52 protein-coding genes and 3 pseudogenes (2 of these 55 running past the window's edge) are annotated in these 57,671 nt (G+C 59.8%); 19 read left to right on the top strand and 36 right to left on the bottom strand.

The features are described from left to right. The 7 genes and pseudogenes from NGJ21_RS12345 to arsJ form a co-directional block, all read left to right on the top strand. Positions 1–735, top strand: the 3' portion of a protein-coding gene (locus NGJ21_RS12345) for an MFS transporter (RefSeq protein ID WP_115273195.1). Its footprint begins 423 nt before the window's first position; only the last 735 of its 1,158 coding nucleotides appear in the window; its start codon lies beyond the left edge, outside the window; it ends in the stop codon at positions 733–735. Positions 736–905: 170 nt separating this feature from the next. Continuing rightward, positions 906–1,101 (top strand): annotated as a pseudogene (locus tag NGJ21_RS25930) (hypothetical protein). Between the two features lie 7 nt (positions 1,102–1,108). Next, complete coding sequence (locus NGJ21_RS12340; RefSeq protein WP_012316898.1) at positions 1,109–1,465, top strand: metalloregulator ArsR/SmtB family transcription factor; 357 nt, start codon at positions 1,109–1,111, stop codon at positions 1,463–1,465. A gap of 19 nt (positions 1,466–1,484) precedes the next feature. After that, a pseudogene (locus NGJ21_RS26075) lies at positions 1,485–1,562 on the top strand (arsenate reductase ArsC); the annotation flags it as partial. Positions 1,563–1,579: 17 nt separating this feature from the next. Next, positions 1,580–2,296: an arsenical resistance protein ArsH gene (gene arsH, locus NGJ21_RS12335; RefSeq protein WP_251962167.1), complete on the top strand. Its 717-nt coding sequence runs from the start codon at positions 1,580–1,582 to the stop codon at positions 2,294–2,296. 121 nt (positions 2,297–2,417) lie between these two features. Then, positions 2,418–3,422 carry an ArsJ-associated glyceraldehyde-3-phosphate dehydrogenase gene (locus tag NGJ21_RS12330; protein ID WP_251962166.1) on the top strand — a complete coding sequence of 335 codons (1,005 nt, stop codon included), beginning with the start codon at positions 2,418–2,420 and terminating at the stop codon, positions 3,420–3,422. A gap of 9 nt (positions 3,423–3,431) precedes the next feature. Next, complete coding sequence (arsJ, locus tag NGJ21_RS12325) at positions 3,432–4,664, top strand: organoarsenical effux MFS transporter ArsJ (protein ID WP_251962165.1); 1,233 nt, start codon at positions 3,432–3,434, stop codon at positions 4,662–4,664. Positions 4,665–4,723: 59 nt separating this feature from the next. Here the strand turns inward: arsJ and NGJ21_RS12320 are convergent, their stop codons facing one another. From NGJ21_RS12320 to NGJ21_RS12310, 3 genes are all read right to left on the bottom strand, one after another. Beyond that, entirely contained in the window at positions 4,724–5,599 is an 876-nt protein-coding gene (locus NGJ21_RS12320; RefSeq protein ID WP_115273200.1) for an isocitrate lyase/PEP mutase family protein, read from the bottom strand. 117 nt (positions 5,600–5,716) lie between these two features. Next, positions 5,717–7,024, bottom strand: coding sequence for a C4-dicarboxylate transporter DctA (gene dctA / locus NGJ21_RS12315; protein ID WP_115273201.1), 1,308 nt, complete (start codon positions 7,022–7,024; stop codon positions 5,717–5,719). Positions 7,025–7,126: 102 nt separating this feature from the next. Then, positions 7,127–8,296, bottom strand: coding sequence for a mandelate racemase/muconate lactonizing enzyme family protein (locus NGJ21_RS12310; protein WP_089230364.1), 1,170 nt, complete (start codon positions 8,294–8,296; stop codon positions 7,127–7,129). A 99-nt stretch (positions 8,297–8,395) separates the two neighbouring features. Between NGJ21_RS12310 and NGJ21_RS12305 the strand changes: the two genes are divergently transcribed. Then, the gene (locus NGJ21_RS12305) at positions 8,396–9,289 is read left to right on the top strand and encodes a LysR family transcriptional regulator (RefSeq protein WP_174142378.1); all 894 of its coding nucleotides are present in this window, start codon (positions 8,396–8,398) and stop codon (positions 9,287–9,289) included. Positions 9,290–9,512: 223 nt separating this feature from the next. Here NGJ21_RS12305 and glmS read toward each other — a convergent pair whose 3' ends face one another. From glmS to rpmH, 21 genes are all read right to left on the bottom strand, one after another. After that, positions 9,513–11,348, bottom strand: coding sequence for a glutamine--fructose-6-phosphate transaminase (isomerizing) (gene glmS, locus NGJ21_RS12300; protein ID WP_046786781.1), 1,836 nt, complete (start codon positions 11,346–11,348; stop codon positions 9,513–9,515). Positions 11,349–11,350: 2 nt separating this feature from the next. Next, positions 11,351–12,127, bottom strand: coding sequence for a DeoR/GlpR family DNA-binding transcription regulator (locus NGJ21_RS12295; protein WP_161872851.1), 777 nt, complete (start codon positions 12,125–12,127; stop codon positions 11,351–11,353). Between the two features lie 214 nt (positions 12,128–12,341). Further along, positions 12,342–13,709, bottom strand: a complete 1,368-nt coding sequence (gene glmU / locus NGJ21_RS12290; RefSeq protein WP_251962164.1) for a bifunctional UDP-N-acetylglucosamine diphosphorylase/glucosamine-1-phosphate N-acetyltransferase GlmU — start codon at positions 13,707–13,709, stop codon at positions 12,342–12,344. Between the two features lie 120 nt (positions 13,710–13,829). Beyond that, complete coding sequence (locus NGJ21_RS12285; RefSeq protein ID WP_012316945.1) at positions 13,830–14,249, bottom strand: F0F1 ATP synthase subunit epsilon; 420 nt, start codon at positions 14,247–14,249, stop codon at positions 13,830–13,832. Between the two features lie 43 nt (positions 14,250–14,292). Beyond that, a complete protein-coding gene (gene atpD, locus NGJ21_RS12280) occupies positions 14,293–15,669 on the bottom strand; it encodes a F0F1 ATP synthase subunit beta (RefSeq protein WP_016489910.1) in 1,377 nt (458 codons plus the stop codon). A gap of 27 nt (positions 15,670–15,696) precedes the next feature. Then, positions 15,697–16,557, bottom strand: a complete 861-nt coding sequence (atpG, locus tag NGJ21_RS12275; RefSeq protein ID WP_046786783.1) for a F0F1 ATP synthase subunit gamma — start codon at positions 16,555–16,557, stop codon at positions 15,697–15,699. A 48-nt stretch (positions 16,558–16,605) separates the two neighbouring features. After that, positions 16,606–18,150 (bottom strand): F0F1 ATP synthase subunit alpha, encoded by a 1,545-nt coding sequence (gene atpA, locus NGJ21_RS12270; protein ID WP_021785310.1) that lies wholly within the window; start codon positions 18,148–18,150, stop codon positions 16,606–16,608. Between the two features lie 21 nt (positions 18,151–18,171). After that, a complete protein-coding gene (locus NGJ21_RS12265) occupies positions 18,172–18,708 on the bottom strand; it encodes a F0F1 ATP synthase subunit delta (RefSeq protein WP_003253191.1) in 537 nt (178 codons plus the stop codon). Positions 18,709–18,720: 12 nt separating this feature from the next. Continuing rightward, a complete protein-coding gene (locus NGJ21_RS12260; protein WP_003253189.1) occupies positions 18,721–19,191 on the bottom strand; it encodes a F0F1 ATP synthase subunit B in 471 nt (156 codons plus the stop codon). A gap of 56 nt (positions 19,192–19,247) precedes the next feature. After that, a complete protein-coding gene (atpE, locus tag NGJ21_RS12255; protein WP_003097235.1) occupies positions 19,248–19,505 on the bottom strand; it encodes a F0F1 ATP synthase subunit C in 258 nt (85 codons plus the stop codon). 143 nt (positions 19,506–19,648) lie between these two features. Beyond that, on the bottom strand, positions 19,649–20,518 hold the full coding sequence (gene atpB, locus NGJ21_RS12250) for a F0F1 ATP synthase subunit A (protein WP_003260030.1): 870 nt from the start codon (positions 20,516–20,518) through the stop codon (positions 19,649–19,651). A 16-nt stretch (positions 20,519–20,534) separates the two neighbouring features. Beyond that, positions 20,535–20,942 carry a F0F1 ATP synthase subunit I gene (locus NGJ21_RS12245; protein WP_012316950.1) on the bottom strand — a complete coding sequence of 136 codons (408 nt, stop codon included), beginning with the start codon at positions 20,940–20,942 and terminating at the stop codon, positions 20,535–20,537. A gap of 149 nt (positions 20,943–21,091) precedes the next feature. Then, positions 21,092–21,964 (bottom strand): ParB/RepB/Spo0J family partition protein, encoded by an 873-nt coding sequence (locus tag NGJ21_RS12240; protein WP_046786784.1) that lies wholly within the window; start codon positions 21,962–21,964, stop codon positions 21,092–21,094. A 9-nt stretch (positions 21,965–21,973) separates the two neighbouring features. Beyond that, entirely contained in the window at positions 21,974–22,765 is a 792-nt protein-coding gene (locus tag NGJ21_RS12235) for a ParA family protein (RefSeq protein ID WP_012316952.1), read from the bottom strand. Positions 22,766–22,783: 18 nt separating this feature from the next. After that, a complete protein-coding gene (rsmG, locus tag NGJ21_RS12230; protein ID WP_119688003.1) occupies positions 22,784–23,434 on the bottom strand; it encodes a 16S rRNA (guanine(527)-N(7))-methyltransferase RsmG in 651 nt (216 codons plus the stop codon). Then, complete coding sequence (mnmG, locus tag NGJ21_RS12225) at positions 23,431–25,323, bottom strand: tRNA uridine-5-carboxymethylaminomethyl(34) synthesis enzyme MnmG (RefSeq protein WP_012316954.1); 1,893 nt, start codon at positions 25,321–25,323, stop codon at positions 23,431–23,433. Before mnmG ends, rsmG begins: the two co-directional genes overlap by 4 nt. A 514-nt stretch (positions 25,324–25,837) precedes the next feature. Then, positions 25,838–27,208: a tRNA uridine-5-carboxymethylaminomethyl(34) synthesis GTPase MnmE gene (gene mnmE / locus NGJ21_RS12220; protein ID WP_251962163.1), complete on the bottom strand. Its 1,371-nt coding sequence runs from the start codon at positions 27,206–27,208 to the stop codon at positions 25,838–25,840. 86 nt (positions 27,209–27,294) lie between these two features. Continuing rightward, the gene (yidC, locus tag NGJ21_RS12215; RefSeq protein ID WP_012316956.1) at positions 27,295–28,977 is read right to left on the bottom strand and encodes a membrane protein insertase YidC; all 1,683 of its coding nucleotides are present in this window, start codon (positions 28,975–28,977) and stop codon (positions 27,295–27,297) included. Positions 28,978–28,979: 2 nt separating this feature from the next. Continuing rightward, the gene (gene yidD, locus NGJ21_RS12210; protein WP_080516506.1) at positions 28,980–29,225 is read right to left on the bottom strand and encodes a membrane protein insertion efficiency factor YidD; all 246 of its coding nucleotides are present in this window, start codon (positions 29,223–29,225) and stop codon (positions 28,980–28,982) included. Further along, positions 29,218–29,622 carry a ribonuclease P protein component gene (rnpA, locus tag NGJ21_RS12205; protein WP_080516507.1) on the bottom strand — a complete coding sequence of 135 codons (405 nt, stop codon included), beginning with the start codon at positions 29,620–29,622 and terminating at the stop codon, positions 29,218–29,220. The genes yidD and rnpA overlap by 8 nt, the downstream gene beginning before the upstream one ends. 13 nt (positions 29,623–29,635) lie before the next feature. Continuing rightward, complete coding sequence (gene rpmH, locus NGJ21_RS12200) at positions 29,636–29,770, bottom strand: 50S ribosomal protein L34 (RefSeq protein ID WP_003253163.1); 135 nt, start codon at positions 29,768–29,770, stop codon at positions 29,636–29,638. 583 nt (positions 29,771–30,353) lie between these two features. Here rpmH and dnaA point away from each other — a divergent pair. From dnaA to gyrB, 4 genes are read left to right on the top strand one after another with little or no spacing between them, the layout of a single operon-like run. Further along, on the top strand, positions 30,354–31,889 hold the full coding sequence (gene dnaA, locus NGJ21_RS12195) for a chromosomal replication initiator protein DnaA (RefSeq protein WP_046786788.1): 1,536 nt from the start codon (positions 30,354–30,356) through the stop codon (positions 31,887–31,889). 40 nt (positions 31,890–31,929) lie between these two features. Further along, positions 31,930–33,033 (top strand): DNA polymerase III subunit beta, encoded by a 1,104-nt coding sequence (dnaN, locus tag NGJ21_RS12190; RefSeq protein WP_012312006.1) that lies wholly within the window; start codon positions 31,930–31,932, stop codon positions 33,031–33,033. A gap of 15 nt (positions 33,034–33,048) precedes the next feature. Next, a complete protein-coding gene (recF, locus tag NGJ21_RS12185) occupies positions 33,049–34,152 on the top strand; it encodes a DNA replication/repair protein RecF (protein WP_115273207.1) in 1,104 nt (367 codons plus the stop codon). A 4-nt stretch (positions 34,153–34,156) separates the two neighbouring features. Further along, entirely contained in the window at positions 34,157–36,577 is a 2,421-nt protein-coding gene (gene gyrB, locus NGJ21_RS12180; protein WP_046786790.1) for a DNA topoisomerase (ATP-hydrolyzing) subunit B, read from the top strand. Positions 36,578–36,631: 54 nt separating this feature from the next. Here the strand turns inward: gyrB and NGJ21_RS12175 are convergent, their stop codons facing one another. From NGJ21_RS12175 to NGJ21_RS12165, 3 genes are all read right to left on the bottom strand, one after another. Beyond that, positions 36,632–37,909: a DUF2254 domain-containing protein gene (locus NGJ21_RS12175; RefSeq protein WP_251962162.1), complete on the bottom strand. Its 1,278-nt coding sequence runs from the start codon at positions 37,907–37,909 to the stop codon at positions 36,632–36,634. A 115-nt stretch (positions 37,910–38,024) separates the two neighbouring features. After that, positions 38,025–38,450, bottom strand: coding sequence for an RcnB family protein (locus NGJ21_RS12170; RefSeq protein ID WP_046786792.1), 426 nt, complete (start codon positions 38,448–38,450; stop codon positions 38,025–38,027). A 134-nt stretch (positions 38,451–38,584) separates the two neighbouring features. Continuing rightward, a complete protein-coding gene (locus NGJ21_RS12165; RefSeq protein ID WP_251962161.1) occupies positions 38,585–39,889 on the bottom strand; it encodes a sigma-54 interaction domain-containing protein in 1,305 nt (434 codons plus the stop codon). Positions 39,890–40,112: 223 nt separating this feature from the next. Here NGJ21_RS12165 and NGJ21_RS12160 point away from each other — a divergent pair, with 223 nt between their 5' ends. The 3 genes and pseudogenes from NGJ21_RS12160 to NGJ21_RS12150 all read left to right on the top strand — a co-directional run bounded on the left by NGJ21_RS12160 (position 40,113) and on the right by NGJ21_RS12150 (position 43,124). Next, positions 40,113–40,997, top strand: coding sequence for an MBL fold metallo-hydrolase (locus NGJ21_RS12160; protein ID WP_046786793.1), 885 nt, complete (start codon positions 40,113–40,115; stop codon positions 40,995–40,997). A gap of 39 nt (positions 40,998–41,036) precedes the next feature. After that, a complete protein-coding gene (locus NGJ21_RS12155) occupies positions 41,037–42,308 on the top strand; it encodes an NAD(P)/FAD-dependent oxidoreductase (protein ID WP_115273211.1) in 1,272 nt (423 codons plus the stop codon). Continuing rightward, positions 42,305–43,124, top strand: a pseudogene (locus tag NGJ21_RS12150) (sulfite exporter TauE/SafE family protein). Before NGJ21_RS12155 ends, NGJ21_RS12150 begins: the two are co-directional and overlap by 4 nt. Here NGJ21_RS12150 and NGJ21_RS12145 read toward each other — a convergent pair. Further along, positions 43,113–44,000, bottom strand: a complete 888-nt coding sequence (locus NGJ21_RS12145; protein ID WP_251962160.1) for a LysR family transcriptional regulator — start codon at positions 43,998–44,000, stop codon at positions 43,113–43,115. The pseudogene NGJ21_RS12150 and the gene NGJ21_RS12145 overlap by 12 nt on opposite strands. 126 nt (positions 44,001–44,126) lie before the next feature. Here NGJ21_RS12145 and NGJ21_RS12140 point away from each other — a divergent pair, with 126 nt between their 5' ends. Both NGJ21_RS12140 and NGJ21_RS12135 read left to right on the top strand, forming a co-directional pair. After that, the gene (locus tag NGJ21_RS12140) at positions 44,127–45,773 is read left to right on the top strand and encodes a GMC family oxidoreductase (protein WP_251962159.1); all 1,647 of its coding nucleotides are present in this window, start codon (positions 44,127–44,129) and stop codon (positions 45,771–45,773) included. A 97-nt stretch (positions 45,774–45,870) separates the two neighbouring features. Then, entirely contained in the window at positions 45,871–47,490 is a 1,620-nt protein-coding gene (locus tag NGJ21_RS12135; protein WP_115273213.1) for an MFS transporter, read from the top strand. A gap of 177 nt (positions 47,491–47,667) precedes the next feature. On the opposite strand, the gene NGJ21_RS12130 is transcribed toward NGJ21_RS12135, so the two are convergent. Genes NGJ21_RS12130 through glyQ form a run of 4 tightly spaced genes read right to left on the bottom strand, consistent with a single transcriptional unit; the run spans position 47,668 to position 52,025 of the window. After that, on the bottom strand, positions 47,668–48,438 hold the full coding sequence (locus tag NGJ21_RS12130; RefSeq protein ID WP_046786799.1) for a lysophospholipid acyltransferase family protein: 771 nt from the start codon (positions 48,436–48,438) through the stop codon (positions 47,668–47,670). 60 nt (positions 48,439–48,498) lie between these two features. Next, complete coding sequence (gene gmhB / locus NGJ21_RS12125; protein ID WP_046786800.1) at positions 48,499–49,026, bottom strand: D-glycero-beta-D-manno-heptose 1,7-bisphosphate 7-phosphatase; 528 nt, start codon at positions 49,024–49,026, stop codon at positions 48,499–48,501. A gap of 3 nt (positions 49,027–49,029) precedes the next feature. Continuing rightward, the gene (gene glyS / locus NGJ21_RS12120) at positions 49,030–51,081 is read right to left on the bottom strand and encodes a glycine--tRNA ligase subunit beta (protein ID WP_251962158.1); all 2,052 of its coding nucleotides are present in this window, start codon (positions 51,079–51,081) and stop codon (positions 49,030–49,032) included. Continuing rightward, positions 51,078–52,025 (bottom strand): glycine--tRNA ligase subunit alpha, encoded by a 948-nt coding sequence (gene glyQ, locus NGJ21_RS12115; RefSeq protein ID WP_012312032.1) that lies wholly within the window; start codon positions 52,023–52,025, stop codon positions 51,078–51,080. The genes glyS and glyQ overlap by 4 nt, the downstream gene beginning before the upstream one ends. 83 nt (positions 52,026–52,108) lie before the next feature. Between glyQ and NGJ21_RS12110 the strand changes: the two genes are divergently transcribed. Together NGJ21_RS12110 and NGJ21_RS12105 are read left to right on the top strand one after the other, a co-directional pair. Next, positions 52,109–52,660, top strand: coding sequence for a DNA-3-methyladenine glycosylase I (locus tag NGJ21_RS12110; protein ID WP_012312033.1), 552 nt, complete (start codon positions 52,109–52,111; stop codon positions 52,658–52,660). A 41-nt stretch (positions 52,661–52,701) separates the two neighbouring features. Beyond that, a complete protein-coding gene (locus tag NGJ21_RS12105) occupies positions 52,702–53,589 on the top strand; it encodes a lysophospholipid acyltransferase (RefSeq protein WP_012312034.1) in 888 nt (295 codons plus the stop codon). Between the two features lie 333 nt (positions 53,590–53,922). Here NGJ21_RS12105 and NGJ21_RS12100 read toward each other — a convergent pair whose 3' ends face one another. The 4 genes in view from NGJ21_RS12100 to fmt are tightly spaced (at most 23 nt apart) and all read right to left on the bottom strand, a layout consistent with a single transcriptional unit that may run on beyond the window. Then, entirely contained in the window at positions 53,923–54,231 is a 309-nt protein-coding gene (locus NGJ21_RS12100) for a tetratricopeptide repeat protein (RefSeq protein ID WP_204919241.1), read from the bottom strand. Between the two features lie 11 nt (positions 54,232–54,242). After that, positions 54,243–55,616 carry a Trk system potassium transporter TrkA gene (gene trkA, locus NGJ21_RS12095; protein ID WP_012312036.1) on the bottom strand — a complete coding sequence of 458 codons (1,374 nt, stop codon included), beginning with the start codon at positions 55,614–55,616 and terminating at the stop codon, positions 54,243–54,245. Positions 55,617–55,639: 23 nt separating this feature from the next. Next, on the bottom strand, positions 55,640–56,950 hold the full coding sequence (gene rsmB, locus NGJ21_RS12090; RefSeq protein ID WP_251962157.1) for a 16S rRNA (cytosine(967)-C(5))-methyltransferase RsmB: 1,311 nt from the start codon (positions 56,948–56,950) through the stop codon (positions 55,640–55,642). Beyond that, on the bottom strand, positions 56,947–57,671 hold the 3' portion of the coding sequence (fmt, locus tag NGJ21_RS12085) for a methionyl-tRNA formyltransferase (protein WP_039603240.1). 208 nt of this gene lie beyond the right edge of the window; only the last 725 of its 933 coding nucleotides appear in the window; the start codon falls outside the window, past its right edge — the gene reads right to left on this strand; its stop codon occupies positions 56,947–56,949. Before fmt ends, rsmB begins: the two co-directional genes overlap by 4 nt.

Genomic DNA, 57,671 nt, shown 5'->3' with positions numbered 1-57,671 from the left:
GGCATGATGCTTGGCCAGCTGATGCTCAGCCTTGGAGATGGGTTGCACACACTGGCGCTGACAGGCGTGGCCATTGCCTTTGCCATTGGCTTGATCCCAGTGGCCCTGCACAGCGGCGCCCAGCCGAGCGGTATCAGCCAGGCTCGGATCAAACCGATGCTGTACCTGCGCCGGCTTCCTCAATCGTTGTTCACCATCCTTGCTTCGGGATTGCTGAACGGCTGCCTGTATGGGCTGACCCCAATCTTCGCCGCGCAACTGGGCTTTACCCCGGCGCAGGTTGGGCAGTTCATGGCCATCAGCATTGCCGCCGGGCTGCTGGCGCAGCTGCCGCTGGGCAAACTGTCGGATCATTTTTCGCGCATCACGCTGATCCGGGCTACGGCCTTATTGCTGTGCATCGCTTACCTGCCGCTGGCTCTGGGCCTGGCATCAGGACAGCTGTGGATAATTTTGGCGGGCGCCACCATCGGTTTCTTGCAGTTCTGCCTGTATCCACTGGGTGTGGCGCATGCCAACCACAATCTGGAGCCTGAGCTGCGTGTAGCGGTGGCTGGGGTATTGCTGATGACGTTTGGCATTGGCGCCACCATCGGGCCCTTGATTGCCAGTGCGATGATGGAGCAATCCGGGCCGCAGGCGCTTTATATCTTCAGCATTGGCGTGGCGGCGATGGTGACGTGTTTTATAAGAGAGAAGCGCAGCGTGGGTGGGTCACTGGCAGGGGCAGCATAGCCTTAGGTGTGCATGTTGCGTTTTCCGCTGGGCGAACAACTGCAGGCTGTCGCAGTAGCTATGCCAGTTCCCGCCTGGGGGTGTCTGCTCATCCAGGATGAGTACACCCATCATCGAAGGGTTGCGATATATTCGGAAAAGCGTATATTCGAAAAAACATATAGGCGCGGATTGGCAAGATCCGCGTCCTGTTTGTTTGTACCGCAAACGCAGCTCGCTCGCCAAGCTTTGCTCCGGCACACGAACCCTGTGCATTTCGACGCTTTCAGCGCAGCGACCAGTGACAAACACGATGCCTTCCGACACACCCTTCACGAGATCCATGAGCGCATCAAGCTGCTCGTCCTTGTGAATACCAAACACTGAGTAACCCATGACTGACTCGCTGACCCCTACCAAGGTCTTCAAATGCCTCGCCGACGAAAACCGCATTCGGATGATGCTGCTGATCGCTCGCGAGGAAGAACTCTGCGTCTGTGAACTGACCTGCGCGCTGGAAGAAAGCCAGCCAAAGGTTTCCCGCCACTTGGCGCAGCTTCGCACCTGTGACCTGCTGGAAGACCGCCGCCAGGGCCAGTGGGTTTATTACCGGCTGCATCCATCGCTTCCCGCCTGGGTACGTGAGGTCCTGGCGACGACGCTGGAAGCCAACCGCGAATGGCTGAGTACCAGCACCAAACGTCTGGACTCCATGGGTGACCGCCCACAACGCGTCGCCTCGTGCTGCTGATCCTTGCCGAGAAGAACCGATGAAAGTTCTGTTCCTCTGCACAGCCAATAGCTGCCGCAACACCCTCTGCGAGACCGCTTTCAGCCACCTGGCGCCTTGTCTCAGGAGTAAATCATGACCGAACACCACATCCCCAACATCGACAACGATCTGGTCGACCTGCCGACCGCAGCCAAACTGGCAGTCGAGCAAAAGTCCACTCATAAGCCTCGCATCCTGCTGCTGTACGGATCGACCCGCGAACGTTCCTTCAGCCGTCTGCTGACGGAAGAAGCAGCCCGCCTGCTGGAGCACTTCGGTGCCGAGACGCGAATTTTCAATCCGTCCGGCCTGCCATTGGCGGACGACGCCCCCGACGACCACCCTATGGTCAAGCAGCTGCGCGATCTGGTGCTGTGGTCCGAAGGCATGGTCTGGTGCTCGCCAGAACGCCACGGTGCAATGACCGGCGTGTTCAAGTCGCAGATCGACTGGATTCCACTGAGCATGGGCGCCGTGCGCCCGACCCAAGGCAAAACCCTTGCGGTGATGCAGGTCTGCGGTGGCTCGCAGTCGTTCAACGTGGTCAACCAGCTGCGTGTCCTCGGCCGCTGGATGCGCATGTTCACCATCCCTAACCAGTCGTCCGTGCCGAAGGCCTATCTGGAATTCGACGAGGCGGGCCACATGAAACCCTCTTCGTACTACGACCGTGTCGTCGACGTGATGGAGGAGCTGGTGAAGTTCACCCTTCTGCTTCGTGACCGCTCCGACTACCTGGTCGATCGCTACTCCGAGCGCAAGGAGTCGGCAGAGGAACTGTCCAAGCGTGTCAACCAACGATCCATTTGAGGCTTTCTGAGCAGGCAACTGCACCCGTACCCCGTGCTAGCAACGCTGCGCACGTTGGGTACATCAACCAGTTCAGCGACACCCTCTGACCTTTCGCTAATCGCGATCCGAGAACAAGAACATGGCTATCAAAGTAGGTATCAACGGGTTTGGCCGTATTGGTCGCTTGGCGCTCCGCGCGTCCTGGGACTGGCCAGAATTCGAGTTTGTGCAGATCAATGACCCGGCCGGTGACGCCGAGACCCATGCCCATCTGATCAACTTCGATTCGATCCACGGACGCTGGCACCGTGAAGCCCGCGCAGAAGGCGACGCGGTAGTGATCGAAGGCAAGCGCCTCAAGGTCACCGCGAACAAGACCATCGCGGACACAGACTGGTCGGGCTGCGATCTGGTCATCGAGGCCAGCGGCAAGATGAAGTCGGTAGCCGTGCTCCAGGCCTACCTGGATCAGGGCGTCAAACGTGTGGTGGTCTGCGCTCCAGTGAAGGAGAAAGGCGCACTGAACGTGGTGATGGGCGTCAACCAGCACCTGTTCGACCCGGCGCAGCACCGTATCGTCACCGCCGCTTCTTGCACCACCAACTGCCTGGCCCCGGTGGTCAAGGTGATTCACGAGAACCTGGGCATCCGCCACGGCTCGATCACCACCATTCACGACCTCACCAATACCCAGAGCATCCTCGATACACCGCACAAGGACCTGCGGCGCGCGCGTGCCTCAGGCATGAGTCTGATACCGACCACGACAGGCTCGGCCACCGCAATCGCCGAGATCTTCCCCGAGCTGCGCGGCAAGCTGAATGGTCACGCCGTGCGTGTACCGCTGGCCAATGCCTCGCTGACAGACTGCGTGTTCGAAGTGGAACGACAGACGACGGCTGAAGAGGTCAACGCGCTGCTGAAAGCCGCTGCCGAAGGGCCGCTGAAGGACATCCTGGGCTACGAAGAGCGCCCCTTGGTGTCCATCGACTACCGCACCGATCCACGCTCCTCAATCATCGATGCGCTGTCCACCTTGGTGGTCAACGGTACCCAGGTGAAGATCTACGCCTGGTACGACAACGAGTGGGGCTACGCCAACCGTGCAGCTGAGCTGGCACGCTTGGTCGGCGCAGCGGAGTAAACAGCGATCATGAAGGCGTTGTCAGCCCTGCCTGCACAAGTGCGTCAGTACCTGCTGGTTACCGGCAATTACTGGGCCTTCACCCTCACCGACGGCGCATTGCGCATGCTGGTGGTACTGCACTTCCATTCGCTGGGCTACACGCCGCTGCAGATCGCGGCGCTGTTCCTGTTCTACGAAGTGTTCGGCGTGATCACAAACCTGGTGGGCGGTTACCTCGGCGCCCGCCTGGGGCTCAACCGCACCATGAACATCGGCCTTGGCATGCAGGTTGTGGCCTTGCTGATGCTCACGGTACCGGCAACCGGGCTGACGGTGCCGTGGGTGATGGCCGCCCAGGCGCTATCCGGCATCGCCAAGGACCTGAACAAGATGAGCGCCAAAAGCTCCATCAAGCTCCTGGTGCCGGACAGCCAGCAAGGCACGCTCTACAAGTGGGTGGCCATCCTCACGGGCTCCAAGAACGCGCTCAAAGGCGTCGGCTTCTTCCTCGGGGGAGCACTGCTTGCGCTGCTTGGTTTCACCCTGGCGGTGCTGGCCATGGCAGCAGTACTGGCTCTGATCTGGATCGGCAGTTTGATGCTGCTGAAAAAGGACTTGGGCAAAGCCAAGGCCAAACCGAAGTTCCGCGACATGCTGTCCAAGAGCCGGGCCATCAACATCCTCTCGGCCGCACGGCTGTTTTTGTTCGGTGCGCGGGACGTCTGGTTCGTGGTGGCGTTGCCGGTGTACCTGAGCACGGCGTTTGGCTGGGACTTCTGGCTGGTCGGTGGTTTCTTGGCCGCGTGGGTGATCGGCTATGGCATCGTCCAGTCGCTTGCTCCTCACATCACCGGCAAGAAGCGCGGTCATGTGCCCGATGGCAGAGCGGCCTTCATCTGGGCAATCGCCCTGGCCGGGCTCCCTGCGCTCATAGCCGTGGGCCTGTCGGCAGGCTGGTCGGCGCAAATAGTGCTGCTTGGTGGGTTGATGCTGTTCGGCGTGCTGTTCGCGGTGAACTCATCGCTGCACAGCTACCTGATCGTCAGCTATGCCAAGGAAGACGGCGTCTCCCTGGATGTAGGCTTCTACTACATGTCCAACGCCCTCGGTCGCTTGGTCGGCACGTTGCTGTCAGGTTGGGTGTTCCAAGCTTATGGGTTAGAGGCTTGTTTGTGGGTCTCCAGCATCTTCGTATTGGCTGCCGCACTCATCTCGATCGCACTGCCTAGGCACAGTGAGATTGCACACCAGGCAAACTGATCAGTGAGGAAATGCGGGGGCCGTCAGGCCTCCGCTTTCACCGGGCCGCGTGGGATGACTCAGCGTGGCGAGTCGTGCCCTACCTTCAGATACGTCTTCGTCCACTCTCGATAACTTTCGACGCGCGTGTACTTCGAAATCAGCTCAGGGAGGGAGAGTTCGCGCCCCTGTGAACCGCTTTGCTCACGCAGCGCTTGGTAGATCGACTTGATCGCTGAAAAATAAGGAGTATGCCCATTGACCACGATGCGCACATTGGCCGCGCTGAGTTTTTCAACATCACTGAGGGCCGGATTACCGTAGTTGATAAGCATGATCGGCGTGGTGAGGTGTTCCGTGAGTGCCGCTAGGTGATGGAAGTCTTTGACCCCGACCAAGCAGATAGCATCTGCACCCGCTTTCTCATAGGCCGCAGTACGAGCGATAGAATCTTCCAGAGTGGTTGCGGCCACGTTCGTTCTGGCGATGATGCTGAGGCTGTCATCCGAGCGGGAAAATCGAGCAGCGTAGATCTTGGCTGCTGCCTCTTCCCCTCCGATCAACGCCGGCGATTGCTCTTCGTATCTGGCCGGCAGATGAGTGTCTTCCAAAGTCAACGCGGCAACGCCGGCTTTCTGTAACTCAGTGACTGTGCGCATGACATTCAGCGCATTCCCAAACCCATGGTCAGCGTCAGCGATGATAGGGATTTGGCTCGCACGCCCAACTCTGTTGACCTGCTCGACATACTCATCAAGCGTCAGGAGTGCAATGTCCGGTGCCCCAAGCACTTGAAGCGAGGCGACAGACCCTCCCTGTATACCCACCTCGAAACCGAGGTCGGATGCCATACGCACCGATATGGGATCGAATACGGAAGCAGCAAATTTACAGACATGTCCTTGAAGCAAATCACCAAACGCCTTGCGCAATTCATGATGCGATCGCTCGATCATATTCGGCTCCATCAAATTCATTCAGCTGGTGCAGAGCACGCTTTGCGGGGCTAAAGAAACCAGATCACAACCGATCATCGCCGACTTTCAAGCGCGATGACCGGAAGTGAAGGTGAGTCACTTATGCGCCAGCAAGGCCTTCCTTGCCGCCTTTTCCTGTTTCATGGCTGCGATTTCTCGTTCACAAGCTTCGACATCAAAGGAGTTGTCCCACTTGGCGATCGCGATGGTGCCGATGCCATTACCGATCAGGTTGGTCACCGCCCGCGCTTCGTTGAGGAACCGATCGATGCCCAGCAGCAGCACAAGGCCTACCAGCGGAATGGAATGGATAGTTGTGAGCGTTGCAGCCAGCGTTACAAACCCCGCACCCGCAACGCCAGCCGAGCCTTTGGAGGTCAGCAGGAATACGGCCAGCAGAATCATTTGATCCATGAATGTCAGCGGCGTGTTGGTCGCTTGGGCGATGAAGATGGCAGCCATTGTGAGGTAGATGCATGTGCCGTCCGCGTTGAAGGTGTAGCCCGTAGGCAGCACCATGCCGACCACCGATTTCTTGCAGCCAAGCTTCTCCAGTTTCACCATCATTCTCGGAAGCACGGCTTCGGTTGAGCAGGTACCTAGGGTGATGAGAATTTCATCTTTGAAGTAACGGAGGAACTGCATCAGCGGCATTCCGGACCATCTGGCGACGGCACCGAGCACGACCACAATGAATATCAGAGTGGTGATATACAGTGCGATCAGCAATTGGCCGAGTGACAGCAACGTGCCGATACCGTACTTGCCAATGGTGAATGCCATGCCGGCACCGGCGCCGATCGGAGCGAGGCGCATGACCATTGCGACGATTTTGAACAGGCCTTGAAGGAACAAGTCGATGGTATTGATCAGCGGCTTGCTGGTTTCACCCATCTGCACCAGAGCGACGCCCATCAAGACAGAAAGCAGGATCACCTGCAGCATTACGCCGTTGGAGAAAGCGCCGACGAAGGTATGCGGGATGATATTGAGGAAGAATTCGATCGTGCCGCCTTGTTCACTCGCGGCTTGGCTGTATTTGCTGATGGCACTGCCATCGAGGGCGTTGGCATTGATGTTCATGCCTTCGCCGGGTTTAACGATGTTGACCACAATGAGGCCGACGACCAAGGCAATGGTCGACAGTATCTCGAAGTAGATAAGCGCCTTAACGCCAATTCGGCCAACCTCTTTGATGCTGCCCATCTTGGCGATACCAACAACGACAGTACCGAAGATGATCGGTGCCAAGAGCATCTTGATCAGTTTGATGAAGCCATCGGCGAAAGGTTGGAGCTTGGCACCGATATCGGGTAAGAAGTAACCGATTGCCGCGCCGATCACGATGCCGATCAGCACTTGCACATACAGCTGGCCGTACCAGCGGGATTTGGAAATTTCCACGAAAGCACCTCATTTTATTTTTGTGATGGGCATGTGGCTTGGCGGTGCTGCGCTCCGCCTGGTACTGCGGCCTCTTCTACAGAGACCGCATACCGAGGATGATCAACCCTCGCCCAGCTCACGCATCACTGCGTACAAGGCGGATTTGGCTTCAAAGCCCACACCCGGAATGTCGGGCAGGCCGACGTAGCCGTTTTCAACCTTGATGCCGTCCGCGAAGCCGCCGAACGGCTGGAAAACATCCGGGTACGACTCGTTACCACCAAGGTGCAGGCCGGCGGCAATGTTGAGCGACATCTGGTGGCCACCGTGGGGTACAACGCGGCGGGAAGACCAGCCCATTTCTTCCATCACCTTGAGGGTGCGCATGTATTCGACAAGGCCGTAAGACAGCGCGCAGTCGAACTGCAGATAGTCACGATCAGGTCGCATACCGCCGTGGCGCAGCAGGTTGCGGGCGTCCTGATGAGAGAACAGGTTTTCGCCAGTGGCCATAGGCAGTTCATAGTGATTTGCCAGCTCAGCCTGCAGCGCGTAGTCGAGCGGATCACCGATCTCTTCGTACCAGAACAGGTTGTATTTCTTGATGGCTTCGGCGTAGGCGATACCGGTCTGCAGATCGAAGCGCCCATTGGCATCGACGGCCAGGCGGCGGCCGTCGCCAACCACTTCAAGCACGGCTTCGATACGGCGGATGTCCTCGTCCAGCGGGACCGCGCCGATCTTCATTTTCACGACGTCGTAGCCGCGGTCGAGATAGCTCTGCATCTCGGCTTTGAGCTTGGTTTGATCTTTGCCAGGGTAGTAATAGCCGCCGGCTGCGTACACCCAGACTTTATCGTCGGCGACGCCGTTGCGGTAACGATCAGCGAGCAAGCGGTACAGCGGTTTTCCTTCGATTTTTGCTACGGCATCCCAAACCGCCATGTCGATGGTGCCCACGGCGACAGAGCGCTCACCGTGACCTCCTGGTTTCTCGTTGGTCATCAGGGTTTTCCAGATGGCAAACGGGTCCAGGTTGTTGTTTTCGTGGTCGATGAGAGTCTCTGGGTCTGCTTCAGTGATACGTGCAAGGAAGCGGTCACGCATCAAAGCGCCTTGGCCATAGCGACCGTTGGAGTTGAAGCCATAGCCGATGACCGGCTTACCGTCGCGAATCACATCCGTGACAACAGCGACGACCGAGCAGGTCATCTTGGAAAAATCGATATAGGCATTGGCGATTGGCGAGGCAATGGAAACGGTTTTTTCACGGATGTCGACGATACGCATGACGGGTTCCTCTTGTTGTATGTGGCCCCACGTTATGCTTTGAGGTAGCGCTCGCCCAATGCTATTAATGCCGGACCCTATGCACAGGAGGCATGGCCCTTGGAACTTGTTTGGCTAGAAGATCTTTCAGCGCTGGCGGAGTACGGAAGCTTCGTGCGGGCGGCCGAAGCGCGACACGTAACCCAGCCGGCCTTCAGCCGCAGAGTCCGCTCTCTTGAGAACTGGATGGGAGTTGAGCTGTTCGTGCGCTCACCACATGGAGCCACGCTCACCGAGGCTGGCAGGCATATCTTGCCCAGTGCCCAGGAAGCGGCCCGATCCTTGTACCGGATACGCAGCGAAGCTCAAGAGGTCGCAGGGGTAGCAGCCAGGTCACTACAATTCGCAGCGACACACTCCCTCTCGTTTACATTCTTCCCGAAGTGGCTCCGGAGTTCCGAAAGCGGTGCGCCAATCGAGGCAGTTCAACTGCACTCAGATAGCATGGCCGTTTGTGAGCAAATGCTGATTCATGGCCAGGTTCAGTTTTTGCTATGCCACCGCCACCCCGACGTACCGCCGCTATTGGCACCCGAACAGTTCACCAGCAAGAAGATAGGCGAAGACACTCTCGTTCCGCTTGCCAGTGCCCGCGCTGACTTCGGTACTTCTCCTGCGGCATTGCCTTACCTCGCCTACACCCATGAATCCGGACTGGGCCGTATCGTCGCGCACAGACTGCGCGGCAAAGAAGATTACCTTCACCTCAAGCCCCTGTTCACCAGTCACCTTGCAGCGGTGTTGATGTCCATGGCCTTGGAAAGCAAGGGCGTGGCGTGGCTACCCAAGAGCCTTACGGAGCAGGAGATACTGGACGGGCGTTTGATCCGGGCGCTCGATGAAAGCTGGGACATTCCCCTGGAAATTCATCTGACCCGGCCAAAAGCAACCCTCAGTCAGTCTGCAGAAACATTCTGGGCCAGGGCGGGAGTTGATCAGTCGCCTGCAATGTAAGGCGACGCGGGATGGCGCTTGTCACGCACGACGAAAGAGTTTCATCAGCCTTAATTGGGAAGGCTGCGAGAAAACGCCAGTCTGAGGTAGGGGAGAAGCAGGGAGGCTTGTAAAACCGCCGGTAGAGGAAAAGCGAACGCTTCCCCCTCTACCGGCGGCAGTTTCAATTGTTCGACGACCGTTTTAATTCAACGAAACCAATTGGCCTCTTGGCCGCCGATGCTTATTCCACCGTCACCGACTTAGCCAAGTTACGCGGCTGGTCAACATCAGTGCCCTTGAGCACCGCCACGTAGTACGACAGCAACTGCAGTGGAATGGTGTACAGGATCGGTGCCAGCGCGTCAGCGATGTGCGGTACCTTGATTACATGGGTACCTTCGCCGTTGCTCATACCGGCGTGCTCATCGGCGAACACCACCAGCTCACCACCCCGGGCGCGGACTTCCTGCAGGTTCGACTTGAGCTTCTCCAGTAGCTCGTTGTTCGGCGCTACAGTAACCACCGGCATGTCGTTATCCACAAGCGCCAGCGGGCCATGCTTGAGCTCACCCGCAGGGTACGCTTCGGCGTGGATGTAGGAAATCTCTTTGAGCTTGAGCGCACCCTCCATCGCAACCGGGTACTGCGCACCACGGCCCAGGAACAGGGTGTGGTGCTTGTCGGCGAACAGCTCGGCGATCTTTTCGACGGTGTGGTCCATGGCCAGGGCTTCGCCCAGGCGTGCCGGCAGGCGACGCAGCTCTTCGACCAGCTCCGCTTCCACACCAGCCTCGAGGGTGCCACGCACCTGGCCCAGGGCCAGGGTCAGCAGCATCAACGATACCAGCTGGGTAGTGAACGCCTTGGTCGACGCCACGCCGATTTCCGGGCCGGCCAGTGTCAGCAGGGTCAGGTCGGATTCGCGGACCAGCGAGCTGATACCCACGTTGCAGATGGCCAGGCTGCCGAGGAAGCCCAGTTCCTTGGCATTGCGCAGGGCAGCGAGGGTGTCGGCAGTTTCGCCAGACTGGGAAATCGAAACGAACAGGGTGTCCGGCTGGACCACCACCTTGCGGTAGCGGAACTCACTGGCTACTTCGACCTGGCAAGGGATGCCGGCCAAGCTTTCCAGCCAGTAACGGGCGACCATGCCGGCGTGGTAGCTGGTACCACAGGCCACGATCTGCACGTTGCGCACCTTGGCGAACAGTTCAGCAGCCTGTGGGCCAAAGGCCTGGACCAGCACATGGTCCTTGCCCAGGCGGCCTTCCAGAGTGCGCTGAACCACGGTCGGCTGCTCGTGAATCTCCTTGAGCATGAAGTGGCGATATGCGCCCTTGTCAGCGGCTTCGGCGCCTTCGTGATACTGCACGGTTTCGCGCTGGACCGCGTTGCCGGCCTGATCCCAGACCTTCACCTGGTCACGGCGGATCTCAGCGATGTCGCCCTCCTCCAGGTACATGAAGCGGTCAGTGACCTGGCGCAGCGCCAACTGGTCGGAAGCCAGGAAATTCTCACCATGGCCAAGGCCAATCACCAACGGGCTGCCACTGCGCGCGGCAACCAGACGATCGGGTTGTTTCACGCTGATCAGCGCCAGGCCATAGGCACCGTGCAGGCGCTTGACCGCTGACTTCAGTGCGTCCGCCAGGTCCGGGATGGTCTTGAGGGTATGGTGGATCAGGTGGACGATAACCTCGGTATCGGTTTGCGAAACGAACACATAGCCCAAGCCTTTGAGCTCTTCGCGCAGCTCTTCATGGTTTTCGATGATGCCGTTGTGTACCACTGCCACTTCTTCACCCGAGAAATGCGGGTGCGCATTGCCCTCGGTCGGTGCGCCGTGGGTAGCCCAACGGGTGTGGGCAATGCCCAACTGGCCGATCAGCGGGTCGGCAGCGTTGGCAGCGTCCAGTTCAGCGACCTTGCCGATGCGGCGTCGGCGCTGCAGTTCACCTTGCTGGGTATAAACGGCAAGGCCGGCGCTGTCGTAGCCGCGGTACTCGAGCCGCTTGAGGCCTTCGATGAGAATGGCGGTGATGTTGCGTTCAGCTACGGCGCCAACGATTCCACACATGATTATTTCTCCTGGCTGATCGCGGCGCACATCAGGTTGACGCCGCGGGCTTGAATCTGTTCGCGTGCCGCTGCTGGCAGGCGTTCGTCTGTAATGAGGGTGCTGACACTGCCCCAAGGCAGTTCAAGATTGGGGATCTTGCGCCCGACCTTGTCGGATTCGACCATCACGATCACCTCGCGGGCCACTTCGGCCATGACTCGGCTCAGGCCCAGCAGCTCATTGAAAGTCGTGGTGCCGCGGTTGAGGTCGATGCCATCTGCGCCGATGAACAACTGGTCGAAATCGTATGAGCGCAGTACCTGCTCGGCGACCTGGCCCTGGAACGACTCGGAGTGCGGGTCCCAGGTGCCGCCGGTCATCAGCAGTACCGGTTCATGCTCAAGCTCGCTAATGGCGCGGGCCACGTTCAAAGAGTTGGTCATCACCACCAGGCCTGGCTGGCGGCCGAGCTCAGGGATCATCGCGGCAGTAGTGCTGCCACTGTCGATGATGATCCGCGCGTGTTCACGGATACGGCCGACAGCAGCGCGGGCGATGGCTTTCTTGTAGGCAGACACTGGCTGTGCGGTTTCCCCAAGCATCTCCTGCGGAACCGGTACCGCGCCGCCGTAGCGACGCAGCAGCAAGCCATTGGCCTCGAGGGCAGCGAGGTCCTTGCGTATGGTGACTTCCGACGTTTCAAAGCGCTTGGCCAATGCGTCCACACTGACCTCACCTTGCTCGCTGAGCATGGCCAGGATGTTGTGACGGCGTTGGGGGGTATTTCGTTTCGACATGGGCGCTTAAGTTTCGATTCGAAAGATAATGATTGCAATCAAAACCTATGAGAGAGATTTCGTCAAGGCTGTCGATCTGAAAAATCACCGGCCTGTGGATAAATAAATACCACCGATCGCGGTGCAGCGGCTTGCCCCTCCGATGCCTTTACAGCCAATAAAAAAGCCGACTTATTCACACAAGTCGGCTTTCGATCGAACGGGCTGTGGATAATCAGTCCTTCTTGATCTTCTCCGGCCGCTTCCAGCCATCGATGTTACGCTGACGCGCACGTCCCACGGCAAGTTGCCCAGCCTCGACAGTCTGGGTAATCGTCGAACCCGCCGCAGTTGTGGCCCCCGCCTTGATATCCACAGGCGCCACCAACGAGTTGTTCGAACCGATGAACACATCCTCGCCCATCACAGTCTTGAACTTGTTGGCACCATCGTAATTGCACGTGATGGTGCCAGCACCAATATTGGTGCGTGCCCCGATCTCGGCATCACCCAGGTAGCTCAAGTGACCCGCTTTGGCGCCTTCACCCAGGTGGGCATTCTTCAGTTCGACAAAGTTACCCACATGGGCCTTGGCATCCAGCACGCTGCCCGGGCGCAGGCGCGCGAACGGGCCGGCATCGCTACCCTCGCCCATCACGGCGCCTTCAATATGGCTGTTGGCCTTGACCACCACGCCTTTGCGCAGGGTGCTGTCCTTGATCACGCAGTTAGGCCCAATCTGAACGTCGTCCTCGATCACGACCTTGCCTTCGAGGATGACGTTGATATCGATCAGCACATCGCGACCAACGGTCACTTCACCACGCACGTCGAAACGAGCCGGGTCACGCAGGGTCACACCCTGTGCCATCAATCGTCGGCCTTCGCGCAGTTGATAGTGGCGCTCGAGTTCGGATAGCTGGCGCCGGTCATTGGCACCCTGCACTTCCATCGGGTCGTGCGGTTGTTCGGTAGCCACCACCAGGCCATCAGCCACTGCCATGGCGATGACGTCGGTCAGGTAATACTCACCTTGGGCGTTGTTGTTCGACAAACGCCCCATCCAGTCGGCAAGGTGAGCGGCTGGCAGGGCCAGGATGCCGGTATTGCCTTCCTTGATCGCTTTCTGCACATCGCTGGCGTCCTTGTGCTCGACGATCGCAGTCACCTTGCCTTGGGCATCACGCACAATGCGCCCGTAGCCGGTCGGGTCTTGCAGGTTAACGGTGAGCAGGCCCAGCTGCTGGTCGGTGGCCTTGGCCAGCAGGCGTTGCAGGGTTTCCACTTCAATCAGCGGTACGTCGCCATACAGCACCAGCACCGTGTCGGCAGTGATCGCCGGCAGCGCTTGGGCAACGGCATGCCCGGTACCCAGTTGCTTGTCCTGCATAACGAAATTCAGGTCGTCGGCTGCCAGGCGCTCACGCACCTGCTCCGCACCATGGCCAATCACTACGTGAATGCCTTGAGGCTGAAGCTGCCGTGCGCTGTGGATAACATGGCCGAGCATGGAATTGCCGGCCACCGGGTGCAGCACCTTGGGCAGCGCCGAGCGCATGCGGGTACCTTGGCCGGCGGCGAGAATAACGATATCGAGTGACATTGACTGGCTACCAATCCTGGGCGGTCAGAGAAATGACCGAGGGGGAATTCGGAAAAAGAAAAAGGGTAGCCGAGGCTACCCTTTTACTCAATCGCAACAGCAGTGATCAGCCGGGGCCGATTACTTGCCTTTGCGCATTTGCTGGACGGTACGCAGCTGAGCTGCGGCCTCGGCCAGACGTGCGGCGGCGGCGCCGTAATCGAAGTCCGCGCCTTTCAGACTCAGGGCGTTCTCGGCAGCCTTGAGGGCTTCCTGAGCCTGAGCTTCATCCAGGTCTGTAGCACGTTGCACGGTATCGGCAAGCACCTTGACCATGTTCGGCTGAACCTCGAGGAAACCACCAGAGATGTAATACACCTCTTGGGCGCCACCCTGCTTGGTCAGCGTGATCGGACCTGGCTTCAGATTGGTGATCAGAGGCGCGTGGCCTGGAGCGATACCAAGATCACCCAGGTTACCGTGCGCAACCACCATCTCGACCAGACCGGAGAAAATCTCTCCTTCCGCGCTGACGATATCGCAATGGACTGTCATAGCCATCTGCTTGCCTCAACCTGATAGCGCCCCTTGCGGGGCGCAGGAATTACAGTTTCTTGGCTTTCTCGATCGCTTCGTCGATGCTGCCGACCATGTAGAACGCTTGTTCTGGCAGGTGGTCGTAGTCACCTTTGAGGATGCCGCTGAAGCCAGCGATGGTGTCTTTCAGGGAAACGTACTTACCTGGCGAACCGGTGAAAACTTCGGCCACGAAGAACGGCTGCGACAGGAAGCGCTGGATCTTACGAGCGCGGGCTACCAGTTGCTTGTCGGTCTCGGACAGTTCGTCCATACCCAGGATCGCAATAATGTCCTTCAGCTCTTTGTAGCGCTGCAGAACATACTGAACGCCACGAGCAGTGTCGTAGTGCTCATTGCCGATCACGTTCGGGTCCAGCTGACGCGAAGTCGAGTCCAGTGGGTCGACCGCTGGGTAGATACCCAGGGAGGCGATGTCACGGGACAGAACGACGGTGGCGTCCAGGTGGGCGAAGGTGGTCGCTGGCGACGGGTCGGTCAAGTCGTCCGCTGGTACGTATACGGCCTGGACGGAGGTGATCGAACCTTCCTTGGTGGAGGTGATGCGCTCTTGCAGAACGCCCATCTCTTCAGCCAGGGTCGGCTGGTAACCTACTGCCGAAGGCATACGGCCCAGCAGTGCGGATACTTCGGTACCGGCCAGGGTGTAACGATAGATGTTGTCGACGAACAGCAGAACGTCGTTACCTTCGTCACGGAACTTCTCAGCCATGGTCAGGCCGGTCAGCGCTACGCGCAGACGGTTTCCTGGTGGCTCGTTCATCTGACCGTAGACCAAGGCTACTTTGTCGAGAACGTTGGAGTCCTTCATCTCGTGGTAGAAGTCGTTACCCTCACGAGTACGCTCACCCACACCAGCGAACACGGAGTAACCGCTGTGTTCCATGGCGATGTTACGGATCAGTTCCATCATGTTTACGGTCTTGCCGACACCGGCACCACCGAACAGACCAACCTTACCACCCTTGGCGAACGGGCAAACCAGGTCGATAACCTTGATGCCGGTTTCCAGCAGGTCGTTGCCGCCTGCCTGGTCAGCGAACGAAGGCGCTGGCTGGTGGATACCGCGACGCTCTTCTTCGCCGATCGGGCCGGCTTCGTCGATCGGGTTGCCCAGTACGTCCATGATACGGCCCAGGGTGGCCTTACCAACAGGAACGGAAATGGCAGCACCGGTGTCGACGACATCCAGACCGCGCTTCAGGCCTTCGGTCGAGCCCATCGCAATGGTACGAACCACGCCGTCGCCCAGCTGCTGCTGAACTTCCAGGGTGGTTTCCGCGCCTTGTACTTTCAGCGCGTTGTATACACTCGGCACGACGTCACGTGGGAATTCCACGTCGATGACGGCGCCGATGATTTGAACGATACGTCCGCTACTCATAGCTGGATCCTCTGAATATGTGAACCGTTAAACCGCGGCAGCGCCGCCGACGATTTCCGAGATCTCCTGGGTGATCGCAGCCTGACGCGCCTTGTTGTAGATCAGCTGGAGCTCTTTGATCAAATCACCGGCGTTGTCTGTGGCGTTCTTCATCGCGATCATCCGGGCCGCTTGTTCAGCAGCGTTGTTCTCGACCACCGCCTGGTATACCTGCGACTCCACGTAACGCACCATCAAGCCGTCCAGCAGCTCTTTTGCGTCGGGTTCGTACAGGTAATCCCAGTGGTGCTTGAGTTCCTGATCCGGGGTTGCCACCAACGGTACCAATTGCTCGACCGTCGGCTTCTGGGTCATGGTATTGATGAACTTGTTCGAAACCACGCAGAGGCGATCGATACGGCCGTCCAGGTAGGCGTCCAGCATCACTTTGACGGAGCCGATCAGATCGTTGATCGATGGCTCTTCGCCCAAGTGGCTGATCGCGGCTACGACGTTGCCGCCAAAGATGCGGAAGAAAGTCGCACCCTTGCTGCCGATCACGCACAGGTCGATTTCCACGCCCTGTTCGCGGTTCGCGTTCATGTCCTTGACCAGGGCCTTGAACAGGTTGGTATTCAAGCCACCGCACAGACCACGGTCACTGCTCACCACAATATAACCGGCACGCTTTACAGGGCGCTCGATCATGAAGGGGTGGCGGTATTCCGGGTTGGCGTTGGCCAGATGACCGATCACCTGGCGGATACGCTCCGCGTAAGGACGGCTAGCAGCCATGCGCATTTGTGCCTTGCGCATCTTGCTGACCGCCACTTTCTCCATGGCGCTGGTAATTTTTTGCGTGCTTTTGATGCTCGCAATCTTACTGCGAATCTCTTTTGCGCCTGCCATGTATCACCTATCAGGTTAGCAAGCGGGGGCCTGAGCCCCCGCTGCGGCTTACCAGGTCTGGGTGGCCTTGAACTTCTCGATACCGGCTTTCAGGCCTGCGTCGATTTCGTCGTTGAAGTCACCCTTCACATTGATCTTCGCCATCAGTTCAGCGTGATCACGGTTGAAGAAGGCGATCAGTGCTTGCTCGAAGCTGCCGATCTTGGAGACTTCTACGTCAGTCAGGAAACCACGCTCAGCGGCGTACAGCGACAGGGCCATGTCCGCGATGGACATTGGCGCGTACTGCTTCTGCTTCATCAGCTCGGTAACGCGCTGACCATGCTCCAGCTGCTTGCGGGTCGCTTCGTCCAGATCGGAGGCGAACTGGGCGAATGCAGCCAGTTCACGGTACTGAGCCAGAGCGGTACGAATACCACCGGACAGCTTCTTGATGATCTTGGTCTGAGCAGCACCACCTACGCGGGATACCGAAACACCGGCGTTCACTGCAGGACGGATGCCCGAGTTGAACATGGCCGACTCCAGGAAGATCTGACCGTCGGTGATGGAAATCACGTTGGTCGGAACGAACGCGGAAACGTCGCCAGCCTGAGTTTCGATGATCGGCAGCGCAGTCAGGGAACCGGTTTTGCCAGTTACAGCACCGTTGGTGAACTTCTCGACGTACTCTTCCGAAACGCGCGATGCACGCTCCAGCAGACGGGAGTGGAGATAGAACACGTCGCCTGGGTACGCTTCGCGTCCTGGTGGACGGCGCAGCAGCAGGGAGATCTGACGGTAGGCAACGGCCTGCTTGGACAGGTCATCGTAAACGATCAGTGCGTCTTCGCCGCGGTCACGGAAGAACTCGCCCATGGTGCAACCGGCGTATGGCGCCAGGAATTGCAGTGCGGCGGATTCCGAAGCACTGGCAACCACCACGATGGTGTTGGCCAGGGCGCCGTTTTCTTCCAGCTTGCGAACGATGTTGGCAACGGTGGAACGCTTCTGGCCGACAGCAACATAAACGCAGAAAATACCGGAGTCTTTCTGGTTGATGATGGCGTCGATGGCCATGGCGGTCTTGCCGATCTGACGGTCACCGATGATCAGCTCACGCTGGCCACGGCCGACCGGGATCATGGCGTCGACGGACTTGTAGCCAGTCTGTACAGGCTGGTCTACCGACTTACGCCAGATCACGCCTGGAGCAACTTTCTCGACCGCGTCGGTCTCGGTGTTGCCCAGAGGACCTTTGCCATCGATCGGGTTGCCCAGTGCGTCGACTACGCGGCCCAGCAGTTCCTTACCAACCGGAACTTCCAGGATGCGGCCGGTGCACTTGGCGCTCATGCCTTCGGCGAGGGTGTCATAGGCACCCAGGATCACTGCACCTACGGAGTCTTGCTCCAGGTTCAGGGCCATGCCGTAGACGCCGCCAGGGAACTCGATCATTTCGCCGTACATGACGTCGGCCAGACCGTGGATCCGCACGATACCGTCGGAAACCGAAACGACGGTACCTTCGTTACGGGCTTGGGAGCTCACATCGAGGTTGTCGATGCGGCCCTTGATGATTTCACTAATTTCGGAAGGATTGAGTTGCTGCATTGCTCTGCTGCCCCTTCAAACTCAAGATTTCAATGCTTCGGCCAGTTTCGCGATTTTGCCGCGAACAGAGCCATCGATTACCAGGTCACCAGCGCGGATGACGACGCCGCCAATCAGGCTGGCATCCTCCGACGCGTGCAGGCGCACTTCCTGGCCTAACCGTGCACTGAGAACCTTGGCGAGTTTGTCTTGCTGTTCTTGGTTCAACGCGAAGGCACTGGTGACTTCCACGTCCACGGATTTCTCTTGCTCGGCCTTGTACAGGTCGAACAGAGCGGCAATCTCCGGCAGAAGCAGGAGACGGTCGTTTTCCGCGGCAACATGAATGAAATTCTGTGCCTGTGCATTGAACTTGTCACCGCACACGTCAATGAACGTGGCGGCCTTTTCTGCGCTCGTCAGTCGCGGGGCCTTGAGCAGGCGCTGCATGGTGTCGTCTTGCGACACCGCAGCAGCCAGGCCGAGCATGGCTGACCAATTGGCCAGTTGCTGATGGGCCTGGGCATGCTCAAAGGCAGCCTTAGCGTAAGGTCGGGCCAACGTGGTCAGTTCTGCCATGATCGCCCTCGCTTAAATTTCAGCGGCCAGTTTGTTAACCAGCTCCGCATGCGCGTTTTGATCGATTGTGGCGCCAAGGATCTTTTCAGCACCGCCAACGGCCAGGGCACCCACTTGGGCACGCAGGGCGTCTTTGGCACTGTTCAGTTCCTGTTCGATCTCGGCCAGAGCCTGAGCCTTCACACGGTCAGCTTCGACGCGGGCCTGTTCACGGGCTTCCTCGACAAGCTGAGCAGCGCGTTTCTTGCTTTGCTCAATGATTTCGGCTGCCTGTGCTTTAGCTTCACGCAGTTGCTGACCCGCTTTCTCTTGGGCCAGCTCCAGGTCGCGAGCTGCGCGGTTGGCAGCGTCCAAGCCGTCGGCAATCTTCTTTTGGCGCTCTTGCAGAGCAGTGATGACCGGAGGCCATACATACTTCATGCAGAAGAGTACAAAAATCAGGAAAGCAACGGATTGGCCAATCAGGGTTGCATTAATGTTCACGCCAACACCTCGCTCGGTCTTAATTCATACAGCCATCAACTCGTGAATACGAGTGATTAGCCGGCGATCTGACCAACGAACGGATTCGCGAAGGTGAAGAACAGAGCGATACCAACACCGATCATGGTTACGGCGTCGAGCAGACCGGCAACGATGAACATTTTGACCTGCAGCATCGGAACCATCTCAGGCTGACGAGCAGCGCCTTCCAGGAATTTGCCGCCCAGCAGGCCGAAACCAATGGCGGTACCCAGAGCACCCAGGCCGATCAGCAGAGCAACAGCGATAGCGGTCAGACCAACTACAGTTTCCATCTTTCCTCCCGACTTTTACGTCGTATTGGTTAGGTTTTTAGTTTGAAGCGGTAAAACAAATCGTTTGGAACAGCTGCCCTTGCGGACTTTTAAAGCCCTCCCCCCAAACGAGCGGGGAAGGCTATCAGACACGCCAGGCGGTCTTAATGGTTATCTTCGTGAGCCATCGACAGGTAGACGATGGTAAGCATCATGAAGATGAAAGCTTGCAGGGTGATGATCAGGATGTGGAACACAGCCCACGCCCACTGCAGCACCACACCCAGGCCGCTCAGCCACAGAAGGCCGGAGCCGAACATCACGGCGATCAGGATGAACACCAGCTCGCCGGCGTACATGTTGCCGAACAGTCGCAGCGCCAGCGAGATCGGCTTGGCGATCAGGGTGACGAACTCGAGCAGGAAGTTGACCGGAATCAGCAGGATCTGCACGAAGATGTTCTTGCTGCCGAACGGGTGCAGGGTCAGCTCACCGATGAAGCCGCCCAGGCCCTTGACCTTGATGCTGTAGAAGATGATCAGGGCGAACACGCAGAAGGCCATTGCCAGCGTCGCGTTCGGGTCGGTAGTCGACACGGCGCGGAACGGAATGTGCGGATCACCGGAAATCAGGATGGCCAGCTGAGGAATCCAGTCGACCGGTACCAGGTCGACGGCGTTCATCAGGAATACCCAGACGAAGATGGTCAGTGCCAGCGGCGCAATCACCGGGCTACGGCCGTGGAAGGAGTCCTTCACGCTGCCGTTGACGAAATCGACCATCACTTCGACGAAGTTCTGCAGACCGCCAGGCTGGCCGGAGGTCGCCTTCTTCGCCGCCATGCGGAAGATGAACAGGAAGATCAGACCCAGCGCGACGGACCAACCCAGGGTGTCCAGGTGGAACGCCCAGAAGCCCATTGCCTTGGCTTCTGCAGCCGAATGGGCGAAGCCCCAGCTGCCGTCTGGTAGTTGACCGTAGGTCAGGTTCTGCAAGTGGTGCTGGATATAGCCCGAAGCGGTTTCTGCTGCCATGGTTGCCTCAAACGCCCTAAGGTCTCGAAAGTCTTTTATTCATCAGCAGGGGCGCAAACCAGCTGACCAAAAGGGTCAACACGAAGACGCCGAAGACTGCTAACGGCGCCAGTGGCTTCACTCCTGCGAAGGTCAGTGCGAACAGCACTGCCGTCAAAATCATCTTGCCGGCCTCGCCTGCGTAAAACGACTTGACGATGGCCTGCGCCGCCCGGGCTCCGCTAAAGCGAAAAGCCTTCCAGGCGAAATACATATTCGGCAGCCAGGCAATCAAACCTCCGCAGAGACCTGAATATCCACTGACTGCCCCTTTCCACTGCCACAACACCAATGTTGCCAGCAGCAGCACGACAAATTGAGCCAGCAGTACCGGAAAAACCGCCCAGCGATGGAAAGGCAGGCGGTTTGGCGTGCGGATTTCCATCACAACTGCTCCTCAGAAGTCGACCAACAAGTCAGTAACGACTTGGCATAAATTGTGCCGACAAAATGCGCGCAGAGTATAGGGGTGGATTAACCCCTATTCAACTCTTGGGTAGTGATTTCCGACTGCGCGCTACAACTGGAATTGTTTCAGCGGATGTGAGCAAGGACGCCCTGCAACTCGTCGAGCGAGTTATAGCGAATAACCAGCTGGCCTTTTCCCTTGTTTCCGTGACGAATCTGCACCGCGGAGCCCAGGCGCTCTGCGAGCCGCTGTTCAAGGCGCTCGATATCCGGGTCAGGTTTGCTCGGTTCTACCGGGTCAGGTTTGCCACTGAGCCACTGGCGCACCAGTGCCTCGGTTTGGCGCACAGTCAGCCCACGTGCGACAACATGACGCGCCCCTTCTTCCTGGCGATCTTCTTCAAGACCGAGCAAAGCACGTGCGTGGCCCATCTCCAGATCACCATGGGCAAGCATGGTCTTGATCGCTTCAGGCAGCGAGATCAGGCGCAGCAGGTTGGCCACGGTAACCCGCGACTTGCCCACGGCATCGGCTACCTGCTGCTGGGTCAGTTCGAACTCCTGTTGCAGGCGCTGCAGGGCCAGGGCCTCTTCCAACGGGTTGAGGTCCTCTCGCTGGATGTTCTCGATGAGGGCCATGGCGATGGCCGCTTCATCAGGCACTTCCCGCACCATCGCCGGGACGGTGTCCAGGCCAGCCTGCTGCGTGGCCCTCCAGCGGCGCTCACCGGCAATGATCTCGTAGCGGTTGCCATCGATCGGGCGCACCACGATCGGCTGCATCACACCGTGCGTGCGAATCGAGTGCGCCAGTTCTTCCAGCGCCTGCGGATCCATGTCACGGCGCGGCTGGTATTTACCGCGCTGGATCAACTCGACCGGCAGGTGTTGCAGTTCTTTCTGGTCGATCTTGACAGCCTGCTCTTCGAGCGCGCTGACGGAAGGACCACTGAGCAGTGCATCCAACCCACGTCCGAGACCCCGTTTCTTAACGGCCATGCGGATTCCTTAAGTTGTTTGTGCAGTGCGTGATTGACGGCGTTGACGGCGAACCAGTTCCCCGGCCAGGGCCAGATAGGCCAGTGCGCCACGCGATTGCTTGTCGTAGGCCAGCGCCGGCATGCCAAAGCTCGGTGCCTCGGCCAAGCGGATGTTGCGCGGAATGACGGTATCGTAAAGCTGCTCGCCGAAGTGCTCCTTGAGCTGCGCCGATACATCGTTGTTCAGGCTAAGACGCGGGTCGTACATGGTGCGCAGCAGCCCTTCGATCTTCAGCTCCGGGTTCAGACGGGCGGCAATGCGCTTGATGTTATCCACAAGGTCGCTGAGACCTTCCAGTGCGTAATACTCGCACTGCATCGGAATGATCACGCCATCGGAGGCGACCAGGGCATTGAGCGTCAGCATCGACAGCGACGGTGGGCAATCGATGAGGATGAAGTCGTAATTCTCGCGGATAGGCGCCAGGGCGTTGCGCAGGCGGCTCTCCTTGACCTGCATTTCCAGCAGCACCACTTCCGCGGCAGTCAGGTCGCGGTTGGCCGGCAGCAACTGGAAGCCACCATGCTCGGAGTAGTGCATGGCCTGGGCAAGGTCGCATTCCCCGATCAGCAGGTCGTAGACCGAGTGTTCGAGTTCGTGTTTGTCCACACCGCTGCCCATGGTGGCGTTGCCCTGCGGATCGAGGTCGATCAGCAGCACACGACGCTTGGTCGCAGCCAGCGATGCGGCGAGATTGATACAGGTGGTGGTTTTACCCACTCCACCTTTCTGGTTCGCGATTGCGAATACCTTAGCCATTGTTGCGTGTGTTCCCAGTCATGCCTTGCGGCGCAGTATCAGCAGATGGCGCTGGCCCTGGCAACCTGGAACGGTCAGGGCCTGCTCGCTTTCCACTGTGAAGTCTGCGGGCAATGCTACCAGTTCATCGGCAGGATGCAGCCCCTTCATTGCAAGCCACTGCGTCCCGGTGTCGCCCAAGTGGCGGGTCCAGTTGGTGAAGTTCTCCATGCTGCTGAAGGCGCGAGAGATGATGCCGCTGAACGGCTGTGCTGGCTGGAAGGCCTCGACCCGGCTGTGGATAACCGTGAGGTTGTCCAGTTTCAGCTCCATCTTCACCTGGGTGAGGAAGCGGGTTTTCTTGCCGTTGGCGTCCAGCACGGTTACGCGTTTGTGCGGATGCAGGATAGCCAATGGAATCCCGGGCATGCCACCGCCGCTGCCGACATCAAGCCAGCTATCGCGATCGCTGTGGATAAAACCCATTACGCTGAGGCTGTCCAGCAGATGGCGCGAAACCATCTCGTTCGGGTCGCGCACGGCCGTCAGGTTGTAGGCTTTGTTCCATTTGATCAACAGGGCCAGGTAGCCAAGCAGCCGTTCGTGCTGCTCGGCGCTCAGCTCGACACCGAGCTGGCGTGCACCTGTGGACAACTCTTCAGCGTGTTGCGGGGTGACCAGGGAACTCAAGCGCTTTGCTCCAATTCGCGGCCAGCGCCGCGTTTTTTCAGATGTATCAACAACAGGGAAATTGCCGCTGGTGTCACGCCAGGGATCCGCGAAGCCTGGCCCAGCGTCTGCGGGCGAGTCTGGCCGAGCTTGCCCTGGATTTCCTTGGACAGGCCGGAAATCGAGGTGTAGTCGATATCCACAGGCAGGCAGGTGTCTTCACTGGCACGCAGGCGAGCGATCTCGTCCTGCTGGCGATCGATGTAGCCAGCGTACTTGGTCTTGATTTCGACCTGTTCGGCAACCTGTGGATCGATCTGTTCGCCGCCGGTCGCTTCGATCAGCCCGGCGTAGTCCACTTCCGGTCGCGCCAGCAGGTTGAGCAGGCTGTATTCGTGACTCAGCGGGGTACCGAACTTATCCACAACGGCCTGGCCCTGCGGTGTATTCGGGCGTACCCAGGTCGATTTCAAGCGCTGTTCCTCACGCTCGATGCCGTCACGCTTGGCGCAGAACGCGGCCCAGCGCTGGTCGTCGATCAGACCAAGCTCACGACCTTTCTCGGTCAGGCGCAGGTCGGCGTTGTCTTCGCGCAGGATCAACCGGTATTCGGCTCGCGAAGTGAACATGCGGTACGGCTCCTGGGTACCCAGGGTAATCAGGTCGTCGACCAGCACTCCGATGTACGCCTCGTCACGGCGCGGGCACCAGCTTTCGCGGCCCTGCGCGCGCAGTGCGGCGTTGGTACCGGCCAGCAGGCCTTGGGCGCCGGCTTCTTCGTAACCGGTAGTGCCGTTGATCTGGCCAGCGAAGAACAAGCCACCGATAACCTTGGTCTCGAGGCTGTACTTGAGGTCACGCGGATCGAAGTAGTCGTATTCGATGGCATAGCCCGGGCGCACGATGTGCGCATTTTCCATACCGCGAATCGAGCGCACCAGCTCCAGCTGCACGTCAAACGGCAGCGAAGTGGAAATGCCGTTGGGGTACAGCTCATGGGTGGTCAGGCCTTCCGGCTCGATGAACACCTGATGGCTTTCCTTGTCGGCAAAGCGATGGATCTTGTCCTCGATCGACGGGCAGTAACGCGGGCCGACACCTTCGATGACGCCCGAGTACATCGGCGAACGGTCGAGGTTCGAAGCGATGATTTCGTGGGTACGCGCATTGGTGTGGGTAATCCAGCAGCTGACCTGACGCGGGTGCATCGCGGCGTTGCCCATGAACGACATGACCGGGATTGGTGTGTCGCCCGGCTGCTCGGTCATCACCGAAAAGTCCACCGAACGACCGTCGATACGCGGAGGTGTACCGGTTTTCAGACGACCGACGCGCAGCGGTAATTCACGCATGCGGTGGGCCAAGGCAATCGACGGTGGATCGCCAGCGCGGCCGCCGGAATGGTTCTGCAGGCCGATGTGGATAAGGCCACCCAGGAAAGTGCCGGTCGTGAGCACCACCGAATCGGCGAAGAACCGCAGCCCCATTTGCGTAACCACGCCTTTGACCTGGTCTTGCTCGACGATCAGGTCGTCACAGGACTGCTGGAATATCCACAGATTTGGCTGGTTTTCCAGGATTTCGCGAACCACGGCCTTGTAGATGGCGCGGTCGGCCTGTGCACGGGTGGCGCGAACAGCCGGGCCCTTGCGGTTGTTCAACACGCGGAACTGGATGCCGCTCTTGTCAGTGGCCAGTGCCATGGCACCGCCGAGCGCATCGATCTCTTTGACTAGATGGCTTTTACCGATGCCACCGATGGCCGGGTTGCAGCTCATGTGACCGAGGGTTTCCACGTTATGGGTCAGCAGCAGGGTTTTCACACCCATGCGTGCAGACGCAAGCGCAGCCTCGGTACCGGCATGGCCGCCGCCGATGACGATCACTTCAAAACGGGAAGGGAAATCCACCACGCACCTCGTGCCTGTTTTTGCGAATAGAGAAGGTAAGCGGACAAGTATAGGGACTTCACCCCCTCTAAAGAAACCTTTTGCGCAAATTTTGACCAGGCTGTGGATGAGTGGCTGATAACAGAAACTAGAGAGAAGAAATTTAAAAAAGCTTTGTTTTTATGTTTATTCTTATGCACGCACCAATCTGTGGATAACGTTCTACATCCCTCTGGATTCGCCATGTAGAAGAAAATTAAACCCTGTGGTTGGAGTGCCATGAGGGCTGTGGATAACCGGATTTAGCCTGTGGATGAAATGCCTACTTACCCACAGGGCAGGTTTTCCTCAGAAAAAAAGCATGCTTATCAACGGAGCTGAAGCCGACTTTTCCACAGGGCTCATGAGCGCTTTTTCAGGCCGGTGATTAAAAATCTGCAGCTACAAAACCCTGTACGAGACGCCCGAGCCCCAAATCTCAGGCAAAAAAAAGCCGCTCCAGGAAGAGCGGCGTCGTGAATGGTTTGGCTAAAAGCTACTTACCGATGCAGAAACTAGAGAAAATCCGCCCCAGCAGGTCATCCGAACTGAACGCGCCCGTGATTTCCCCCAGCGCGTGCTGGGCCTGGCGCAGGTCCTCAGCCAACAGCTCTCCGGCCCCCGCCAAGGTCAATTGCGCACGACCGTGCTCCAGATGAGCACTGGCCTGGCGCAGGGCATCGAGGTGCCTCCGGCGTGCGCTGAAGCCACTCTCTGCAGTCTGTTCATAACCCATGCAGGCTTTGAGGTGATCGCGTAACAGCAGCAAGCCCTGATCGTCACCTTTGGCGCTCAAGGTGATGGTTACATGACCGTCATCGCACTGTTCCAGCCCTACGGGTTCGCCGCTGAGGTCGGCTTTGTTGCGAATCAGTGTGACCTTGCCCGGATCAGGCCTTTGATCAAGAAACTCCGGCCACAGGGCGAACGGATCTCTGGCCTCAGGGGCGGTGGAGTCGACCACCAACAACACTCTGTCGGCTTCGCCTATGGCCTTGAGTGCGCGCTCGACGCCTATCTTTTCCACATGGTCGTCGGTGTCGCGCAAACCGGCCGTATCGACGACGTGCAGCGGCATGCCATCGATGTGGATATGTTCACGCAGGATATCCCGCGTAGTACCTGCGATGTCGGTGACGATTGCCGCCTCACGACCGGCCAGTTGATTCAGCAGGCTCGATTTGCCTGCATTCGGCCTGCCGGCGATCACCACCGTCATGCCGTCACGAAGCAGCGCACCCTGCCCGGCCTCACGCTGCACTGTGGACAACTCGGCACGCACTGAGTCGAGCATCGACAGGACGTGGCCATCGGCAAGAAAGTCGATTTCCTCCTCGGGGAAGTCGATCGCTGCCTCGACATAGATCCGCAGCGCGATCAGTGCTTCAGTCAGGCTGTGCACACGCTTGGAGAACTCCCCTTGCAACGAGCGCAGGGCGTTGCGTGCTGCCTGGCTGGAGCTGGCTTCGATCAGGTCGGCAATCGCTTCGGCCTGGGCCAGGTCGAGCTTGTCGTTGAGGAACGCCCGCTCACTGAACTCACCCGGGCGGGCCAAGCGGCAACCCACCTGCACGCAGCGTTGCAACAGCATGTCCAGTACGACCGGGCCACCATGCCCCTGCAATTCGAGCACGTCCTCACCGGTGAACGAGTTGGGTCCGGGGAAGAACAGTGCAATACCTTCATCCAGCACCAGCCCTTCCTGGTCGCGGAATGGGCCGTAATGGGCATGGCGCGGTGTCAGTGTGCGGCCGGTTATGAGCTGGCCAGCCTTGGCCGCCAATGGGCCGGACAGCCTGACAATACCCACCCCTCCACGTCCTTGTGCGGTTGCGATGGCAGCGATGGTTTCACGCACAGTGTTCATGCTCGAAAGCCTCTACGACAAAAACGACAGATAGCAAAAACGCCCCCGAGGGGGCGTTTTTATTCACAGGCTAGCGCAGTAGCCCGTCAAGCAGCAGCTTTTTTGGTCGCTGCTTCAATACGGCGGGTGATGTACCACTGCTGCGAAATCGACAGGCAGTTGTTCACAACCCAGTACAGCACCAGGCCAGCCGGGAACCACAGGAAGAAGAAGGTGAAGATGATCGGCATCATTTTCATCACCTTGGCCTGCATCGGATCCGGCGGCGTCGGGTTCAGGCGCTGCTGGATGAACATGGTAGCGCCCATGATGATCGGCAGGATGAAGAACGGATCCTTGATCGACAGGTCGGTGATCCACAGCATCCATGGGGCCTGGCGCATCTCGACGCTTTCCAGCAGCACCCAGTACAGGGCCAGGAACACCGGCATCTGTACCAGGATCGGCAAGCATCCACCCAGTGGGTTGATCTTCTCTTTCTTGTACAGCTCCATCATCGCCTGGGACATCTTCTGGCGATCGTCACCGAAGCGTTCCTTCAGTGCGGCGAGCTTCGGCGCCACGGCACGCATGCGCGCCATCGAGCGGTAGCTGGCGGCCGACAGCGGGAAGAACAGGCCCTTGATGAGCATGGTCAGGACAATGATCGACCAGCCCCAGTTACCCAGCAGGCTGTGGATATGTTGCAGCAACCAGAAGATCGGCTGGGCAATGAACCACAGGAAGCCGTAATCGACGGTCAGTTCCAGGCCTGGGGACAATTCCTTGAGCTTGGACTGGATCTTCGGGCCGGCATACAGCATGGCGCTGGTTTCGGCCTTGCCGCCAGCCGGTACGCTGATGGCCGGGCCGGTGTAGCCGATGATGTAGTTGCCCTGGCTGTCCTTGCGGGTCTGGACGACATTGTTGTCCGACTTGGCAGGGATCCAGGCAGTTACGAAGTAGTGCTGCAGCCAGGCAACCCAGCCGCCAGACACATTTTCTTTCAAACTACCTTTGTCGATGTCCTTCATCGACACTTTCTTGTACGGCTCGCCAGCTGTCCACAGGGCAGCACCCAGGTAGGTGGCGGTACCGGTGGCGGTGCTCGAGGACGGATCACCACTGGCGTCACGCTTGAGCTGGGCAAACATGTTGCCGCTCCAGGCCTGGCCGCTCTGGTTGTCGATCAGGTAGCTGACGGACAGGTCGTACTCACCGCGCTTGAAGCTGAAGCGCTTGATGTAGTTCACACCGTTGTCGCTGAACTTCAGGTCGACCACCAGTTGTTCCTGGCCATCAGCCAGCTGGAAGGACTTCTGCTCTGCGGCGTACAGCGGACGGCCGGTGGAGCGCGCATCCGGGCCGTTGGCACCGGTCAGGCCGCTCTGGGCCAGATATACGCGCTCGCCACCGTTGTCGAACAGCTGGAACGGAATGTCCGGATGATCCTGGCGACGCGGGTACTTCGGCAGGTTCAGCTGGACGATGTCACCGCCGACTGGATCGATAGCCAGTTCCAGGACATCGGTCTTGACCCGGATGAGATCCTTGCTGAGTGCAACAGGTGCCAGTTCGGCAGGGCTCGACTCGGCGTTGGCGCTCGGTACATCGGCGCTGGCGCCGTTGTTAGCGGCCGGTACGCCATCGGGCAGGCCCGGAGCAACAGTGCTGGCAGCAGTATTCTGAGTCGGCAAGGCAGCCTGGCCGTAGTCATCGTTCCACTTCAGGACCATGACGTAGGACACGATTGCCAGGGCGGCGATCAGGATCGTGCGTTTAATATCCATGATTACTCGGCTATCGAAGAAGTTCGGGAGGAAGGCGCGGGGGGAACGGGATCGAAACCGCCGTCGTTCCACGGATGACAACGCCCCAGGCGACGAACGGTTAGCCACCCGCCACGCAAGAGGCCATGGGTTTCTATGGCTTCCAACGCATAACAGGAGCAACTGGGGTAGAAACGACAGTGGCTGGCCATCAGAGGACTGATGGCATAACGGTAAAACTGGATCGGAACGAGTGCCAGTTTACGCATCTTGGCTGTCTACCCCTGCGGAATCGGCGTTAGCCGCTGGAGTGGGCCGGCTGCGCGCCAGGCGTTTCCAGAGCTTGCCAAAGTGTTGGTGCAATTCCGGGTTTTCTATCTCACCCAATCCCTTGCGCGCGACGATCACTATGTCCAGGCCAGCGAGCATTTGCTGGTGCAGACGGAAGGAATCGCGCATCAAGCGCTTGAGGCGATTGCGTTGAACGGCAAGCTTGACGCTCTTCTTGCCAATCACCAAGCCAAGGCGAGGATGATCGAGACCGTTCTCGCGAGCAAGGATCAGCAGGTTTTTCCCTGGAACCTTGCCGGTTGGGGAGTCGAAGACCGCTTTGAAATGCCGGGGTGTAAGCAGTCGCTTTTCCCGACTGAAGTCCTGACTCACCACCTTTGCCGAAAGATCAAATGGCCAGACGCTTACGGCCTTTGGCACGACGACGCGACAGAACAGCACGGCCGTTCTTGGTAGCCATACGGGCACGGAAGCCGTGGGTGCGAGCGCGCTTGATGGTGCTTGGTTGGAAAGTACGTTTCATGGCGTGTTACCTGGTTTGTCGACAACGGGCCGGAATGGCCCCCTTTTTAAGAGATCGGCGATTCTAGAGAAAGCAAGCCAATAGGTCAATTTCCAACCAGCCTTTCCTTATGGAAGGTGCTTTTAGCGATCGAGCGGGGCGGCGTCTGGTCGGGCAGGCAAACGGATGACAAAACTAAAAAAAAGAAGAGACATATAAAAAGCTTTTCTGAATAACTTATAAATCTTAGGTGGATAAGTTTCTGTGGATAACCTTCTACAGGCCATAAATTACGGGCTGTACAGCGATCAGAAACATTGTCCACAACCCGTGCTGCGCTTGTGCTGGGCCTGCGTACAGCCTGTGGATTAAAAGGCTCATTATCCACAGGTGAGTTATCAACAGGTCTTGACCCTGGGTTGTGCATAGCCCTTATGGTGGGTTATCCACAGAGCTTATTCACAGTCCTTCAGGGCCGTTTTGGTCGCTAAATGGCTGTTTTGCCATGGCTCATAATGTTTCCACATGTGGATAACTGATCGCTTGACCGGTACAATGGCCGTTTGTTTTTGCCTCATCCGGCTTTCAAACTCAGGGGATATCCGTGTCAGTGGAACTTTGGCAGCAGTGCGTGGAGCTTCTGCGCGATGAACTGCCTGCCCAGCAATTCAACACCTGGATCCGTCCGCTACAGGTCGAAGCCGAAGGCGACGAGTTGCGCGTGTATGCGCCTAACCGTTTCGTTCTCGATTGGGTGAATGAAAAGTACCTCGGCCGTCTGCTCGAACTGTTGGGTGAGAACGGTAGCGGCATCGCGCCTGCCCTTTCCTTATTAATAGGTAGCCGTCGCAGCTCCGCACCGCGGGCCGCGCCCAATGCCCCGGTCAGCGCTGCAATGGCTGCGTCCCTTGCGCAGAGCCACGCGCAGCCAGCAGCCGCGCCAGTCATGGCTGTTGCTGACCCGGTCTCGGTGCCCACTGCTGAACCTGCGCAGGCCACCGACATGGCCGAGGCTTCGTCGCGTGGCAGCTATGATTCGATGGCGGACAGCGCTCCGGCACCTGTCGCGCCGGGGCGTACCGAACAGCGCAACGTTCAGGTGGAGGGTGCGCTCAAGCACACCAGTTATCTGAACCGTACGTTCACCTTCGAAACCTTTGTCGAAGGTAAATCGAACCAGTTGGCCCGGGCAGCCGCCTGGCAGGTTGCCGACAACCCGAAGCATGGCTACAACCCACTGTTCCTTTACGGTGGCGTGGGCCTGGGTAAAACGCACTTGATGCATGCTGTGGGTAACCACCTGCTGAAGAAGAACCCGAATGCCAAGGTGGTGTACCTGCATTCCGAGCGCTTCGTCGCGGACATGGTCAAGGCGTTGCAGCTCAACGCGATCAATGAGTTCAAGCGCTTCTACCGTTCGGTCGATGCGCTGCTGATCGACGATATCCAGTTCTTCGCCCGCAAGGAGCGTTCACAGGAGGAGTTTTTCCACACCTTCAACGCATTGCTCGAAGGTGGCCAGCAGGTGATTCTCACCAGTGACCGCTACCCGAAGGAAATCGAAGGTCTGGAAGAGCGACTGAAGTCGCGTTTCGGCTGGGGGCTGACGGTGGCTGTGGAGCCGCCGGAGCTGGAGACCCGCGTGGCGATCCTGATGAAGAAGGCCGACCAGGCCAAGGTCGAGTTGCCGCACGATGCCGCTTTCTTCATCGCTCAGCGTATTCGCTCCAACGTACGTGAGCTTGAAGGGGCATTGAAGCGCGTCATCGCCCACTCGCACTTCATGGGCCGCGACATCACCATCGAGCTGATTCGCGAGTCGCTGAAGGACCTGCTGGCGCTGCAAGACAAGCTGGTGAGTGTGGATAACATTCAGCGCACCGTGGCCGAGTACTACAAGATCAAGATCTCCGATCTGTTGTCCAAGCGCCGTTCGCGCTCTGTAGCGCGCCCGCGTCAGGTGGCCATGGCGTTGTCCAAAGAGCTGACCAACCACAGTCTGCCGGAGATCGGCGACATGTTTGGCGGCCGTGACCACACCACCGTGCTGCACGCTTGCCGCAAGATCAACGAACTGAAGGAATCCGACGCGGACATCCGCGAGGACTACAAGAACCTGCTGCGCACGCTCACCACCTGATGGCCGCCAGCGCAGCTAATTGAAGGCAAGGGACTAGACCATGCATTTCACCATTCAACGCGAAGCCCTGTTGAAACCCCTGCAACTGGTCGCCGGTGTCGTCGAGCGCCGTCAGACCTTGCCGGTCCTGTCCAACGTACTGCTGGTCGTGCAAGGCCAGCAGCTGTCGTTGACCGGTACCGACCTGGAAGTCGAACTGGTAGGCCGCGTCCAACTGGAAGAGCCGGCCGAGCCTGGCGAAATCACTGTCCCGGCGCGCAAGCTGATGGACATCTGCAAAAGCCTGCCGAACGACGTTCTGATCGATATCAAGGTCGACGAACAGAAGCTGTTGGTCAAGGCCGGCCGTAGCCGTTTCACCCTGTCGACCCTGCCAGCTAACGACTTCCCCACTGTGGAAGAAGGCCCAGGTTCGCTGACCTGCAACCTTGAGCAGAGCAAACTGCGTCGTTTGATCGAGCGCACCAGCTTCGCCATGGCTCAGCAGGATGTACGTTACTACCTCAACGGTATGCTGCTCGAAGTGTCGCGTAATACCTTGCGTGCCGTGTCTACCGATGGGCATCGTCTGGCGCTGTGCTCCATGAGCGCAGCCATCGAGCAGGATGAGCGTCATCAGGTCATCGTGCCACGTAAAGGTATCCTCGAACTTGCGCGCCTGCTCACCGACCCGGAAGGCATGGTCAGCATCGTCCTGGGCCAGCACCACATCCGTGCGAACACAGGCGAGTTCACCTTCACGTCCAAGCTGGTCGATGGCAAGTTCCCTGACTATGAGCGTGTACTGCCCAAGGGTGGTGACAAGCTGGTCATCGGCGATCGCCAGGCCTTGCGTGAAGCGTTCAGCCGTACCGCAATCCTTTCCAACGAGAAGTATCGCGGTATCCGCCTTCAGTTGGCTGCCGGTCAGTTGAAAATCCAGGCAAACAACCCGGAACAGGAAGAGGCGGAAGAAGAGATCAGCGTGGACTATGACGGTGCATCGCTTGAGATTGGCTTCAACGTCAGTTACCTGCTGGACGTATTGGGTGTGATGACAACGGAACAGGTTCGCCTGATTCTCTCCGATTCCAATAGCAGTGCTCTGCTGCAGGAAGCCGGCAATGACGACTCGTCTTACGTTGTCATGCCGATGCGCCTGTAACCTGTAGCAGGCCAAATGTCCCTTCGACGTATCATGGTCACCGCGGTGCGCAACCTGCACCCGGTGACCCTCTCACCCTCCCCCCGCATCAATATCCTCTACGGCGCCAACGGCAGCGGCAAGACCAGTGTGCTGGAAGCTGTGCATTTGCTCGGGTTGGCCAGATCGTTTCGCAGTACCCGGCTCAATCCCGTCATTCAGTACGAGCAGGCTGCGTGTACGGTTTTCGGCGAAGTACAGTTGGGCGAAGGCGGCACCAGCAACTTGGGTGTGTCGCGCGAGCGGGCGGGCGACTTCACTATCCGTATCGATGGGCAGAATGCCAAGAGCGCCGCGCAGCTTGCAGAACTACTGCCCCTGCAGCTCATCAACCCAGACAGTTTCAGGTTGCTTGAAGGCGCGCCGAAGATCCGTCGCCAGTTTCTGGATTGGGGAGTGTTCCACGTGGAACCTCGCTTCATGCCAGCTTGGCAGCGTCTGCAGAAGGCGTTGCGGCAGCGGAACTCATGGTTGCGGCATGGTACACTTGACCCAGCTTCGCAAGCCGCCTGGGACCGGGAATTGTGCCTGGCCAGCGCGGAAATAGATGAATACCGTCGCAACTACATCAAGGCCTTGAAGCCCGTCTTCGAGCAAACCCTGAGCGAACTGGTCGAGCTGGACGGGTTGACCCTTAGCTACTACCGAGGCTGGGACAAGGACCGGGAACTCAACGAAGTACTCGCCTCTTCTCTCCTTCGCGATCAGCAGATGGGCCATACCCAGGCCGGTCCGCAGCGTGCTGATCTGCGTCTTCGTCTGGCTGCCAACAACGCAGCCGACATCTTGTCGCGTGGTCAGCAAAAGCTGGTGGTTTGTGCATTGCGCATCGCCCAAGGCCACCTCGTTAGTCAGGCTCGCCGCGGCCACTGTATTTATCTGGTGGATGACTTGCCGTCCGAGTTGGACGACCAGCATCGCCGTGCACTGTGCCGCTTGCTAGAAGAATTACGCTGCCAGGTGTTTATCACCTGTGTAGATCACGAATTACTGAGGGAAGGCTGGCAGACGGAAACGCCAGTTGCTTTGTTCCACGTGGAACAAGGCCGTATCACCCAGACCCACGACCATCGGGAGTGAAGGCATGAGCGAAAATCAAACGTACGACTCTTCAAGCATCAAGGTGCTGAAAGGTTTGGATGCCGTGCGCAAGCGTCCCGGCATGTACATTGGCGACACCGATGACGGTAGCGGCCTGCACCACATGGTCTTCGAAGTGGTCGACAACTCGATCGACGAAGCCCTCGCCGGGCACTGCGATGACATCACCGTCATCATCCACACCGATGAATCCATCAGTGTGCGCGACAACGGTCGCGGCATTCCGGTCGACGTGCATAAAGAAGAAGGCGTTTCTGCAGCCGAGGTCATCATGACCGTGCTGCACGCCGGCGGTAAATTTGATGATAACTCCTACAAAGTTTCCGGCGGCCTGCACGGTGTAGGTGTTTCGGTAGTAAACGCCCTTTCGGAAAAGCTGGTGCTTACCGTTCGCCGTAGCGGCAAGATCTGGGAGCAGACCTACGTTCATGGTGTTCCACAGGCGCCGATGGCCGTTGTGGGCGAAAGCGAAACCACCGGCACCCATATTCATTTCAAGCCTTCGGCCGAGACCTTCAAGAACATTCACTTCAGCTGGGACATCCTGGCCAAGCGTATTCGTGAACTGTCCTTCCTGAACTCTGGCGTTGGCATCCTGCTGAAAGACGAGCGCTCGGGCAAAGAAGAGTTCTTCAAATATGAAGGCGGCCTGCGTGCATTCGTTGAATACCTGAATACCAACAAGACTCCGGTCAACTCCCAGGTGTTCCATTTCAACGTCCAGCGTGAAGATGGCGTGGGTGTTGAAGTTGCCCTGCAGTGGAACGACAGCTTCAACGAAAACCTGCTGTGCTTCACCAACAACATTCCGCAGCGCGATGGCGGTACCCACCTGGTTGGTTTCCGCTCTTCGCTGACCCGTAGCCTGAACAGCTACATCGAGCAGGAAGGCCTGGCCAAGAAGAACAAGGTTTCCACCACCGGTGACGATGCTCGTGAAGGCCTGACCGCAATCATTTCGGTCAAGGTGCCGGATCCGAAGTTCAGTTCGCAGACCAAGGACAAGCTGGTCTCCTCGGAGGTGAAAACCGCCGTGGAACAGGAAATGAACAAATACTTCGCCGACTTCCTGTTGGAAAACCCCAACGAAGCCAAAGCGGTAGTCGGCAAGATGATCGACGCTGCCCGTGCCCGTGAAGCGGCGCGCAAAGCGCGTGAGATGACTCGCCGTAAAGGCGCGCTGGATATCGCGGGCTTGCCGGGCAAACTGGCGGACTGCCAGGAGAAGGACCCTGCCCTTTCCGAACTGTACCTGGTGGAGGGTGACTCCGCAGGTGGCTCGGCCAAGCAAGGTCGTAACCGTCGTACCCAGGCGATCCTGCCGCTGAAGGGCAAGATTCTCAACGTCGAGAAAGCACGCTTCGACAAGATGATCTCCTCCCAGGAAGTGGGCACACTGATCACCGCGCTGGGCTGTGGCATCGGCCGCGAAGAGTACAACATCGACAAACTGCGCTATCACAACATCATCATCATGACCGATGCTGACGTTGACGGTTCGCACATCCGTACCCTGCTGCTGACCTTCTTCTTCCGTCAGCTGCCAGAGCTGGTCGAGCGTGGCTACATCTACATTGCCCAGCCACCGCTGTACAAGGTTAAGAAAGGCAAGCAGGAGCAGTACATCAAGGACGACGAGGCCATGGAAGAATACATGACCCAGTCGGCCCTCGAAGATGCCAGCCTGCACCTGGATGAGTCTGCGCCAGCCGTTTCCGGCGTTCAGCTGGAGGTTTTGGTCAACGAGTTCCGCGGTGTGATGAAGACCCTCAAGCGTTTGTCTCGCTTGTACCCGGAAGAGTTGACCGAGCACTTCATCTACCTGCCGGAAGTTACCCTGGAGCAATTGGGCGACCATGCCGTCATGGAGAACTGGTTGGCCAAACTGCAGGAGCGCCTGAGCAACAGCCAGAAGTCTGGCCTGATGTACAAGGCCACCCTGCGCGAGGACAAGGAGCGCAATGTGTGGCTGCCTGAAGTGGAAATCACCTCGCACGGCCTGGCCAGCTACATCACCTTCAACCGCGATTTCTTCGGCAGCAACGACTATCGCACGGTGGTCAACATTGGCTCCAAGTTGTCGAGCCTGCTGGGTGAAGGTGCTTACGTACAGCGCGGTGAGCGTCGCAAGGCGATCGTCGAGTTCAAGGAAGGCCTGGATTGGCTGATGAACGAGACCACCAAGCGTCACACCATCCAGCGATACAAAGGGCTGGGTGAGATGAACCCCGACCAGTTGTGGGAAACCACCATGGACCCAACTGTACGTCGCATGCTCAAGGTCACCATCGAAGACGCGATTGCCGCCGATCAGATCTTCAACACCTTGATGGGTGACGCGGTTGAGCCTCGCCGTGACTTTATCGAAAGCAACGCGCTGTCGGTTTCTAACCTGGACTTCTGATCAGGTTGTTCTTACCAAAAAGCCCGCGCAAGCGGGCTTTTTGGTTTGGGCTGTTCATTCAATCTTCCTGAGCTTCACGTGCACTGACCTCAGCTGATCTTTTTCATGCGCGAGTGTAAGTGACGCCTCTGCACGCATGACAAGCTGCTCCCCATGCCTGATGCAACTCTGCTTGAAAAGCGCGGGGTTTATCTGGGCCAGGCTGACAAGTGCCTTGAGCAACCGAAGGTCGACTTCTAGAAGAGCGGCGCCGTCTCTGCTGATAGGGGCAAAAAAATCGTCGAACAAATCGTCCACCGTCAACCCTCGCAGGTGGACCCACTCGCAGCTTTTTTCCTGGTCCGGTTCGCAAGCGTGTGCTTTGCCCCAGTACGTCAAAGTTCTAAGGCCTCTGCCAATCACATCAATAGCGGTGCCCGGATCATTGACCGCTGGTGACAACGCGCGGGATGCGATTTCCGATAGCACGCATAGCCCAAACCTCGGGTCATGTTCAAAGGTTCTTCGGGTGCCTATGGTCAACGTCGCCAGCGTGCCCTTGAGGCTTTGCTCATCAGGATGCTTGTCACTCAAAGGCACAATGCGAGCGACCGGCATACCGATGTGGACAAAACTACCTGGGAGAACTTCCACATAGATCCGGATCTGTAGCGCTTTGGAAATGGCGCCCAAGGCTTGCACATCGATATGTTGGACGTAGCCAGTCTGGTTGCTGGCAATGGTTTGCGCGGACAGCGGTAGTACAAGGTCTACCGGGTACGCTGAGCCTCCCAGATAGGGCCAGCGAATGCGATGAGCCATGGCCTCTATCGCCGCCTTTTCCACACGGTCAATGGTTTCTCCGACCCGTCCGAGTTTGGAAAGGTGGTCTATCCAGCGCAGCAGTGTGTAAATGATCAGCGTCACGACAGCTAGCGTCACCGCAAAAAGCACGACTCGGCCCTGGCTTCCATAGAGGCCGGTACTCAGGGCAATGATGCCAACCAGGCTGAAGAGAAACGAACCGATGAATGTGGCCAGCGCGTTCTGGGTCGTGGTGTCTTCCATGACCAGCGTTGTGGCACGCGGGGTCACCCCGCTACTTGCGGCCCCGTAGGCGGTGACCATCGTGCTCAATGAGAAGGTGGTCACAGCCAGCATGCTGGAGGCAATGATCCCGAGAATCTTGTCCACTGCATCTGCGCCGATGCGCGCTGGCAAGGTTTGCGGGATGAAGTCTCTGAACAGGATGGCAAGCAATGCAGTCGCCACACCCAGAATGGAGAACAGAGAGGCTCTGAACCAGAGTCGCTTGGTGAGTTGACCCGCTACCCAACGCCAACGCGCAATCATGTGCAGTACCTTCAAGAGACTGATCGAATAGTTAACAGACTAGAAGTTTCAATCCACAACCCAGCAAAAAACCCGCGCAAGCGGGCTTTTTGTTGGCGGCTGGTTTTATACGGCCTTAGTAACCGCTGAGGATGTTTACGATCACCCCGGAAGCAATGGCCACCAGCACGTAGTCGCCGTTGACGTACAACCAACGGTGGTCGCGGGGCGGCGGCGAGAGGTGCCGGGCGCGCCAGTCGGTCACCCAGTAACGGTCATTGCGATAGTGCGGGTCTACCACATGGCCGCGCTTCCATTGCTGGTGAGGTACCGGCATCCCCGGTTGTGGACGGAAGTTCGGATTACGGTAGGACTGAGCCTGGCCGTTGCCGGGTTTGCCATGTTGTTGCGGATGGCCTTGCTGCTTGCTCTGCTGCGGATGACCTTGGCCCTGATGCGAGCGGTCGCCATCGTGCCCTTGAGGCGGGCCGGGTTGGGCGAAGCTGGCCAGTGGTACGCTGAGCATCAAGGTAGCGCAGAGCACGGAGAGGGTTTTTTTCATCGTATGTCGATCCTTTGCATGTTCACGTCCGGCGGGTTTCAACGAGACGCCGATTACGGTTAATGCTTCAGACCGTGATTCGCGATGAGTAATCCCTGGCAAGAGGTAAAGGTCCGGTAAAGAATCGCCAAGCACTAAGCCGGATTCAGCCCCAGCGCTTTCAAGCGCCGATACAGCGTACGTTCACTCATCCCTAAGTGGCGCGCCAGTTCGCTACGCGGGCCCTGAAACTGTTCCAGCGCTTGTGCCAGATCACTCAGGTCGCTGCGAGCGCGCCCCTTGTTCGCACCGGTTGCGATTTGCGGGCCTACATCTTCCGGCAGATGCTCAGGCCGTATCAGCCCATCATCGGCAAACAGCCGCGCCCGTTCCAGGATGTTGCGCAGCTCGCGGATATTGCCTGGGAACGTATGCAGGGCCAATCGCTGCAGCGCAGCGTCAGTGAGACTCGCGGCAGGTTTGCCTGCCATGCGCTGCAGAAGGCTCTGTGCCAGCAGCGGCAGATCCTCTACGCGTTCGCGCAAGGAGGGCAGGCGGATAGGAAAGCCACTGATGCGGTAATACAGGTCTTCCCGGAACGTGCCCTCTGCAACCATCTGCTTGAGCGGTTTGTGTGTTGCAGACACCAGGCGGAAGTCCGCATGCACGGTGCGCAGGCTGCCAACCGGGCGGAAGCTGCCGGATTCGATCAGGCGCAGCAATTTGACCTGCATCGCCAGTGGCACCTCACCAATCTCGTCCAGGAAGAGCGTGCCGCCGTGGGCCGCCTCTGCCAGGCCGATCTTGCGCTGGTTGGCGCCGGTAAAGGCTCCCTTCTCATAGCCGAACAGTTCACTCTCGAACAGTGACTCGGTCAAGCCGGTGCAGTCGACCACCACCAAAGGGCCATTCGCCCGAGGGCTACCCATATGGATCGCCCGGGCGAAAAGCTCCTTGCCTGTACCGGATTCACCCTGGAGCAATACCGGGATCTGTGCGGGTGCCGCACGTTGCAGGCTGGCCAATGCCGTTTTGAATGCTGGCGCCCGGCCGACCAGGCCCTGTTGCTGAGGTTGCGCCGAGGCTAGTGTGACCGTTGTCAGGCGTTCTACGAAGGCGACCACCCTGCCCTGCTCATCGAGGATCGGCCGTAGTTCCACATCCACATGCTCAGGCCCGCGCGGGGTGTGATGAATGTGCAGTACCCGTTCCGGCAGTTTGCTGCCCCAGGCCTTGCGCATGGGGCAATGCTCACCGGCCTGGTCGCAAGGCACGGCGTAGTGATGGGAAACCCGGTGGCACTTCTCACCCAGTGGCGCACGGTCGTCACGGCCGAACTGCCGACGATAGGCGGCATTGGCTGCGAGGATGTTGTAGTCGGTGTCCAGCACGATGGTAGGCAACGCATCGTGTTCGAGGTAGGAAACCAGAGCTAGGATGAGGGGATGGGATTCAGGCATGACGGCACCGATTGGATAAGCCGTTGAGGGTAACAAGGACTGCCAAACACTGCCATTGGCTGACAGTCGACTGCCAGGGCAGCTGACAAACCGGCCTGCCTTGCGCCATCAGGGGCCGATTTCACTGGCCTTGGCACGGGTTAAACCCCTGGCATGCATCTTGATAAACCACCCGTCACTGCCTACGCCTCTAAAAGGCGGGGTGGATTATTTGGAGAACGTGATGATCATCGGCAACAACCTTCAGGTGGAAGCCTTTTTCGACGACGCCACCTCGACCATCAGCTACCTGGTACTGGACCGCGAGACCAACCAGTGTGCGTTGATCGACAGCGTACTGGACTATGACCCCAAGTCAGGCCGCACCTGCACCGAGTCTGCAGACCGTCTGATTGATCGGGTACAGAGCCTGGGCGCCAAGGTGCAGTGGATTCTGGAAACCCATGTACACGCCGACCACCTTTCAGCTGCGGCGTATCTCAAGGAAAAGCTCGGCGGCCACACCGCCATTGGCGCCGAGATCACCAAGGTACAGAAAGTCTTCGGCGACTTGTTCAACGCCGAGCCGGGCTTCGCCCGTGATGGCAGCCAGTTCGATGTGTTGCTCATGGACGAAGAAGGCTTTCGCATAGGTAACCTGCACGCCCGCTCGTTGCACACGCCTGGGCATACCCCCGCTTGCATGAGTTACCTGATAGAGGATGCGGGAGAAAAAGCACTGTTCGTGGGCGACACCCTGTTCATGCCTGATTACGGTACCGCACGCTGTGACTTCCCAGGCGCTGATGCTCGCACCTTGTACCAATCGATCCGCCGCCTGCTGGCCTTCCCTGACCAGACTCTGCTGTTCATGTGCCATGACTACCTGCCGGGCGGGCGTGACATGCGTTATGTCACCACCGTTGCCGAGCAGCGCGCCAGCAACATTCATGTTCACCAGGGCATCGATGAGGACAGCTTTGTCGCCATGCGTGAAGCGCGTGACAAGACCCTCGAGATGCCCGTCCTGATCCTGCCTTCGGTGCAGGTCAACATGCGCAGTGGCCATTTTCCGCAGCCGGAATCCAACGGCGTGAGCTACCTGAAGATCCCGTTGAACAAGCTCTGAGCGCCCTGCCCCATCATTAGAATTCCCAGGATTTACGCCATGCCTGCCTTGTTGTCCCCTGCTAATTCCGACCACCACAAGGTGGTCATCGTCGGTGCCGGCGCTGCCGGCATCGCCACTGCTTCCAGCCTCATCAGCCGCGACCCGTCACTGGATATCGCGGTGATCGACCCTGCCGACGTTCATTACTACCAGCCCGGCTGGACCATGGTCGGTGCGGGTGTGTTCAAGGCACCGAGCACCGCGCGCACCATGGCCTCGACCATCCCCCGTGGCGTGCGCTGGATCAAGGCGCGCGTGCAAGGGTTCGACCCGCTGGGCCAGCTGGTCATGCTCGAAGATGGTCGCACCATCAGCTATGAACAGCTGGTGGTCTGCCCCGGCCTCAAGCTCGATTGGGCTGCCATTGACGGGCTCAGTGATACCCTGGGGCGCAACGGCGTCACCTCGAACTACCGCTACGACCTGGCACCCTACACCTGGGAGCTTGTGCAGAACCTCAAGCAAGGCCGCGCCCTGTTCACTCAGCCGCCCATGCCGATCAAGTGCGCCGGTGCGCCGCAGAAGGCGCTGTACCTGTCCTGCGACCACTGGATGCGCCAGGGGCTGCTGGGCGATATCAAAGCCTGCTTCTTCAATGCCGGCGCAGTGCTGTTCGGTGTGCCCGATTACGTGCCGGCCCTGATGGCCTACATCGACAGGTACGGTGTGGACCTCAATTACAGCCACCGTCTGGCTGCAGTAGATGGCCCGAACAAGCGCGCCACCTTTGTCCGCACCTTTGCCGATGGCAGCACTGAAACCCGCACTGAAGCTTTCGACATGCTGCACGTGGTGCCGCCACAGGTTGCCCCGGACTTCATTCGTCAAAGCCCATTGGCCGATGCCGCTGGCTGGGTCGATGTCGACCCGCATACGCTGCGTCATCGCCAGTTTGCCAATGTCCATGCCCTTGGCGATGTGGCCAGCACCAGCAACGCCAAGACTGCGGCCGCTGCGCGCAAGCAGGCTCCGGTGGTTGCCAACAACGTGCTGGTGGCGCTGGGCAGGCTGGCTAACCTTGCCCAGTACGATGGCTACGGCTCCTGCCCGTTGACGGTCGAGCGTGGCAAGATCGTGCTTGCCGAGTTCACCTATGGCGGCAAGGTTGCGCCGAGCTTCCCGCGCTGGTTGCTGGATGGCCGCCAGCCGACGCGCCTGGCCTGGCTGCTCAAGGCGCGAGTGCTGCCGCCGCTGTACTGGCAAGGCATGCTGAAGGGACGGGAGTGGCTGGCACGGCCGCAACCGCTGGCGGCCGAGGCACCACGGTGATCGAACATCAACTGCTCGGTGCCGGGCTGGGCGCGATCATTGGCGCAGTGCTGGCGCTGACTGGCGCGGGGGGCGGCATCCTGGCGGTGCCGCTGCTGGTGTTTGGCCTTGGTCTGTCGATGGTCGAAGCTGCGCCCATTGGCCTTCTTGCCGTAGGTCTTGCCGCTGCCGTGGGGGCGATCCTCGGCTTGCGCCAAGGGCTGGTGCGTTATCGCGCCGCGCTGTTCATCGCCCTGATCGGCATCGCTGCTGCACCGCTCGGGCTGATGCTCGCCCATCGTCTGCCCGACACACCCTTGGCCCTGGTGTTCGCCGGCGTGCTGGTTTACGCATGCCTGCGTATCTGGCGCAAGGCTGCCAGCGAGTTGCGTGGCGAGGCCAACGACGCGCACCGTTTCATCGAGCCGTGCGTGCTCAACCCGCTGCAGGGCCGTTTGCGCTGGACACTGCCCTGCGCGCGGGCGCTGGCCATGACCGGAGCGCTTTCGGGATTGTTGTCCGGCTTGTTGGGGGTGGGGGGGGGGCTTCGTGATCATCCCTGCCTTGAACCGCTACACCAACCTGCGTATGAAGAGCATCGTCTCGACCTCGTTGGCGGTGATCGCCCTGGTGTCTACAGGTAGCGTGGTCAGTGCCAGCCTGGCTGGGGTTATGCACTGGCAGGTGGGCGCACCTTTTGCCGCGGGCGCGGTGCTTGGCCTGCTGCTGGCGCGGCCACTGGCGACGCGGCTGGCCGGGCCTCGCCTGCAGCAGCTGTTCTCGGTGGCCGGCTTTGCGGCTGCCCTGCTGCTGGCCGGCAAGGCGCTACTCGGCTAGCAGCTCGGCCTGTTCCTGCGCGCACAGCGCCAGCAGGTAATCCCAGACCACCCGCAGGCGTACCGACTTGTGCAATTCACGACGGGTGCATATCCAGTAGCTGCGCTGGATGGTTTCGCTGGGCAGTACGCGCACCAATGTCGGGTCGTGGCGAGCCATGTAGTTGGGCAGCACAGCGATACCCAGGCCGGCGCGCGCAGCGGTTTGCTGGGCGATTACGCTGGTGCTGCGAAAAGCCACGTTGGGCGCCCGGCAGAAGCTGTTGAGAAACAGCAGCTCCTGGCTGAACAGCAGGTCGTCGACGTAGCCGATCCAGCTGTGCCGGGCCAGATCTTCACGGTTGCGTAAAGGTGGCGCGCGGTCCAGGTAAGCCTGGCTGGCATACAGGGCCAGGCGGTAGTCGGTGAGTTTGCGGGTAATCAGCAGGTCGGCACCGGGACGTTCCAGGTGAATGCTGATTTCCGCCTCGCGGTTGAGGATGCTGACAAAGCGAGGCACGGCCACCAGCTCCACTTCCAGGCCCGGATACCGATCGAACAGCGCATTCATGCGTGGGGTGAAGAACATGATGCCGATGCCTTCGGTGACCCCAAGGCGAATCTTGCCCAGCGGTGTGATGGCCTGGGTGATTTCTTCCTGCGCCAGCAACGCGACATTCTCCATGGCTTCGGCGTGCTTGAGCAGCGCCTGGCCGGAGGGCGTCAATTCGTAGCCCTGCGCGTGTTGCACGAACAGTGGGGTGCCCAGGCTTTTCTCGATGCTCTCGATATGCCGGGCAACCGTGCTATGGGTCGTGTTGAGACGCTTGGCAGCGCTGAGCAGGCGGCCACTGCGCTGCAACTCGAGGAAAAACCGCAGATCATTCCAGTCGAACATGCATCCTTTCCCTGTTTTTCGCTGTGCTAAAACGCACAACGGCTGCGCGAAATCTCGTGTTTCCTCAGCGAAATTAATCAATAAGATGTACGACGACAAGAATAAAAATCAGGCGCGAGGTTGCAAATGCCATCAGCCGATTCTGTCTTCGACTACGTTATCGTGGGTGCCGGTCCTGCCGGTTGCCTGCTGGCCAATCGATTGTCCGCCGACCCGTCCCGCCGCGTGTTGCTGCTGGAAGCCGGGGGCCGCGACAATTACCCCTGGATTCACATCCCCGTCGGTTACCTTTACTGCATCGGCAACCCCCGCACTGACTGGTGCTTCAAGACCGAAGCGCAAAGCGGCCTGGGTGGTCGTAGCCTGGGTTATCCCCGGGGCAAGGTGCTGGGGGGCTGCTCATCGATCAACGGCATGATCTACATGCGTGGCCAGGCTGCGGACTATGACCATTGGGCCGCCCAGGGCAACGACGGTTGGGCCTGGAAGGACGTGCTGCCGCTATTCAAGGCCAGCGAAAATCACTTTGCAGGTGGCAGTGATCACCATGGCGCCACTGGCGAATGGCGGGTGGAACGCCAGCGCTATAGTTGGCCGATCCTCGATGCATTCCGAGATGCCGCCGAGCAGAGCGGTATCGCCAAGGTCGATGACTTCAATACCGGCGACAACCAAGGCTGTGGATATTTTCAGGTCAACCAGCGCAGCGGTGTGCGCTGGAATGCATCCAAGGCTTTTTTACGACCTGTGCATAACCGTTCCAACCTCACCGTGCTGACCGGCGTGCAGGTTGATCAAGTGCTGCTGAACAACACCCGCGCCCGCGCAGTGAGAGCATTTTGGCAAGGCGCCTGGCACGAGTTCGCTGTGCGCCGCGAGATCATCCTGTGTGCAGGGGCGGTGGGTTCGCCCGGCATCCTGCAGCGCTCCGGCATTGGCCCGCGCACGTTGCTGGAAACGCTCGGCATCGGCGTACGGCACGATATGCCCGGTGTCGGTGGCAATCTGCAAGACCACCTGCAATTGCGCCTGATCTACCAGATCCGCAACACCAGAACGCTCAACCAGATGGCCAACAGCCTGTGGGGCAAGATGGGTATGGGCCTGCGTTATCTCTACGACCGCAGCGGCCCGCTGGCCATGGCGCCGAGCCAACTCGGGGCGTTCGTGCGGTCCAGCCCGGAGCAGGCCACCGCCAACCTGCAATACCACGTACAACCCCTGTCGCTGGAACGCTTCGGCGAGCCGCTGCACCGCTTCCCCGCCTTCACCGCTTCGGTGTGCAACCTGCGCCCGGCTAGCCGTGGGCGCATCGACATCCGTAGCTCGGACATGAACAGCGCGCCACTGATAGACCCCAACTACCTCAGTGACCCTGAAGACCTGCGCGTTGCCGCCGACGCCATCCGTATCACACGCCGCATCGTCCAGGCCCCTGCCCTCGCCGCTTTCGATCCGCAGGAATACCTGCCAGGCCCTGCCCTGCAGACCGAGGAAGACCTGTTCGAAGCGGCAGGCAAGATCGGCACCACCATCTTCCATCCGGTCGGGACCTGCCGTATGGGCAGCGGCCCGCTGGACGTTGTGGATAACCAGCTGCGTGTACGCGGCATCCCCGGCCTGCGCGTGGCGGATGCTTCAATCATGCCGCAGATCACCTCCGGCAATACCTGTTCACCCACCCTGATGATCGCCGAGAAGGCGGCCCAACTCATTCTCAAGGGAGCTGCTACCCAGACCTACCTGAACGAAGACGCGTTACCGACGCCCTGACCCGGGTGCGTGCAGTACCGGCGGCTTGCGGTCAGAAGCTGCCGACAGTGGAACAACAAGAATAATCACTGTGGCCTGCGGGCCGAGGACAGCAACGATGTCGGATTACATCCAAGAGCAGGGGGCGACGGCGAGCAGCCCAAGCCGTCGTGAAGAACGCAAGATCATTTTCGCGTCATCCCTCGGGACGGTTTTCGAGTGGTATGACTTTTTTCTCTATGGTGCGCTGGCGGCAGTGATCAGCAAGCAGTTCTTTGCTGGCGTCAACGACACCACCGCTTTCATCTTCGCCCTGATGGCATTCGCCGCCGGCTTCCTGGTACGGCCCTTCGGCGCGCTGGTGTTCGGCCGGCTGGGTGACATGATCGGGCGAAAATACACCTTCCTGATCACCATCGTGCTGATGGGCTTGTCCACCTTCGCCGTTGGTTTGCTGCCCACCTATGCAAGCATCGGCATTGCCGCGCCGATCATCCTGGTGGTACTGCGCATGCTGCAGGGGCTGGCACTGGGGGGCGAGTATGGTGGCGCGGCGACGTATGTGGCCGAACACGCACCGCCCGGCAAGCGCGGCTTCCACACGGGCTTCATCCAGTCCACTGCTACCCTCGGGCTGCTGCTGTCGTTGCTGGTGGTGCTGGGCAGCCGCTACATCACCGGCGATCAGTTCGAAACCTGGGGCTGGCGCTTGCCGTTCCTGCTGTCGATCGTGCTGCTGGGCATTTCCACCTGGATCCGCATGAGCATGCATGAGTCGCCGGCCTTCGTGAAAATGAAGGCCCAGGGCAAGATCAGCAAATCGCCAATCCGCGAGTCGTTCACCTCCTGGCCAAACCTCAAGGTGGTGCTTACCGCACTGTTCAGTATCAACGCCGGCCAGGCCGTGACGTTCTACACGGCGCAGTTCTACGTGCTGTTCTTCATGACCCAGATGCTCAAGATGGATCCGGCCCAGGCCAATACCTTGCTGATCATCAGCGTGGTGATCGGTGCGCCGTTCTTCGTGTTCTTCGGCTGGCTGTCCGACCGCATCGGCCGCAAGCCTATCCTGATGCTCGGCCTGCTGCTGGCCACGGTGTTGTACTTCCCGCTGTTCAAGGCCCTCAGCCACTACGCCAACCCGCAGATCGACGCAGCGAGCCGTCAGGCGCCGATCGTGGTCACCGCTGACCCGCAAGGCTGTACGTTCCAGTTCGACCCGGTCGGCAAGGCGCGTTTCGACAGCCCGTGCGACAAGGTCAAGACCTTCCTGGTCAAACAGGGCCTGCCGTACAGCTCGGTGAATGTGGCGGGCAGCCAAGTGGTGGTGAACATTGGCGACAAGACCATCAACGGGTTTGACGAAACAGCCATGCGCACAGCCATCGAGCAGGCGGGCTACCCGGCCAAGGCGGACCCGTCGCAGGTCAACCAGGTGATGGTGGTGGTGCTGATCGTTGCAATGATCCTGATCGCAACCATGACTTATGGCCCGCTGGCGGCGGTGATGGTGGAGCTGTTTCCGACGCGTATCCGCTACACCTCGATGTCGCTGCCCTACCACATTGGCAATGGCTGGTTTGGCGGTTTCCTGCCCACGGTTTCGTTCGCGCTGGTGGTGTACACCGGGGATATCTTCTACGGCTTGTGGTACCCGGTGCTGGTAACCGGGATCAGCCTGGTGGTGGGAATCTTCTGCCTGAAAGAAACCAAGGATGTGGATATCGACAAGGTCTGATGATGTCGTGAAGCCATAAAAAAACCGGCTGTAAAAGCCGGTTTTCTTATGCCTCAAAAAAACTTATGCACGCTTTTCAGAAAAATGTCATACACAAAAATAAATAGGCAATTCATAGACTTAGCTATCAAACGAGGCATTTCATCCAAAAATTGCTAACACGTTATCCACAGATCGTCAGGCAATCTGCTCGTGTGGTTTTTCATCTACCGGTGGCAACGAGCCCAAGCGGCGCTGAGTCGCTTCGTTCCACGCCGCGGCACGGTCATTCAACTCTGCAATGGCACGCGGGCCGGTACCATTGGCATACATCGGCTCCCCGATGACCACCTCGATGGTGCCAGAGCGCTTGCCCCACCCTGACTTGGGCCAGTACTTGCCGGCGTTATGCGCGATCGGCAGCACGGGCAGCCCGGCATTTACCGCCAGCGCGGTACCGCCACGGGAAAACTTGCCCACGGTGCCAAAGGGTACCCGAGTACCTTCCGGGAAGATCAGCACCCAGACCTTCTGCTTGAGCAATTCGTCACCCTTGCTCGCCACCTGGCGCAAGGCTTCCTTGGGGTTGTCGCGGTTGATCGCGATCGGCCGCAGCATGGCCATGGCCCAGCCAAAGAACGGCACGTACAGCAGTTCACGCTTGAGCACCTGGCTCAATGGCGAGAAATAGGCTGACAGGAAGAACGTCTCCCAGGTGCTCTGGTGGTTGGACAGAATCACACAGGGCTCTTTGGGCACGTTCTCGGCACCGGTGACCTTGTAGTGGATACCCAGAATCACCCGCGCCAGCAGCACGGCAAAACGGCACCAGTAGACGTTGATGAAGCGGTAGCGCTTGTGAAACGGCAAAAATGGCGCGATAAAAAAGCTCAGCGAGCACCACAGCAGGGAACTGGTGCCCAGCAGCAGGTAAAAAAGAAAGATTCTGATCGCCCGCAGGATCGACATAGTGGCATGTACCGTTGCGGGCTTGCCCGCCTGATAAAAATGCGCCCTTGGGCGCATTGTTTAGATTAGTTCTCTGGCGATAGCTGCCAGATCGTCGAAAATCAGTGTGGTTTGCGCGACACCCTTTTCAAGCGTCCGCTCGCCTTTGCCGGTTTTCACCAGCACCGGTTGTGCACCGACGGCCAGGGCGGCCTCCAGGTCACCTTTACTGTCGCCGACAAACCATACGCCGCGCAGGTCGGCCTGATAATGGTCGGCGATTGCCCGCAGCATGCCAGGCTTGGGCTTGCGGCAGTCACAACCCTCGTCCGGCCCATGCGGGCAATACACGATGTGGCCGACTTCGCCGCCGTGCCCTGCCACCAGCGTGCGCAGACGCGCATGCATGGCTTCGAGGGTTGCCAGTGAATAGTAGCCACGGGCAATGCCGGACTGGTTGGTGGCCACGGCCACCGTCCAGCCCGCTTTGCTCAACTGCGCGATGGCCTCGATCGAGCCGGGGATCGGGATCCACTCCTCCAGCGACTTGATGTAGGCGTCGGAGTCCTGGTTGATCACCCCGTCACGATCGAGAATCAGCAGTTTCAAGGCTTACCCCAGCAGCGAAATGTCAGCAACGCCCAGGAACAGGCCGCGCAGGCGGCTGAGCAGGGCATAACGGTTGGCGCGGACCTTGGCATCCTCGGCGTTGACCATCACCGCCTCGAAGAAGGCGTCGACCGGGTCACGCAGGGCCGCCAGGCGGGCCAGCGATTCGCTGTACTGACGTGCGGCAGCCATCGGTTGCACAGCCTGGTCGGCCTGCTGGATGGCCGAATACAGCGAGAACTCGTTGGCGTTGTCGAAGTACTTCGGCTCGACCTGTTCGGCAATGGCGCCTTCAGCTTTGCTCAGCAGGTTCGACACACGCTTGTTCACTGCGGCCAGCGCCTCGGCTTCCGGCAGCTTGCGGAAGGCCTGCACGGCCTGCACACGCTGGTCGAAGTCCAGGGCCGAACCCGGCTTCAGGGCACGTACCGACAGGTAGGTGGCAACGTCGATGCCTTCGTCTTCATAACGTGCACGCAGGCGGTCGAAGATGAACTCCAGCACCTGCTCGGCCAGGCCTGCGGCCTTGACCTTGGCGCCGAACTGCTTGACCGCGAACTCCACCGCAGGGGTCAGGTCCAGGTCCAGTTGCTTCTCGATCAGGATACGCAGCACGCCCAGGGCGGCGCGGCGCAAGGCATATGGGTCTTTGCTGCCGGTGGGCAGCATGCCGATGCCGAAGATACCGACCAGGGTGTCGAGCTTGTCGGCGATGGCTACCGCAGCACCGGTCAGGGTCTGTGGCAGCTCGGCGCCAGCACCGCGCGGCATGTACTGCTCGTTCAGCGCCAGGGCCACGTCTTGCGGTTCGCCGTCGTTGAGCGCGTAGTAGTAACCGGCAACGCCCTGCATCTCTGGGAATTCGCCGACCATTTCGGTGGCCAGGTCGCACTTGGACAGCAGCCCGGCACGGCCGGCGCGCTGGGCGTCGCCGCCGATCAGCGGGGCAATGTACGCGGCAAGCCGGGAGACGCGCTCGGCCTTGTCGTAGACGGTGCCCAACTGCGCCTGGAAGACTACGTTCTTCAGGCGTTCGTTGAAGGTTTCGAGCGGCTGCTTCTTGTCCTGCTTGAAGAAGAACTCGGCGTCGGTCAGGCGCGGGCGCACGACCTTCTCGTTACCCGAGACGATCTGCTTGGGGTCACGGCTTTCGACGTTGGCCACGGTGATGAAGCGCGGCAGCAGCTTGCCTTCGCTGTCCAGCAGGCAGAAGTACTTCTGGTTGTCCTGCATGGTGGTGATCAAGGCTTCCTGCGGCACCTCGAGGAAACGCTCCTCGAACGAGCACACCAGCGGTACCGGCCACTCGACCAGCGCAGTCACCTCATCCAGCAGCGCTGGCGGTACGATGGCAGTGCCTTCCTGCTGCATGGCCAGTTCGGTGGTGCGCTTGGCAATCAGCTCGCGGCGTTCGGCGAAGTCGGCCAGCACGTAGGCTTTGCGCAGGTCTTCGACGTAGTTGGCCGGGGTGGTGATGACCACGTTCTGCGGATGGTGGAAGCGGTGCCCACGGGATTCACGGCCGGCCTGCTGCGACAGGATGGTGCAGTCGACGACCTGATCGCCCAGCAGCATCACCAGCCACTGGGTCGGGCGCACGAACTCTTCACGGCTGGCGGCCCAGCGCATGCGCTTGGGGATCGGCAGGTCGTTGAGCGAATCTTCGACGATGGTCGGCAGCAGGCTGGCGGTGGCCTTGCCCGGGATATGCTGGGAGAAGCGCAGCTTGGCGCCGCTCTGGTCGATTTCCGACAGCCCTACCCCGCACTTTTTGGCAAAGCCCAAGGCAGCCTGGGTCGGCTCGCCGTCCTTGAAGGCAGCCTGCAGGGGCGGGCCGTCGATATTGATGCTGCGGTCAGGCTGCTGTACATCCAGCTGGCGAATCAGCACGGCCAGACGACGCGGCGCGGCGTACACCTGTTTGCCGGTGTAGTTCAGGCCGGCGGCCTGCAGGCCTTTTTCGATGCCGGCCAGGAAGGCGTCACCAAGGGTGGCCAGGGCTTTGGGTGGCAGCTCTTCGGTGCCCAGTTCTACCAGGAAATCTTGAGCACTCATTGTGCAGCCTCCAGCTTCGCCAACACTTCGTCACGCAGTTCAGGGGTAGCCATCGGGAAGCCCAGGCGTGCACGGGCTTGCAGATAGCTTTGCGCCACGTCCCGGGCCAGGGTACGCACACGCAGGATGTAACGCTGGCGCTCGGTCACCGAGATGGCGCGACGGGCGTCGAGCAGGTTGAAGGTGTGCGAGGCCTTGAGCACCATTTCATAGGTCGGCAGCGGCAGGTCCAGCTTGATCAGGCGGTTGGCTTCGCTTTCGTAGAAGTCGAACAGCTCGAACAGTTTCTCGACGTTGGCGTGCTCGAAGTTGTAGGTCGACTGTTCCACTTCGTTCTGGTGGAACACATCGCCGTAGGTGACCTTGCCGAACGGGCCGTCGGCCCAGACCAGGTCGTACACCGAGTCGACACCCTGGATGTACATGGCCAGGCGCTCCAGGCCGTAGGTGATTTCACCGGTGACCGGGTAGCACTCGATGCCGCCTACTTGCTGGAAGTAGGTGAACTGGGTCACTTCCATGCCGTTGAGCCAGATTTCCCAACCCAGGCCCCAAGCGCCCAGGGTCGGCGATTCCCAGTTGTCCTCGACGAAGCGGATATCGTGGACCAGCGGATCCAGGCCGATGGCTTTCAGCGAGCCGAGGTACAGCTCCTGGAAGTTGGCCGGGTTGGGCTTGAGCACCACCTGGAACTGGTAGTAGTGCTGCAGGCGGTTGGGGTTTTCGCCATACCGCCCGTCGGCAGGGCGACGGCTGGGCTGCACGTAGGCGGCGTTCCAGGTTTCCGGGCCGACGGCGCGCAGGAATGTAGCGGTATGGAAAGTGCCGGCGCCTACTTCCATATCGTAGGGCTGAAGCACCACACAACCTTGAGCTGCCCAGTAGTTCTGCAGGGCGAGGATCAGGTCTTGGAAGGTACGCACGGCTGGCGTAGGCTGGCTCACGAAATTCACCTGTATCTGGGGATGCGGATGTAAAGAGCGGGAGTATAACCTGATTCGCCTCGCCCTCTACTCATTGGAGCCTTATGCCACGCTGCTTTTGGTGTACCGACGATCCGTTGTACCAGGCCTATCACGACCAGGAATGGGGAACACCGCAGCGTGATCCGGCGTTGCTGTTCGAGATGCTTTTGCTCGAAGGGTTCCAGGCCGGGCTTTCATGGATCACCGTCTTGCGTAAACGCGAACGCTATCGCGAGGTGCTGCATGGCTTCGACCCGGTGAAGCTTTCGCAGATGAGCGATGAGCGCATCGAGGAGCTGATGCTCGATGCCGGCATCATCCGCAACCGCCTCAAGCTCAAGGCTGTCCGGCGCAATGCCCAGGCCTGGCTGGCTGTGGATAACCCGGCCGAATGGCTCTGGTCGTTCGTCGGCGGCGAGCCGAAGATCAACCATTTCAGTGCCCGAAGCGAAGTGCCGGCGGTCACCGACGAGGCCAAGGCGATGAGCAAGGCGTTGCAGAAAGCCGGCTTTACATTCGTTGGCCCGACCATCTGCTACGCCTTCATGCAGGCTACCGGCATGGTCATGGACCACACCACCGATTGTGATCGTTACGCCGCCTTGCTGCGCTGAGGGGTTACAATGCGCGCCTTGCTGAAATAAGGAATTGGCCTGTGGAAAAGTTCAAGGGCGCCCTGATGGTCGGGGTGCTGCGTCTGTTTGCCAAGCTGCCCTGGGGCGCGGTACAGCGCGTCGGTGCCGGGATCGGCTGGCTGATGTGGAAAGTCCCCAACGGTTCGCGCAATGTCGTGCGCATCAACCTTGCCAAGTGCTTCCCTGAGATGGATCCGGTCGAGCGCGAGCAGCTGGTCGGCCGTGCGCTGAGAGACATTGGCAAATCCTTTGTCGAAAGTGCCTGTGCCTGGATCTGGCCGCCACAGCGTTCGCTTGAGCTGGTCAAGGAAGTGCACGGCCTGGAAGTGCTGGAGCAGGCCCTGGCCTCAGGCAAGGGTGTGGTCGGCATCACCAGCCACCTGGGTAATTGGGAAGTGCTCAACCACTTCTACTGCAACCAGTGCAAACCGATCATCTTCTACCGCCCGCCGAAGCTCAAGGCCGTGGATGACCTGCTGCGTGAGCAGCGGGTGCAGATGGGCAACCGTGTGGCGCCTTCGACCAAGGAAGGCATCCTCAGCGTGATCAAGGAAGTGCGCCGCGGTGGGCAGGTGGGGATTCCCGCCGACCCGGAGCCGGCGGAATCGGCCGGTGTATTCGTGCCGTTCCTGGGCACCCAGGCGCTGACCAGCAAGTTCGTGCCGAACATGCTGGCCGGTGGCAAGGCGGTGGGGGTGTTCCTGCATGCCCTGCGCTTGCCGGATGGCTCGGGCTTCAAGGTGTTTCTCGAAGCTGCGCCAGAAGAAATGTACAGCACGGATGTGAACGTGTCGGCGGCGGCCATGAGCAAGGTGGTCGAGCGTTATGTGCGCGAATACCCGAGCCAGTACATGTGGAGCATGAAGCGCTTCAAGAAGCGCCCGCCTGGCGAGGCGCGCTGGTACTGAGATTTTGGGGGCGCCTTGCGCCCCTTTCCCCACAGCTACCCCGCTGCTCTCAAACTCAGCGCAAACCCAGTGGGAGATTCTATGGTTATCAGCAAGCCATTTTCGCGCCTTTGGTGACCTATTCGTCCTGATTTTTCATCAGGGCGAATGCCGCTCGTGCGAACTTTCTAGCCAGGATTACCTTTGCGGGGCTTTCCTTTGAGTCTTGCATCGGATTTACCGGCCCTATCGCCGGCAAGCCGGCTCCCACAGGGAACGCGCAGTTCTTGAGGCCTGCACTGTACTTGTGGGAGCCGGCTTGCCGGCGATGGGCTGCAAAGCAGTCCCGGCATTTCAGGCTTTATTCAGCTTCTTGAGAAACACCGCCATCTCTTTCTCGGCCTGCTTGTCCCCATGGGCCTGCGCCGCCACGATCCCGTCTTCCCAGGCCTTGCGCGCCGCCGTCAGGTCGCCCTGCAGTTGATACGCCTTGCCGAGCAGCTTCCACGCTGCCGAATATTTGGGGTCCTGGGCCACGCAACGGGCCAGGTGCACTGCCGCTTCGGCGCCGTTGCCCTCGTCCAGCCAAGCCTTGCCCAGGCCGAACCGCAGCAGCGGGTTATCCACACCCTTGGCCAGCATTTTCTCCAGCGATTCGCGCATGCCCGCCCCCCCTAGAAGAAACTCAAGCCGACGTGGAACAGCTTCTCCACGTCGCGAATGTGCTTTTTATCCACAACGAACAGGATCACGTGGTCACCCGACTCGATCACTGTGTCGTCGTGGGCGATCAGCACCTGCTCGTCGCGGATGATCGCGCCAATGGTGGTGCCCGGCGGCAAGGCGATATCTTCGATGGCCTTGCCGATCACCTTGCTCGATTTCGAGTCGCCATGGGCCACCGCCTCGATGGCCTCTGCCGCACCGCGGCGCAGGGAGTGCACGCTGACGATATCGCCACGGCGCACATGCGCCAGCAAGGTACCGATGGTTGCCAGCTGGGGGCTGATGGCGATATCGATTTCGCCGCCTTGCACGAGGTCTACGTAGGCCGGGTTGTTGATGATCGTCATTACCTTGCCCGCGCCCAGGCGCTTGGCCAGCAGTGACGACATGATGTTCGCCTCGTCATCATTGGTCAGGGCCAGGAAGATGTCGGCATCGGCAATGTTCTCTTCGAGCATCAGGTCCTTGTCCGAGGCGCTGCCCTGCAGCACCACGGTGCTTTCCAGGGTGTCGGAGAGGTGCCGGCAACGGGCCGCGCTCATCTCGATGATCTTCACCTGGTAGCGGCTTTCGATGGCCTCGGCCAGGCGTTCGCCGATCTGCCCGCCCCCGGCGATGACCACACGCTTGTTGGTCTCGTCGATGCGGCGTAGCTCGCCCATCACGGCGCGGATGTCTTTCTTCGCGGCGATGAAGAACACCTCGTCATCGGCCTCGATCACGGTGTCGCCCCGCGGGGTGATCGGCCGGTCACGGCGGAAGATCGCGGCCACGCGGGTATCGACGTTGGGCATGTGCGCGCGGATCTGGCGCAGCTGCTGGCCCACCAATGGGCCGCCGTAATAGGCCTTGACCGCCACCAGTTGCGCCTTGCCCTCGGCAAAGTCGATCACCTGCAGCGAACCTGGGTGTTCGATGAGCCGCTTGATGTAGTTGGTCACGACCTGCTCGGGGCTGATCAGCACGTCCACCGGGATGTGGTCGTTGTCGAACAGCTCTTCGCGGGTGAGGTAGGCCGATTCACGCACCCGGGCGATCTTGGTGGGCGTGTGGAACAGCGAATAGGCGACCTGGCAGGCGACCATGTTGGTTTCGTCGCTGTTGGTCACCGCCACCAGCATGTCAGCGTCATCGGCACCGGCCTGGCGCAGGACCGTCGGGAGCGAGCCGCGGCCTTGCACGGTGCGGATATCCAAGCGGTCGCCCAGGTCACGCAGGCGGTCGCCGTCGGTATCGACCACAGTAATGTCGTTGGCTTCGCTGGCCAGATGCTCTGCCAGCGTACCGCCTACCTGGCCTGCGCCAAGGATGATGATCTTCATCCGCTACTCCCTAACCTTTTTTCTTAACCGCGCGAGGCGGCGATCTTGATCAGCTTGGCATAGTAGAAACCGTCATGGCCGCCTTCCTGGGCCAGCAGCTGGCGGCCATGGGGCTGGCGGATACCAGCTTCTGTGGCCAGGTCCAGCTCACGGGCGCCCGGCGTGCGGGCAAGGAAGGCCTCGATCACTTCGGTATTCTCGGTCGGCAGGCTGGAGCAAGTGGCGTACAGCAGCATGCCGCCGACTTCCAGGGTCGGCCACAGGGCATCGAGCAACTCGCCCTGCAGCGCGGCCAGCGCCGGAATGTCGTCAGCCTGGCGAGTCAGCTTGATGTCCGGGTGGCGGCGAATGACGCCGGTAGCCGAGCAGGGCGCGTCGAGCAGGATGCGCTGGAACGGCTTGCCGTCCCACCAGCTGGCGGTGTCACGGGCGTCGCAGGCGACCAGTTCGGCGTCCAGTTGCAGGCGGTCGAGGTTCTCACGCACGCGGGTCAGGCGCTTGGCTTCCAGGTCGATGGCCACCAGGTGCGCAAGGCCCGCTTCTGCCTCGAGCAGGTGGCACGTCTTGCCGCCTGGGGCGCAGCAGGCATCGAGCACGCGCTGGCCGGGGGCCAGTTCAAGCAGGTCGGCCGACAGCTGCGCGGCTTCGTCCTGAACGCTCACCCAGCCCTCGGCAAAGCCCGGCAGGCTGCGCACGTCGCAGGCCTCAGTCAGCACAATGCCGTCGCGGCTGAACTGGCAGGCGCTGGCGCCAACGCCGGTTTCGGTCAGCAGGGCAAGGTAGCCATCGCGGCTGTGGTGGCGGCGGTTGACCCGCAGGATCATTGGCGGGTGAGCGTTGTTGGCCGCGCAAATGGCTTCCCACTGCTCGGGCCAGAACGCCTTGAGGGCTTTCTGCAGCCAGCGTGGGTGGGCGGTGCGTACAACAGGGTCGCGTTCCATGCCGGCGAGCAGCGCCTCGCCTTCACGTTGGGCGCGGCGCAGCACGGCGTTGAGCAGGCCCTTGGCCCACGGTTTTTTCAGTTTGTCGGCGCAACCGACCGTCTCGCCGATGGCGGCGTGGGCCGGGATGCGCGTGTAGAACAACTGGTACAGGCCTACCAGCAGCAGTGCCTGCACATCGGCATCAGCGGCCTTGAACGGCTTCTGCAGCAACTGGGCTGCGAGCAGGTCCAGGCGTGGCTGCCAGCGGGCGGTACCGAACGCCAGGTCCTGGGTCAGGCCGCGGTCGCGGTCCTCGACCTTGTCCAGTTGCGCTGGCAGCGAACTGTTCAGCGAGGCCTTGCCACTGAGCACAGCGGCCAAGGCACGGGCGGCGGCGAGGCGTGGGTTCATTGGCCAAGCACCTTGCCGGTGGCGAACTTCTCGCGGCGGCTATTGAACAGGTCGCTGAAGGCCAGGGCCTTGCCGCCAGGCAATTGCAGGCGGGTAAGGCTCAAGGCCTGGTCACCGCAGGCGACCACGAGGCCGTCTTTGCTGGCTGACAGGATCTCGCCAGGGGCGCCTTCACCTGTGGACAATCTGGCGGCCAGCACCTTCACGCTTTCGCCATCCAGAGTGCTGTGGCACACCGGCCAAGGGTTGAAGGCGCGGATCAGGCGCTCCAGCTCCACAGCCGGGCGGCTCCAGTCGATGCGTGCCTCGTCTTTGTTCAGCTTGTGCGCATACGTGGCCAGGGCGTCGTCCTGCACCTCGCCTTGCAGGCTGCCGTCGGCCAGCCCGGCGATGGCTTGCACCACGGCTGGCGGGCCCATGGCGGCGAGGCGATCGTGCAGGCTGCCGCCGGTGTCTTCGGCACTGATTGGTGTGACGACCTTGAGCAGCATCGGGCCAGTGTCCAGGCCTGCTTCCATGCGCATCACGGTCACGCCGCTCTCGGCGTCGCCGGCTTCCACGGCGCGCTGGATCGGCGCCGCGCCGCGCCAGCGTGGCAGCAGGGAGGCGTGGCTGTTGATGCAGCCCAGGCGTGGGATGTCCAGCACCACCTGGGGCAAGATCAGGCCATAGGCGACCACTACCATCAGGTCCGGCTTGAGCGCGGCGAGTTCCGCCTGTG

The organism is Pseudomonas sp. Marseille-Q5299 (assembly GCF_943737035.1).
Taxonomy (GTDB): domain Bacteria; phylum Pseudomonadota; class Gammaproteobacteria; order Pseudomonadales; family Pseudomonadaceae; genus Aquipseudomonas; species Aquipseudomonas putida_E.
Note: the sequence above shows the minus strand (reverse complement) of the source record. Positions and strands in the feature narration are given on the sequence as shown.

Bases quoted from the DNA above. Each gene is read 5' to 3' on its own strand.
- NGJ21_RS12340 (WP_012316898.1), top strand. From the start codon at position 1,109: ATGACTGACTCGCTGACCCCTACCAAGGTCTTCAAATGCCTCGCCGAC.
- arsH (WP_251962167.1), top strand. From the start codon at position 1,580: ATGACCGAACACCACATCCCCAACATCGACAACGATCTGGTCGACCTG.
- NGJ21_RS12330 (WP_251962166.1), top strand. From the start codon at position 2,418: ATGGCTATCAAAGTAGGTATCAACGGGTTTGGCCGTATTGGTCGCTTG.
- arsJ (WP_251962165.1), top strand. From the start codon at position 3,432: ATGAAGGCGTTGTCAGCCCTGCCTGCACAAGTGCGTCAGTACCTGCTG.
- NGJ21_RS12320 (WP_115273200.1), bottom strand. From the start codon at position 5,599: ATGATCGAGCGATCGCATCATGAATTGCGCAAGGCGTTTGGTGATTTG.
- NGJ21_RS12310 (WP_089230364.1), bottom strand. From the start codon at position 8,296: ATGCGTATCGTCGACATCCGTGAAAAAACCGTTTCCATTGCCTCGCCA.
- glmS (WP_046786781.1), bottom strand. From the start codon at position 11,348: ATGTGTGGAATCGTTGGCGCCGTAGCTGAACGCAACATCACCGCCATT.
- NGJ21_RS12295 (WP_161872851.1), bottom strand. From the start codon at position 12,127: ATGTCGAAACGAAATACCCCCCAACGCCGTCACAACATCCTGGCCATG.
- glmU (WP_251962164.1), bottom strand. From the start codon at position 13,709: ATGTCACTCGATATCGTTATTCTCGCCGCCGGCCAAGGTACCCGCATG.
- NGJ21_RS12285 (WP_012316945.1), bottom strand. From the start codon at position 14,249: ATGGCTATGACAGTCCATTGCGATATCGTCAGCGCGGAAGGAGAGATT.
- atpD (WP_016489910.1), bottom strand. From the start codon at position 15,669: ATGAGTAGCGGACGTATCGTTCAAATCATCGGCGCCGTCATCGACGTG.
- atpG (WP_046786783.1), bottom strand. From the start codon at position 16,557: ATGGCAGGCGCAAAAGAGATTCGCAGTAAGATTGCGAGCATCAAAAGC.
- atpA (WP_021785310.1), bottom strand. From the start codon at position 18,150: ATGCAGCAACTCAATCCTTCCGAAATTAGTGAAATCATCAAGGGCCGC.
- NGJ21_RS12265 (WP_003253191.1), bottom strand. From the start codon at position 18,708: ATGGCAGAACTGACCACGTTGGCCCGACCTTACGCTAAGGCTGCCTTT.
- atpE (WP_003097235.1), bottom strand. From the start codon at position 19,505: ATGGAAACTGTAGTTGGTCTGACCGCTATCGCTGTTGCTCTGCTGATC.
- atpB (WP_003260030.1), bottom strand. From the start codon at position 20,518: ATGGCAGCAGAAACCGCTTCGGGCTATATCCAGCACCACTTGCAGAAC.
- NGJ21_RS12245 (WP_012316950.1), bottom strand. From the start codon at position 20,942: ATGGAAATCCGCACGCCAAACCGCCTGCCTTTCCATCGCTGGGCGGTT.
- NGJ21_RS12240 (WP_046786784.1), bottom strand. From the start codon at position 21,964: ATGGCCGTTAAGAAACGGGGTCTCGGACGTGGGTTGGATGCACTGCTC.
- NGJ21_RS12235 (WP_012316952.1), bottom strand. From the start codon at position 22,765: ATGGCTAAGGTATTCGCAATCGCGAACCAGAAAGGTGGAGTGGGTAAA.
- mnmE (WP_251962163.1), bottom strand. From the start codon at position 27,208: ATGAACACTGTGCGTGAAACCATCGCTGCCATCGCAACCGCACAAGGA.
- yidC (WP_012316956.1), bottom strand. From the start codon at position 28,977: ATGGATATTAAACGCACGATCCTGATCGCCGCCCTGGCAATCGTGTCC.
- yidD (WP_080516506.1), bottom strand. From the start codon at position 29,225: ATGCGTAAACTGGCACTCGTTCCGATCCAGTTTTACCGTTATGCCATC.
- rpmH (WP_003253163.1), bottom strand. From the start codon at position 29,770: ATGAAACGTACTTTCCAACCAAGCACCATCAAGCGCGCTCGCACCCAC.
- dnaN (WP_012312006.1), top strand. From the start codon at position 31,930: ATGCATTTCACCATTCAACGCGAAGCCCTGTTGAAACCCCTGCAACTG.
- recF (WP_115273207.1), top strand. From the start codon at position 33,049: ATGTCCCTTCGACGTATCATGGTCACCGCGGTGCGCAACCTGCACCCG.
- gyrB (WP_046786790.1), top strand. From the start codon at position 34,157: ATGAGCGAAAATCAAACGTACGACTCTTCAAGCATCAAGGTGCTGAAA.
- NGJ21_RS12175 (WP_251962162.1), bottom strand. From the start codon at position 37,909: ATGATTGCGCGTTGGCGTTGGGTAGCGGGTCAACTCACCAAGCGACTC.
- NGJ21_RS12170 (WP_046786792.1), bottom strand. From the start codon at position 38,450: ATGAAAAAAACCCTCTCCGTGCTCTGCGCTACCTTGATGCTCAGCGTA.
- NGJ21_RS12165 (WP_251962161.1), bottom strand. From the start codon at position 39,889: ATGCCTGAATCCCATCCCCTCATCCTAGCTCTGGTTTCCTACCTCGAA.
- NGJ21_RS12160 (WP_046786793.1), top strand. From the start codon at position 40,113: ATGATCATCGGCAACAACCTTCAGGTGGAAGCCTTTTTCGACGACGCC.
- NGJ21_RS12155 (WP_115273211.1), top strand. From the start codon at position 41,037: ATGCCTGCCTTGTTGTCCCCTGCTAATTCCGACCACCACAAGGTGGTC.
- NGJ21_RS12145 (WP_251962160.1), bottom strand. From the start codon at position 44,000: ATGTTCGACTGGAATGATCTGCGGTTTTTCCTCGAGTTGCAGCGCAGT.
- NGJ21_RS12140 (WP_251962159.1), top strand. From the start codon at position 44,127: ATGCCATCAGCCGATTCTGTCTTCGACTACGTTATCGTGGGTGCCGGT.
- NGJ21_RS12135 (WP_115273213.1), top strand. From the start codon at position 45,871: ATGTCGGATTACATCCAAGAGCAGGGGGCGACGGCGAGCAGCCCAAGC.
- NGJ21_RS12130 (WP_046786799.1), bottom strand. From the start codon at position 48,438: ATGTCGATCCTGCGGGCGATCAGAATCTTTCTTTTTTACCTGCTGCTG.
- glyS (WP_251962158.1), bottom strand. From the start codon at position 51,081: ATGAGTGCTCAAGATTTCCTGGTAGAACTGGGCACCGAAGAGCTGCCA.
- NGJ21_RS12110 (WP_012312033.1), top strand. From the start codon at position 52,109: ATGCCACGCTGCTTTTGGTGTACCGACGATCCGTTGTACCAGGCCTAT.
- NGJ21_RS12100 (WP_204919241.1), bottom strand. From the start codon at position 54,231: ATGCGCGAATCGCTGGAGAAAATGCTGGCCAAGGGTGTGGATAACCCG.
- trkA (WP_012312036.1), bottom strand. From the start codon at position 55,616: ATGAAGATCATCATCCTTGGCGCAGGCCAGGTAGGCGGTACGCTGGCA.
- rsmB (WP_251962157.1), bottom strand. From the start codon at position 56,950: ATGAACCCACGCCTCGCCGCCGCCCGTGCCTTGGCCGCTGTGCTCAGT.